General features: G+C 57.9%; 41 protein-coding genes. 34 read left to right on the top strand and 7 right to left on the bottom strand.

Going from position 1 to position 41,483, the window contains the following annotated elements; all coding sequences use genetic code 11:
• The coding region (locus tag ACO4XG_RS08535; RefSeq protein ID WP_485129679.1) for an A/G-specific adenine glycosylase at positions 1–1,179 on the bottom strand (1,179 nt) is incomplete at its 3' end.
• 209 nt (positions 1,180–1,388) lie between these two features.
• Between ACO4XG_RS08535 and fba the strand changes: the two genes are divergently transcribed.
• From fba to cbiB, 4 genes are all read left to right on the top strand, one after another.
• Positions 1,389–2,327: a class II fructose-1,6-bisphosphate aldolase gene (gene fba, locus ACO4XG_RS08530; protein ID WP_009532831.1), complete on the top strand. Its 939-nt coding sequence runs from the start codon at positions 1,389–1,391 to the stop codon at positions 2,325–2,327.
• A gap of 14 nt (positions 2,328–2,341) precedes the next feature.
• The gene (locus tag ACO4XG_RS08525) at positions 2,342–3,394 is read left to right on the top strand and encodes a branched-chain amino acid aminotransferase (RefSeq protein WP_308509579.1); all 1,053 of its coding nucleotides are present in this window, start codon (positions 2,342–2,344) and stop codon (positions 3,392–3,394) included.
• Positions 3,395–3,479: 85 nt separating this feature from the next.
• Entirely contained in the window at positions 3,480–3,971 is a 492-nt protein-coding gene (locus tag ACO4XG_RS08520) for a DNA-deoxyinosine glycosylase (protein ID WP_308509543.1), read from the top strand.
• The gene (cbiB, locus tag ACO4XG_RS08515) at positions 3,972–5,018 is read left to right on the top strand and encodes an adenosylcobinamide-phosphate synthase CbiB (protein ID WP_308509544.1); all 1,047 of its coding nucleotides are present in this window, start codon (positions 3,972–3,974) and stop codon (positions 5,016–5,018) included.
• Here cbiB and ACO4XG_RS08510 read toward each other — a convergent pair.
• Positions 5,010–5,780, bottom strand: coding sequence for an NYN domain-containing protein (locus tag ACO4XG_RS08510; RefSeq protein ID WP_308509545.1), 771 nt, complete (start codon positions 5,778–5,780; stop codon positions 5,010–5,012). The two genes, cbiB and ACO4XG_RS08510, sit on opposite strands and share 9 nt — an antisense overlap.
• 216 nt (positions 5,781–5,996) lie before the next feature.
• On the opposite strand from ACO4XG_RS08510, the gene ACO4XG_RS08505 reads away from it, so the two are divergent.
• The 15 genes from ACO4XG_RS08505 to ACO4XG_RS08435 all read left to right on the top strand — a co-directional run bounded on the left by ACO4XG_RS08505 (position 5,997) and on the right by ACO4XG_RS08435 (position 24,298).
• Positions 5,997–6,824, top strand: coding sequence for a transglutaminase-like domain-containing protein (locus ACO4XG_RS08505; protein WP_308509546.1), 828 nt, complete (start codon positions 5,997–5,999; stop codon positions 6,822–6,824).
• On the top strand, positions 6,824–8,170 hold the full coding sequence (locus tag ACO4XG_RS08500; RefSeq protein WP_308509547.1) for a replication-associated recombination protein A: 1,347 nt from the start codon (positions 6,824–6,826) through the stop codon (positions 8,168–8,170). Before ACO4XG_RS08505 ends, ACO4XG_RS08500 begins: the two co-directional genes overlap by 1 nt.
• Positions 8,151–9,458, top strand: coding sequence for a transcription termination factor Rho (gene rho / locus ACO4XG_RS08495; protein ID WP_308509548.1), 1,308 nt, complete (start codon positions 8,151–8,153; stop codon positions 9,456–9,458). The genes ACO4XG_RS08500 and rho overlap by 20 nt, the downstream gene beginning before the upstream one ends.
• Before the next feature lie 128 nt (positions 9,459–9,586).
• On the top strand, positions 9,587–9,793 hold the full coding sequence (gene rpmE, locus ACO4XG_RS08490; protein WP_009532823.1) for a 50S ribosomal protein L31: 207 nt from the start codon (positions 9,587–9,589) through the stop codon (positions 9,791–9,793).
• 72 nt (positions 9,794–9,865) lie between these two features.
• Positions 9,866–10,846, top strand: a complete 981-nt coding sequence (locus ACO4XG_RS08485; protein ID WP_308509549.1) for a DUF1385 domain-containing protein — start codon at positions 9,866–9,868, stop codon at positions 10,844–10,846.
• The gene (gene prmC, locus ACO4XG_RS08480) at positions 10,843–11,715 is read left to right on the top strand and encodes a peptide chain release factor N(5)-glutamine methyltransferase (RefSeq protein WP_308509550.1); all 873 of its coding nucleotides are present in this window, start codon (positions 10,843–10,845) and stop codon (positions 11,713–11,715) included. The genes ACO4XG_RS08485 and prmC overlap by 4 nt, the downstream gene beginning before the upstream one ends.
• Positions 11,675–12,784, top strand: a complete 1,110-nt coding sequence (gene prfA, locus ACO4XG_RS08475; protein WP_308509551.1) for a peptide chain release factor 1 — start codon at positions 11,675–11,677, stop codon at positions 12,782–12,784. Before prmC ends, prfA begins: the two co-directional genes overlap by 41 nt.
• Positions 12,785–12,825: 41 nt before the next feature.
• Positions 12,826–14,067 carry a galactokinase gene (locus ACO4XG_RS08470; RefSeq protein WP_308509552.1) on the top strand — a complete coding sequence of 414 codons (1,242 nt, stop codon included), beginning with the start codon at positions 12,826–12,828 and terminating at the stop codon, positions 14,065–14,067.
• 220 nt (positions 14,068–14,287) lie between these two features.
• On the top strand, positions 14,288–15,595 hold the full coding sequence (locus ACO4XG_RS08465; protein ID WP_308509553.1) for a substrate-binding domain-containing protein: 1,308 nt from the start codon (positions 14,288–14,290) through the stop codon (positions 15,593–15,595).
• 71 nt (positions 15,596–15,666) lie between these two features.
• Positions 15,667–17,175 (top strand): sugar ABC transporter ATP-binding protein, encoded by a 1,509-nt coding sequence (locus ACO4XG_RS08460; RefSeq protein ID WP_308509554.1) that lies wholly within the window; start codon positions 15,667–15,669, stop codon positions 17,173–17,175.
• 15 nt (positions 17,176–17,190) lie between these two features.
• Positions 17,191–18,873 (top strand): ABC transporter permease subunit, encoded by a 1,683-nt coding sequence (locus tag ACO4XG_RS08455; protein ID WP_308509555.1) that lies wholly within the window; start codon positions 17,191–17,193, stop codon positions 18,871–18,873.
• Positions 18,874–18,963: 90 nt separating this feature from the next.
• Entirely contained in the window at positions 18,964–20,568 is a 1,605-nt protein-coding gene (locus ACO4XG_RS08450) for a response regulator (RefSeq protein WP_308509556.1), read from the top strand.
• On the top strand, positions 20,565–22,355 hold the full coding sequence (locus tag ACO4XG_RS08445; protein ID WP_308509557.1) for a cache domain-containing sensor histidine kinase: 1,791 nt from the start codon (positions 20,565–20,567) through the stop codon (positions 22,353–22,355). Before ACO4XG_RS08450 ends, ACO4XG_RS08445 begins: the two co-directional genes overlap by 4 nt.
• Positions 22,352–23,260, top strand: a complete 909-nt coding sequence (locus ACO4XG_RS08440; RefSeq protein WP_308509558.1) for a substrate-binding domain-containing protein — start codon at positions 22,352–22,354, stop codon at positions 23,258–23,260. The genes ACO4XG_RS08445 and ACO4XG_RS08440 overlap by 4 nt, the downstream gene beginning before the upstream one ends.
• A 12-nt stretch (positions 23,261–23,272) precedes the next feature.
• Positions 23,273–24,298: a galactose ABC transporter substrate-binding protein gene (locus ACO4XG_RS08435; protein WP_308509559.1), complete on the top strand. Its 1,026-nt coding sequence runs from the start codon at positions 23,273–23,275 to the stop codon at positions 24,296–24,298.
• Here the strand turns inward: ACO4XG_RS08435 and ACO4XG_RS08430 are convergent.
• The 3 genes from ACO4XG_RS08430 to ACO4XG_RS08420 all read right to left on the bottom strand — a co-directional run bounded on the left by ACO4XG_RS08430 (position 24,232) and on the right by ACO4XG_RS08420 (position 26,013).
• On the bottom strand, positions 24,232–24,816 hold the full coding sequence (locus tag ACO4XG_RS08430; protein WP_308509560.1) for a DUF6553 family protein: 585 nt from the start codon (positions 24,814–24,816) through the stop codon (positions 24,232–24,234). The genes ACO4XG_RS08435 and ACO4XG_RS08430 overlap by 67 nt on opposite strands.
• 119 nt (positions 24,817–24,935) lie before the next feature.
• On the bottom strand, positions 24,936–25,493 hold the full coding sequence (locus ACO4XG_RS08425; RefSeq protein WP_308509561.1) for an NADH peroxidase: 558 nt from the start codon (positions 25,491–25,493) through the stop codon (positions 24,936–24,938).
• A 91-nt stretch (positions 25,494–25,584) separates the two neighbouring features.
• Positions 25,585–26,013: a Fur family transcriptional regulator gene (locus tag ACO4XG_RS08420; protein WP_308509562.1), complete on the bottom strand. Its 429-nt coding sequence runs from the start codon at positions 26,011–26,013 to the stop codon at positions 25,585–25,587.
• Positions 26,014–26,178: 165 nt separating this feature from the next.
• Between ACO4XG_RS08420 and ACO4XG_RS08415 the strand changes: the two genes are divergently transcribed.
• From ACO4XG_RS08415 to ACO4XG_RS08370, 10 genes are all read left to right on the top strand, one after another.
• Complete coding sequence (locus tag ACO4XG_RS08415; protein WP_009532808.1) at positions 26,179–26,892, top strand: S1 RNA-binding domain-containing protein; 714 nt, start codon at positions 26,179–26,181, stop codon at positions 26,890–26,892.
• Positions 26,893–26,980: 88 nt separating this feature from the next.
• Positions 26,981–28,387 carry an aminopeptidase gene (locus tag ACO4XG_RS08410; protein ID WP_308509563.1) on the top strand — a complete coding sequence of 469 codons (1,407 nt, stop codon included), beginning with the start codon at positions 26,981–26,983 and terminating at the stop codon, positions 28,385–28,387.
• A gap of 42 nt (positions 28,388–28,429) precedes the next feature.
• Positions 28,430–29,671, top strand: coding sequence for a trigger factor (gene tig, locus ACO4XG_RS08405; RefSeq protein WP_308509564.1), 1,242 nt, complete (start codon positions 28,430–28,432; stop codon positions 29,669–29,671).
• Positions 29,672–29,678: 7 nt separating this feature from the next.
• Positions 29,679–30,491 (top strand): HAD-IIB family hydrolase, encoded by an 813-nt coding sequence (locus ACO4XG_RS08400; protein ID WP_308509565.1) that lies wholly within the window; start codon positions 29,679–29,681, stop codon positions 30,489–30,491.
• A gap of 7 nt (positions 30,492–30,498) precedes the next feature.
• Positions 30,499–31,161, top strand: a complete 663-nt coding sequence (gene cysE / locus ACO4XG_RS08395) for a serine O-acetyltransferase (RefSeq protein ID WP_308509566.1) — start codon at positions 30,499–30,501, stop codon at positions 31,159–31,161.
• On the top strand, positions 31,151–31,465 hold the full coding sequence (locus ACO4XG_RS08390; protein WP_308509567.1) for a GIY-YIG nuclease family protein: 315 nt from the start codon (positions 31,151–31,153) through the stop codon (positions 31,463–31,465). The genes cysE and ACO4XG_RS08390 overlap by 11 nt, the downstream gene beginning before the upstream one ends.
• Entirely contained in the window at positions 31,449–32,123 is a 675-nt protein-coding gene (locus tag ACO4XG_RS08385; protein ID WP_308509568.1) for an RluA family pseudouridine synthase, read from the top strand. The genes ACO4XG_RS08390 and ACO4XG_RS08385 overlap by 17 nt, the downstream gene beginning before the upstream one ends.
• Positions 32,124–32,247: 124 nt before the next feature.
• Entirely contained in the window at positions 32,248–32,610 is a 363-nt protein-coding gene (locus ACO4XG_RS08380) for a hypothetical protein (RefSeq protein WP_308509569.1), read from the top strand.
• Between the two features lie 229 nt (positions 32,611–32,839).
• Positions 32,840–33,988 carry a sodium ion-translocating decarboxylase subunit beta gene (locus tag ACO4XG_RS08375; protein WP_308509570.1) on the top strand — a complete coding sequence of 383 codons (1,149 nt, stop codon included), beginning with the start codon at positions 32,840–32,842 and terminating at the stop codon, positions 33,986–33,988.
• A 341-nt stretch (positions 33,989–34,329) separates the two neighbouring features.
• Positions 34,330–35,622, top strand: coding sequence for an O-acetylhomoserine aminocarboxypropyltransferase/cysteine synthase family protein (locus ACO4XG_RS08370; protein WP_308509571.1), 1,293 nt, complete (start codon positions 34,330–34,332; stop codon positions 35,620–35,622).
• Positions 35,623–35,764: 142 nt separating this feature from the next.
• Here the strand turns inward: ACO4XG_RS08370 and ACO4XG_RS08365 are convergent, their stop codons facing one another.
• Positions 35,765–36,007, bottom strand: coding sequence for a hypothetical protein (locus tag ACO4XG_RS08365; protein ID WP_308509572.1), 243 nt, complete (start codon positions 36,005–36,007; stop codon positions 35,765–35,767).
• A 180-nt stretch (positions 36,008–36,187) separates the two neighbouring features.
• Here ACO4XG_RS08365 and ACO4XG_RS08360 point away from each other — a divergent pair, with 180 nt between their 5' ends.
• Positions 36,188–37,033 (top strand): 4Fe-4S binding protein, encoded by an 846-nt coding sequence (locus tag ACO4XG_RS08360; protein ID WP_308509573.1) that lies wholly within the window; start codon positions 36,188–36,190, stop codon positions 37,031–37,033.
• A gap of 189 nt (positions 37,034–37,222) precedes the next feature.
• On the opposite strand, the gene ACO4XG_RS08355 is transcribed toward ACO4XG_RS08360, so the two are convergent.
• Positions 37,223–37,846: an NUDIX hydrolase gene (locus ACO4XG_RS08355; RefSeq protein ID WP_308509574.1), complete on the bottom strand. Its 624-nt coding sequence runs from the start codon at positions 37,844–37,846 to the stop codon at positions 37,223–37,225.
• Positions 37,847–38,019: 173 nt separating this feature from the next.
• On the opposite strand from ACO4XG_RS08355, the gene ACO4XG_RS08350 reads away from it, so the two are divergent.
• From ACO4XG_RS08350 to ACO4XG_RS08335, 4 genes are read left to right on the top strand one after another with little or no spacing between them, the layout of a single operon-like run.
• Positions 38,020–39,123 carry a metal ABC transporter substrate-binding protein gene (locus tag ACO4XG_RS08350; RefSeq protein ID WP_308509575.1) on the top strand — a complete coding sequence of 368 codons (1,104 nt, stop codon included), beginning with the start codon at positions 38,020–38,022 and terminating at the stop codon, positions 39,121–39,123.
• Positions 39,124–39,170: 47 nt separating this feature from the next.
• Positions 39,171–39,878: a metal ABC transporter ATP-binding protein gene (locus ACO4XG_RS08345; RefSeq protein WP_308509576.1), complete on the top strand. Its 708-nt coding sequence runs from the start codon at positions 39,171–39,173 to the stop codon at positions 39,876–39,878.
• Positions 39,875–40,729 (top strand): metal ABC transporter permease, encoded by an 855-nt coding sequence (locus ACO4XG_RS08340; RefSeq protein ID WP_308509577.1) that lies wholly within the window; start codon positions 39,875–39,877, stop codon positions 40,727–40,729. Before ACO4XG_RS08345 ends, ACO4XG_RS08340 begins: the two co-directional genes overlap by 4 nt.
• Positions 40,726–41,364 (top strand): hypothetical protein, encoded by a 639-nt coding sequence (locus ACO4XG_RS08335; RefSeq protein WP_308509578.1) that lies wholly within the window; start codon positions 40,726–40,728, stop codon positions 41,362–41,364. The genes ACO4XG_RS08340 and ACO4XG_RS08335 overlap by 4 nt, the downstream gene beginning before the upstream one ends.
• The last annotated feature ends 119 nt before the right edge of the window (positions 41,365–41,483 follow it).

Raw genomic sequence — 41,483 nt, 5'->3', positions numbered from 1 at the left:
ACAGTTCGCCGGAGGAATTATTTCAGACTGTCCTACTTGATCTTGCAATCTAGCATTTTTTTTCTTGCGGGGCGGACGCAGCGCGTAGCGGGCCAGAAGAGGCCGGAAGGCAGAGGGGAGTGCCAGCTTTTCGAGCTCGGTGCGCGTCACGAAAATGCCCGCGCGTGCGTTCTCCTTGCGGTTCCGGTGTGCGGACACAGCCGAGAGCGGCTCCGCAATCTGTACCTCAAAGGCGCTCATGTGCCACTCGATATGTGTGAAGACGTGCTGAAAGGCAGGGAGTGAACGAATGCGGAGCGGCGTGAAGCCGCGCGCCTTGACCGCCTGTAGGACTTCCTCTTCGGAGAGCGCGCCGGGAAGCCCCGGAAATTCGTACATCCCCGCGAGCAGACCCTTCGAAGGCCGCTGCTGTACATAGAAACGCTCTCCGTCCCGGAGCACGAGGAGGGTGCGCACTTCGACGCGGCGGGGTTTTTTCGGCGCACGGTGCGGAAGTTCGGTCTCGATGCCGAGGCGGTGGGCGTCGCACTGCGCCGCAATCGGACAGCGCTCGCAGAGCGGCGCGCCGTTCGGAATGCAGATCAGTGCGCCGAGTTCCATGAGCGCCTGGTTAAAGTTCGCGACCGGAAAGGTCTTACGGTCGGTGTAGACCAGCTGCCAGAGCAGATCCTGCAGGCGCTCGGTAAAGGCCTGTTTGACCGCCGGCTCCATGATATCGTCCGCGCAGGCCGTGAGACGCGAAAAAACGCGGAGCACATTGCCGTCGACCGCGGGGACGGGGACATTGTAGGCAATCGAGGCGATGGCGCCTGCCGTATAGGGGCCTATGCCGGGGAGCTTTTTCAGTTCCAGCGGATCCACCGGGAGTTCGCCGCCGTAGTCGCGGAGCAGAACCTGTGCGCATTTTTTGATGTTGCGCGCGCGGGTGTAGTAGCCGAGCCCCTCCCAGAGGCGAAGCAGCTGTTCATCGGGACAGGCGGCAATTGCGGCGACGGTGGGCAGAGCGGTCCGGAAGCGGACAAAGTAGTCTTTGACCGCCTCCACCCGTGTCTGTTGTAGCATAATCTCGGAAATCCAGACATCTTCCGGATTTCCGGTGTCCCGCCAGGGGAGAGAGCGCTTGTTTTCCTGATACCAGTGCAGAAGCAGTTCCGCCTCCGCGCCGCTTTGTAATGCCATGGTGAGAGCCTTTCCGGTTTCGACTGAGAAGTTACGGTATCTATTGTAGCACGCCGCTTCCCCTGCGGAGTAGAATTCCGAAATTCGGAAGAGAGTGGTTTGAGCGCCCGCAAAAGTCCGTCGCGTCCCTTGAATTCGTCCACGACTTTGTTTAGAATAATGACAGAAACTTTTAAACGTCGTCTTCTTTAGAAAGGGAGGTAGCGGTTATGGCATTGGTCACTTCGACTGAGATGTTCCGGAAAGCTTATGAGGGCGGTTACGCCATCGGTGCATTCAATGTCAATAATATGGAAATTGTTCAGGGTATCACGGAGGCTGCGGCAGAGCTCAAGTCCCCGGTGATTCTGCAGGCTTCGGCGGGTGCGAGAAAGTACGCGAACTCGATTTACCTCGTGAAGCTCGTTGAGGCAGCGGTGGAGCTCCATCCGGAGATTCCGATTGTACTGCACCTGGATCACGGCGCAGACTTTGCGACCTGCAAGGACTGCATTGACGGCGGCTTTACTTCGGTCATGATTGACTATTCGGGCCACAGCTTCGAGGAGAACATCGCCGAGACCAAGAAGGTCGTTGAGTACGCACACGCACACGGCGTTGTGGTCGAGGCTGAGCTCGGCACGCTGGCGGGCGTGGAGGATGATGTCCGCGTCGAAGAGGGAATGTCCTCCTACACGAGACCGGAAGAGGTTGAGGAATTCGTGAGCCGCACGGGCTGCGACTCCCTCGCAATCGCAATCGGCACGAGCCACGGCGCTTACAAGTTCAAGCCGGGCACCAAGCCGCAGCTGCGCCTCGACATCCTCGAGGAAGTGAAGAAGAGACTGCCGGGCTTCCCGATTGTGCTGCACGGCGCATCTTCCGTCCCGCAGGAGTATGTGAAGATTATCAACGCAAACGGCGGTCAGCTGAAGGATGCCATCGGTGTGCCGGAGGATCAGCTTCGCGAGGCAGCGAGAAGCGCAGTCTGCAAGATTAACATCGACTCCGATCTGCGTCTCGGCATGACGGCGGGCATTCGTCAGCACTTCAACGAGCACCCGGATCACTTTGACCCGAGACAGTATCTCGGTGACGGCAGAGCCAATGTCAAGGCGATTGTCGCACACAAGATCACGGAAGTTCTGGGATCGAACAACAGAATCTAAGCAGTCGGAAGCAAATCAGAGACAGAAGAGAGGCGTTTTACATGGCAGAAAAGAATCTTGACTGGGGAAACATTGGCTTCGCCTATCGCGTGACGGATCAGCGCTACGTTTCCAACTATAAGAACGGCGCGTGGGATGAGGGCGGTCTCACGGCAGATGCGACCGTGTGCATTTCGGAGTGCGCGGGCATCCTGCAGTACTGCCAGGAGGTCTTTGAGGGTCTCAAGGCATACCGCACCGAAGACGGCAGCATTGTGACCTTCCGCCCGGATATGAATGCGAAGCGCATGGCGGATTCGGCGCGCTATCTGGAGATGCCGGCGTTCCCGGAGGAGAGATTCCTCGAGGCGGTGGATATGGTTGTCAAGGCGAATGCGGACTGGGTTCCGCCCTATGGCAGCGGCGCTTCTCTGTATCTGCGCCCCTATATGTTCGCGAGCGGTCCGGTGATCGGCGTGAAGCCGTCGGATGAATATCAGTTCCGGCTGTTTGCGACGCCGGTGGGCCCGTACTTCAAGGGCGGCGCAAAGCCGACCACGCTCTGCGTGAGCAAGTACGACCGCGCGGCACCGCACGGCACGGGTCACATCAAGGCCGGACTCAACTATGCGATGAGTCTGCATGCCTATGTGGACGCACATGCGCACGGCTTTGACGAGAACATGTACTTAGACGCTGCGACCAGAACTTATATCGAGGAGACGGGCGGCGCAAACTTCCTCTTTGTGACGAAGGACGGCGTACTCGTGAGCCCGAAGTCGGATTCGATTCTGCCCTCGATCACACGGCGCTCCCTCCTTTACATCGCGGAGCACATGCTCGGCATGAAGACGGAGCACAGACCGGTGAAGTTTTCCGAGCTGAAGGACTTTGCGGAGGCGGGTCTCTGCGGCACGGCGGCGGTCATCAGTCCGGTGGGACGCGTGATCAACGGCGATGAAGTCATTGACTTGCCGTCCGGACGAGAGAAGATGGGGCCGGTGTTGCAGAAGCTCTACGATACGATCACAGGCATTCAGGCGGGTCATATCGAAGGCCCGGAGGGCTGGATTCGCAAGATTTGCTGAATCGGCTGACAACAGAACAGGAAATGACAGAAGTCCCCGCGCGAACTTGTTTCGGCGGGGATTTTTTATTCGGAGAGGAGTGTCTGTGCAGGAGAGTTTTTCGTTTGGGCCGGTGTTTGACCGGAACAGCAAAATTTTGATTCTCGGGAGTTTTCCCTCGGTGCAGTCCCGCGCGGCGGGGTTCTACTATGCAAATCCGCAGAACCGATTCTGGCGTGTGCTCGCGGCGGTCTATCAGGAGGCTGTGCCGGAGACGGTGGAGGAGAAGCGCGCGCTGTTGCTCTCGCACGGGCTTGCGCTCTGGGATGTCCTGGAGCGCTGCGAAATTCAGGGCTCGAGCGATGCGAGCATACGCGCGGCCGTGCCGGCCCGGATCGAGACCGTCACGGATTGCGCCGACATCCGCCGCGTCCTCGTAAACGGCGGCACGGCGGCAAAGTACTACGCGCGCTATCTGGAGGCAAAGACGGGCATTCCGGCCGTGTGTCTGCCCTCGACGAGTCCGGCGAACGCGAGTTACCGCTTAGAGCGTCTCACGGAACTCTGGGGGAAAGCGCTTCGCGCGGAGGAGGCTTAAATGCAGCAGATTTATGTTTTTTTACAGCGCTGGCATTTGGAGGTCGCGGCTGTGCTCGGGTTTCTGCTCGACCGGCTGCTCGGCGACCCGGAGAGTTGGTACCATCCGGTGCGCGCAATCGGCAGTCTGGTGCGGGAACTCGAGCGGCGGCTCTATCCGAAGGCGGGGCCGCCGGTCGCCGCGTTCTGGAACGGCCTTTTTCTCTGGCTCTGCTGTGTCGGGGCGGTCGGCACTGTCGTTTTTTTCCTCACGGCGGGACTTCGCAGGACATTCTTTCCGCTCGGCTTTTTGTTTGAGATCCTTTTGTCCTACCAGCTTCTTGCGGCGCGCTGCCTCCGGGACAGCGCCGCAAGGGTCGCGCAAGCTCTTCGGGAGGACGGCCTCGCCGCGGGGCGAAGGGCCGTGTCTTATATTGTCGGCCGGGACACGGAAGCGCTCGATGAGGCGGGCGTCATCCGCGCGACGGTCGAGACGGTCGCGGAAAATTTGTCCGACGGCGAGGTGGCGCCGCTTTTTTATCTGTTGTTATTCGGCGTGACGGGCGGCTGGGTCTATAAGGCCGTGAATACGATGGACTCGATGCTCGGTTACAAAAATGCGCGCTACGAGCTCTTCGGCAGAGTCGCGGCGCGCATGGATGATGTGTTCAACTGGATTCCGGCCAGAATTGCGGCGCTTCTTCTGATTGCCGCGGCGGCAATCACGGGGCAGGACGCGAGAGCGGCCGCCCGCATTTTTCGGCGAGATCGCTACCGGCACGCGAGCCCGAATTCCGCGCAGACCGAGAGCGTGATGGCGGGGGCGCTCCGTGTGCGGCTCGCGGGGCCTGCCTCTTACTTCGGCGAGCGCAAAGAAAAGCCCTACATCGGCGATGCAGGGCGTGAAATCGAGACAGAGGACATTGCGCGGGCAAACCGTATGCTCACCGTAGCGTCCCGGCTCGCGCTGCTTTTCTTTTTGGCGCTCCGGTTTGTTTGCCGTGCGATAGCGGCAAAGCTTGTCATCAGCCTGCAGAGCGCTGCGGTGTTGCTGCCCCTGTTATTTTAAGCGGAAGCTCACATGCAGCCCCTCGGTGCGTTTCTCGAAGAGATTCGTGGAGTCGATGAAGGGGACAAATTTCTTGAACTGGAAGTTCCGGACGTCAAAGTCGGGGAAGCGCTTATTCAAGAAATTGCCGAGCTGGCTCGAGGCAATCCAGCCGTCGTCGTCGGAATTTTCCTCCCAGATCTGAATGAGAGCCTTCCGAACCGCCTTGAGGCGCATACCCATACCGGAGGAGTCGGCGGAAGCGGCGGCTTTGTCACTGTGATCGCTCTCGACGGTCTTCTCCGCGGCCGCGGGCAACGCAGAATTCGGCTGGTTTGCGCGATACAGAAGATCGATATAGGAGAACTTACTGCAGGCGGAGATGAAGCTCTTCGGGGTTTTCTGTTCGCCCATGCCGAGCACATAGATTTCAGACTCGCGGAGACGGGCGGCGAGGCGGGTAAAGTCGGAATCCGAGGAGACGATGCAGAAGCAGTCAAAGCGGTTCTGGTACAGAAGATCCATCGCGTCAATGATGAGCGCCGAGTCCGAAGAGTTTTTGCCGGAGACATTGGAATACTGCTGGATGGGCTGAATCGAGTTGTCGAGAATCACCGTGCGCCAGCTGGTCATCTGCGGCATGGTCCAGTCACCGTAAATGCGTTTGATGTTCACGCTCCCGAGATTATTGGCCTCCGAGAGGACAATCGGCAGGTATTTCGGGGCGATGTTCTCGGCATCAATCAGCACGGCGACACGGCGCTCGTGATCGTCATTGTTCATGGAAAAGTCCTTTCTGTTTTGACATAGTTGCCAAAGCTGCGATATAATAATATCCCCTATTACCATAGGGAAAAGTATTTAATGATACGGTTATTATAAGAAAGAGGGATGAAATTGTCCATAAAAAAGTGGAAAGGAGCGCTTTTTGCGCTGGGGATGGGAATTGGACTTGCTGCAAGCTTGCCGGGCAGTGCACACGCAGCGGAGACGAAACTGATGCAGACCGTGGAAACGACACTGCAGCCGGACAGCGTGGCGCTTCCCCGCCGGGCAGATTACGGCTATACCGAGGAAGATGTCGACAAGGCGGTGGACCGTCTGCTCTCCTATGAGACGGACCCGATTCGTCGGGATATCCGGCGGCAGCTGTACCGAAACAGCGTCTGGTACAGCCCGGAGAATCAGTATGTCGACAACAACGGGAAGCCCTACCTCCAGATCTATGAGGGCGCGGCCACAAACCGGAAGCAGCTGAGCTATGAACTCCTGTCCGGGCTCGCGTTCTTCCCGAACGCCCGGGTCATACTGAATACCCGGGACAGGCGCATTCTTGCCGGTGTTGAGCTAAACCGCCCGTTTACCGAGGGAGAGGCATATCGGAATTATCAGAGCCTGGTTCGTCTCCTCGGCGTGGTCGACGAGGTCAAGGCAGAGACCGCCGGAAAGAGCGCGCGCGACAAGGCACAGTGGATTTGTGATTATGTGGCCGGTCGCCTGAATTACGATTTCACGGTACAGCAGAACAGCTTGCAGGATGCTGTCGGCTCCCGGAAAACCGCCTGCGTCGGCTATAACGGCCTTACGGAACTCCTGTTCCGCAGCGTGGGCCTCTCCTATGTCAGCATGGTTGCGACCAGCAGGGAGAACGGCATCATGCATATTTTCGGCACATCCAAGATAGCTGACAGATGGCTGATTTTTGACACCACGAACTATGACAGCGAGAACGGCGTCTATGATAAGAGCTACATTTTCTCGGAACTCGAGCATGAGGAGCTGAATTACCGGGATTTTAATCTCCTGCAGAGCGAGCGGCTGAACTGATGGACCTCTTTGACTACATGCGGGAGAATGCGCTTCGGCAGGAAGCGCCGCTGGCCGTCAGAATGCGGCCGCAGAGCCTCGAAGAAATTGCGGGGCAGGCGCACATTCTCGGCAGCGATAAGCTTCTCTATCGGGCGGTCAAGGCGGATGCCGTCGGCTCGATCATACTCTACGGCCCGCCCGGCTGCGGGAAGACCACGATTGCGGAGGTCATCTCCCGCGAGACACAATCGGATTTTTGCCGTCTGAATGCGACGACGGCCGGCAAAAAAGAGATGGAAGAAGTGGTTCAGCGCGCCAGGGAGAATTTCGGGCGCGGCAGGCGCACCACGCTCTTTGTCGACGAGATTCACCGCTTTCACAAGGGACAGCAGGACTTTCTGCTCCCCTATGTCGAGGACGGCACGATTGCGCTGATCGGTGCGACGACCGAGAATCCCTTTTTTGAGGTCAATGCGGCACTGCTCTCGCGCTCCCGCATCTTTGAATTAAAGTCGCTTGCGGCGGCGGATATCGCAGCACTGCTTCGCCGTGCCATGGCGGACAAGGAGCGCGGTTACGGCAACTGGAGCGCCGAACTCACGGAGGAGGCCTGCGCCTTTCTTGCGGAAGCCGCCGCGGGCGATGCGAGAACCGCCCTGAATGCGCTCGAGCTCGGGATGAAGACCACGGCGCCGGAGAGCGACGGCTGCATTCGCATCACGCTTTCCGTCGCGGAGGACTGCATTCAGAAGCGCGTCATCCGCTACGACAAGGACGGCGATAACCATTACGACACGGTCTCTGCCTTCATCAAGAGTATGCGGGGCTCCGATCCGGACGCGGCAGTCTATTACCTCGCGCGTATGCTCTACGCGGGGGAAGACCCGCGCTTCCTCGCGCGGCGCATTGTGATTTGTGCGGCGGAAGATGTGGGAAATGCCGACCCGATGGCGCTGGTCGTCGCGGAGAGCATGGCCGCGGCGCTGGATCGCATCGGTATGCCGGAGGGAAAGCTCTTGCTCAGTCAGGCCTGCCTCTATGTCGCGAGCGCGCCGAAATCCAATGCGGCGACGACGGCGATTTTTTCGGCGATCGAGCTTGCGGAGCGCACGGCTACGGCGCCGATTCCGCCCTATCTGCAGGATGCGCATTACCGCGGGCATGAGCAGCTCGGCCGGGGCGTGGGCTACCGGTATCCGCACGACTACCCGGGCAACTATGTGACACAGGACTATTTGCCGGAGACACTCCGCGGGACGGTTCTTTACGCGCCGAGTGATAACGGAAAGGAAGCCGAAATCAAAGCGCGTCTCGCAGCCCTGAAAGCGGCGGGAGAGGAGAAGCATGGCGGAAGAAAGACTTGAGCATCTGAGCCTTACGGAACTCCGGGAACTCGCAAAAGAGCGCGGGTTGCACGGCGTTACGGGACTCCGGAAGCAGGAACTCGCGGAGAAGCTGGCGGCTTTGTCGCGCACGCGGGTGCAGCAGGCGGTCGCGGAACTGCCGGACAGCCTGCGCGACGCGGCGGACGGCGGGACCCTCGCGTCCGGTTTACTGGAAATTGTGAGCGAGGGCGGCTTCGGGTTCCTGCGCTCGGCAAATTATCTGCCGGGCGAGGAGGATGTCTATGTGTCGCCCTCGCAGATACGGCGCTTTCGCCTGAGAACCGGAGATCTCGTGACCGGTGTGAAGCGCCTTCGCGGCGAAAAAGAGCGCTACAGCGCCCTACTCTATGTGAACACGGTAAACGGCGTCCGCGCGGCAGAGCTTAGGCGTGCGAATTTCGAAGATATGACACCGGTCTTTCCGGACAGGCGCATTCCGCTCGCGACCGGCGATAAGAGCCCGCTCGCGCTCCGGGTCGTCGATCTGATTGCGCCGATCGGCAAGGGACAGAGAGGCCTCATTGTCGCGCCGCCGAAGGCCGGCAAGACGACTTTGCTCAAGGAAATCGCCAAGGCAGTCCGGAAAAACGCGCCGGAAATCCATCTGATTGTGCTCCTGATTGATGAGAGACCGGAGGAGGTCACGGACATCAAGGAGTACATTGCGGACCCGGAAGTCGAGGTCATCTACTCGACCTTTGACCGGGAGCCGGAGCAGCACCGAAGAGTCTCCGAAATGGCGATTGAGCGGGCGCGCCGCATCACCGAACAGCACGGCGATGTCATGATACTGCTCGACTCGATTACACGCCTTGCGCGCGCCTATAACCTTACGGTCACGCCCTCGGGGCGCACGCTCTCGGGCGGTCTGGATCCGGCCTCGCTCTATATGCCGAAGCGCTTTTTCGGCGCGGCGCGAAACATGCGGGAGGGCGGCAGCCTCACCATTCTGGCGACGGCGCTCATCGAGACCGGCAGTCGCATGGACGATGTGATCTATGAGGAGTTTAAGGGCACCGGCAATATGGAACTCATACTGGATCGCCGACTCGCGGAGCGGCGCATTTTTCCGGCGATCGATGTGGCGCGGAGCGGAACCAGACGGGAGGAACTCCTGCTTCGTGCGGCGGAGAGAGAGGGGGTCGCAAGACTCCGGAATCTCCGGGGCGGCGGGACAAACGAGGCACAGACCGAGGCGATTCTCAGACTGTTTCGGGAGAGCACGGACAACAAAGCGCTGCTCGGTAGGCTCGCGGACTCCAAATAAAAGCTGTTTCCGGGCTTGCAGCGGCAGAGAAAGCATGCTATACTGTGAAAGCTGTTTTTCAATGGGAATGGGAACGGAAAAGCGGTTCGCCGCTTTCATCAATATCAAGTTAAAGCGAGGTGAAACAAATGAAAGAGGGAATCCATCCGAATTACTACCAGGCTACGGTGACCTGCAACTGCGGCAACACCTTTGTGACCGGTTCGACGAAGCCGGAGATTCACGTTGAGGTGTGCTCCAAGTGCCACAGCTTCTACACCGGTCAGCAGAAGACCGCCGGCGCGCGCGGACGCATTGAGAAGTTCAACAAGAAGTACGGCGTGAAGGGCGAGTAAAAAATAAACAGGGGACAGGGGCTGAGGGTATCACTCAGCCCCTGTTTTACGTTTGAGAGAGGAGGCGACAAAATGGCAAGACAAAAATATTCCGGCATCGGCGGACAGGCGATTCTGGAAGGCATCATGATGAAAAACGGAGAGTACTATGCCTGCGCGGTGCGGCGGGAAGACGGCAGCATTGCGGTGGACAAACAGCGCTATGTGAGTCTCACGGACCGGTATCCGCTGCTTCGCCTGCCGTTTGTGCGGGGCATCTTCAGCTTTGCGGACTCGATGATACTCGGCATGCGGGCGCTGAACTGGTCGGCCGAGATCTATGCGGGCGGCGGCGAGGGCGCGGCGGAGGAAGAGCCCTCGAAATTTGAGGCTTTTCTCGAAAAGACCTTCGGCGAAAAGGCGATGAAGGTGATGATGGGCGTGATCATGGCCTTTTCCTTTCTTGTTGCGATCGGTATTTTCATGCTGCTGCCCATGTTTCTCGCGCGGCTGTTAAAGAGAGTCATCGCGAGCGAGACGCTGATTGCGGTGCTGGAGGGCGTGTTCCGCATTCTGATTTTCATTCTCTACATCAAGGCGATTTCGCGGATGGAGGACATACACCGCACCTTCATGTACCACGGCGCCGAGCATAAGTGCATCAACTGCGTGGAGCACGGACTTCCGCTCACGGTCGAAAACGTGATGAAGAGCTCCAGAGAGCACAAGCGCTGCGGGACCAGTTTCATCCTGATTGTGATGATGATTTCGATTCTCTTCTTTATTGTGATACGGCCGGAGACCCTCTTGCTCCGCGCGGTCTCGCGCATCCTCTTAATGCCGGTCATTGCGGGTGTCTCCTATGAGTTTCTCCGCTTTACGGGCACGCATGATTCGGCGTTCGTGAACGCGCTGAGCCGTCCCGGCATGTGGATGCAGGGCCTTACGACGCGGGAACCCACGCCCGATATGGCGGAAGTCGCGATGCAGGCCGTCGAAGCGGTTTTTGACTGGAAGGACTATCTCCGGAAGAACTTCGGCACGGTGTTTCCGGAAGACGAGGCGAGCGCATGAGTGCCGAGAGCCTTCGGGAGGCAGAGCGCCGCGGGGCAGCGTACCTCGCGGCGGCGGGCAGAGAAGAAGCCGCGCAGACTGCGCGGCTTCTTCTCTGCCATATTCTGGGACTGGATTTCACGGGCTATATTCTTGCGCGCGAGCGGGAACTCCCGGCGGAAGCGGCGCGGCGCTATGAGCAACTGTTGACGCGGCGGGCACAGGGCGTGCCGTTACAGTATCTGACAAGGGCGCAGAATTTTTGCGGGCTTGAACTCTATGTGGACGAGCGCGTGCTGATTCCGCGCTACGACACGGAGTGCTTGGTCGAAGTAGTGCTGCGGGACCGGAGAGAGGGAAGCTTACTCGATCTCTGCACCGGGAGCGGCTGCATTCCGCTGGCGCTCTTAAAACGCGGCGGGTTCCGCGCGGCGCTCGGCGCGGACATCTCGGCAGAGGCGCTCGCAGTCGCGGAAATAAACCGTGCGCGGACGGGGCTGCCGCTTTCGCTCCGGCGCTCGGATCTCTTTTCGGAGATTCCGGAGCGCTTTGACGTCATCACGGCGAATCCGCCCTACATCGAGAGCGCGGAAATCGAGACACTGAGCGTTGAGGTGCGCGAGCATGAACCGCGGCTTGCGCTCGACGGCGCGGCGGACGGGCTCGCCTTTTACCGGCGGCTTGCGGCGGAGAGCGGCGCGCACCTCACGGACGGCGGCAGCCTGTATCTTGAGATCGGCGCGTCGCAGGGCGCAGCGGTGGCGGCGCTCCTCGAAGCGGCCGCGTTTTCGGACATACAAATCATTCAGGATCTCGCCGGACGGGATCGCGTTGTGAAAGGGACTTTTCATGGTAGAGGGACATCTCAGGGAAACGCTGCGCCGCTATGAGGAAGTGATGGTCGAACTCGCCGCGCCGGAGACACATGAGGACAGTGTGCGCTTGCAGCGCCTTTTGAAGGAACAGGCGGAACTGTCGCCTCTGGTCGCCTGTATCGAGGCGCTGCAGCGCGCGGAAGGACAGGAGGCAGAGGCACTCTCGTTGCTCGAGACCGAGCGGGACGAGGAGCTTCGCCAGCTCGCCAAAGAAGAATTGCAGGAAGCGCGGCAAGAGAAAGCGCGGCACGCGGCAGAGCTGAAGGAACTGCTTTTGCCGAAGGACCCGAACGATGAGAAAAATGTGGTGCTCGAGATTCGCGCGGGCGCGGGCGGCGACGAGGCCGCACTCTTTGCGGCAGAGCTCTTCCGCATGTATCGGCAGTATGCGGAAAAGCGCGGCTGGAAGGTAGAAATTGATGACATTCACGAGAGCGGGCTCGGCGGCATCAAGGAGGTCATCGCGACCGTGCGCGGACAGGGGGCGTTCTCTCGGCTCAAGTTTGAGTCGGGTGTGCACCGCGTGCAGCGCGTGCCGGCGACCGAGGCAGGCGGCCGCATCCACACGAGCACGGCGAGCGTGGCCGTGATGCCGGAGGCGGAGGAGGTTGATGTGCAGCTCGACATGAAGGATGTGCGGATTGACGTGATGCGCGCGTCCGGAAACGGCGGGCAGTGTGTCAATACGACGGACTCGGCAGTGCGTCTCACACATTACCCGACCGGCATTGTGATCTACTCGCAGACCGAGAAATCGCAGTTGCAGAACAAAGAAAAGGCGTTCCGCCTGCTCCGCAGTAAGCTTTACGCACTCGAACTCGAGCGGCGGCAGGCCGAGACCGCCGAGGCACGGCGCGCGCAGATCGGGACGGGAGACCGCTCGGAAAAAATCAGAACCTATAATTTCCCGCAGGGGCGTGTGACCGACCACAGAATAAAGCTCACGCTTTACAGCATTGACCGCGTGATGGACGGCGATCTCGACGAAATTCTGGATGCGCTGCTTCACGCTTCGCGTGCGGCGGAGCTCGCGGGCAGAGCCGACTTGGAAAGCGCTGGAAAAGAAAACGGGAATTCGTTATGATGAGAACAGTATCGCGAGATTAACCTAAGGGGGAGAGGACTATGAACGGGACAAAACCGGATTTGGAAGCGCTCTACGGCGAGGAGAGCGCGCGGGCAAGAAAACGCTATGAGCATCTGCGGGAAAAGTACACGGAGGAATTCGGCGCGGCGGATCTTCGCTACTTTTCTTCTCCCGGCAGAACAGAGATTATCGGCAATCACACGGATCACAACGGCGGCAAAATTCTGGCGGGCAGCATTACGCTCGACACCGTCTGTGCGGCTGCGCCGACCGACGACGGCGTCATCACGATTGTGAGCGAAGGCTACCGCCCGGTCTCGGTCGACACCAAGGTACTTTCGGCTACCGCAAAGGAGGACGGCTCGAAGTCTCTGGTCGCGGGAATCGCAGAGGCGGCGGAGAACTTCGGCTACAAAGTCGGCGGTTTCCGCGCCTATGTGACGAGCGAAGTCATTGCGGCGGCCGGTGTCTCGAGCTCGGCTTCGTTTGAGATGCTGGTCTGCACCATCCTGAATGCCTTCTACAATGACGGTAAGATGAGTATCGCGGACTATACGCGCATGGGGCAGTATGCCGAAAACCACTGGTGGAACAAGGCGTCAGGCCTCATGGACCAGATGGCCTGTGCAGCGGGCGGCGTGATTTTCCTCGATTTCTCGGAGGGCGTCCGCTATGAAACCATTGATTTTTCCTTTGAGAAGTACGGCCTGGATCTCTTCATTGTGAACACAGGCAAGGGACATGCGGATCTGACCGAAGAGTACTCCGCAATTCCGCGGGAGATGTATGCGGTCGCGGAGAAGCTCGGCGAGAGCCGCCTTGCCGATGTGCGGGAGCTGACCTTGCTCACGACACTTCCCGGTGTCCGTGAAAAGCTGGGTAACGACAGAGCGCTGCTCCGCGCCCTGCACTTCTTTGAGGAGGAAAAGCGCGTCGATGAGGCGCGGGAGGCGGTTATGAACGGTGACAGCGACAAACTCCTGCGGCTCATGGGAGAGAGCGGCAAGTCCTCCTACGAGTGGTTGCAAAACGCCTACTGCACGGAGAACCCGAAGGAGCAGCCGATTCCGCTGGCGCTCTGCCTGACCGAGCTCTTCTTAAAGCGCTGCGCGCGCGGCACCTGCCGCATCCACGGCGGCGGCTTTGCGGGTGTGATTATGGCGATTTTGCCGCGCGAAGAGCGGGAAGATTACACGGCCTTTCTCTCGCAGTACTTCGGCAGGGAGAACATCTACCGCATGGGTCTCAGACGCTTCGGTGCGGTTGAGGTCGACTTCTAAGCGCAGTGCACAAAAACGAATTAGAATAATTGTGCAATATATATAAAAACCTTGCGGCATTGCGGAGAATCGTACGGACGCTTGCAAGATTTTTGCGGGATAGAATAGGATTTTCTAGAGATAGTATAGAAAATCCTATTTTTTTTTGTGCCGATACTTGGTATTCTTTACTCATCAACGGGAGTGCGGAGAACGCATCCGAAATGAGGAGGAGTCAGATATGAAGAAGGCAATTAGCATCATTGCAGCTGTGGCGATGGCTACCACAATGCTGGCAGCTTGCGGCGGCGGCAAGAGCGAGAGCAGCAGCGCAGCGAGCACGGCAGCGGCAGGCAGCGAGAGCGCTGCAAGCGGCAATATGACCGCAGTCGCAAACAAGGATAAGCCCCTGGTCTGGTACAACCGCCAGCCCTCGAACAGCTCCACCGGCGAACTGGACAAGGATGCGCTGCACTACAACGACAAGACCTACTATGTCGGCTTCGACGCAAATCAGGGCGCTGAGCTGCAGGGTCAGATGATTGTCGACTACATCAAGAAGCATGCGGCCGAGATCGACAAGAACGGCGACGGAACAATCGGCTATGTGCTCGCGATTGGGGACATCGGCCACAACGACTCGATTGCCCGCACGAGAGGTGTCAGAAAGGCACTCGGCACGGCAGTTGAGAAGGACGGCGCAATTGATTCCACGCCAGCAGGCACGAACGTCGACGGCACCGCTACGGTGGTCAAGGACGGCGAGCTCGAAGTCGACGGCAAGACCTACAAGGTCAGAGAGCTGGCTTCGCAGGAGATGAAGAACGCGGCGGGCGCAACCTGGGACGCTGCAACGGCAGGCAACGGCATCAGCACCTGGGCTTCCTCCTTCGGCGATCAGATTGACATTGTCGCTTCGAACAACGACGGCATGGGTATGTCGATGTTCAACGCTTGGTCCAAGGAGAACAAGGTTCCGACCTTCGGTTACGACGCGAACTCCGACGCAGTCGCTGCGATTCCGGAGGGCTACGGCGGCACGATCAGCCAGCACGCGGACGTGCAGGCTTACCTGACCCTGAGAGTGCTGAGAAACCTGCTCGACGGCGTGGATGTCGACACGGGTATCGGCACCGCGGATGAGGCTGGCAACGTTCTCACCGCAGCAGACTACAAGTATGTGCCGGAAGACAGATCCTACTACGCTCTGAACCTTGCAGTGACCGCAGACAACTATAAGGACTTCACGGATGCAACCAAGGTTTATGCACCGGTCGCAAACAAGCTCGACGCTTCGAAGCATGCATCGAAGAAGGTGTGGCTCAACACCTACAACGCGGCAGATAACTTCCTTGGCTCTACCTACAAGCCCCTGCTGAAGAACTATGCAGAGCTGCTGAACCTGAATGTTGACTATGTGGACGGCGACGGACAGACTGAGTCCAACATCACGAACCGCCTCGGCAACCCGAGCCAGTATGATGCATTCGCAATCAACATGGTGAAGACGGACAATGCAGCTTCCTACACCGCAATTCTGAACCAGTAAACGAAGCTTGTGTTTTGGGGGTATCGGGGGGCAAACCTGATACCCCTGTTCTATTTCTTGGGAGAAGAACCATGTCAGATCAGAAAGAAGATATCATTTTATCCATACGCGGTATGTCAAAGTCCTTCGGCAGAAACCGCGTGCTGGATCACATCGACCTCGATTTGAGGCGGGGCTCCGTCATGGGTCTCATGGGGGAGAACGGTGCCGGAAAGTCCACGATGATGAAGTGCCTCTTCGGAACCTATCAGAAGGACGAGGGCGAGATTATTCTCGACGGCCATGAGGTCTCGTTCTCCGGACCGAAGGATGCGCTGGAGAACGGAATTGCCATGGTTCATCAGGAGCTGAATCAGTGTCTGGAGCGCTCGGTCGTGGATAACCTGTTCCTCGGGCGCTATCCGGTGAACGGCGCGGGCATCGTCGACGAGGCACGTATGAAGAAAGAGGCTGCAGAGCTCTTCCGCAGTCTCGGCATGACCGTGAACCTGACGCAGCCGATGCGGAACATGTCTGTCTCACAGCGGCAGATGTGCGAGATCGCGAAGGCAATTTCCTATCACTCGAAGATTATCGTGCTGGATGAGCCAACCTCCTCGCTCACCGAGCCCGAGGTCAGAAAACTGTTCACGATGATGCGGAAGCTCCGGGATCAGGGCATCTCCCTCATCTACATCTCTCACAAGATGGATGAGATTTTTGAGATCTGCGATCAGGTCTCGGTGCTCCGGGACGGCAAGCTGGTCATGACGAAGGACACTTCGGAGACGAACCTCGATGAGCTGATTGCGGCGATGGTCGGTCGCTCGCTCGAGAACCGCTTCCCGCCGGTCGACAACACACCGGGCAATGATATTCTCTCGATTCAGCATCTCTCGACCAAGTTTGAGCCGCACATCCAGGACGTGACATTCAATGTGCGCGAGGGTGAGATTTTCGGTCTCTACGGCCTGGTCGGCGCAGGCAGAACAGAGCTCCTCGAGACCATCTTCGGCATTCGCACCCGCGCGGCGGGGCGCGTCTACTATGACGGCGAGCTCATGAACTTCAATTCGGCGAAAGAGGCCATGGAGCACGGCTTCGCGTTAATTACCGAGGAGAGAAAGGCAAACGGTCTCTTCCTCAAGGGAAATTTGACCTTTAACACGACCATTGCAAATCTGAAGCACTATAAGAACGGACCGGCACTCTCGGATCAGAAGATGGTGAAGGCGACTTCCAAGCAGCTCGCGACCATGCGCACGAAGTGCATGGGGCCTGAGGATCTGATTTCGAGCCTCTCGGGCGGCAACCAGCAGAAGGTTATCTTCGGCAAGTGGCTCGAGCGAGAGCCGAACGTCTTCATGATGGACGAGCCGACCCGCGGTATCGATGTCGGCGCAAAATATGAGATCTATGAGCTCATCATCCGCATGGCAAAAGAGGGCAAGACCATCATCGTGGTCTCCTCTGAGATGCCGGAGATTCTGGGAATCACGAACCGCATCGGCGTGATGTCGAACGGCTACCTGTCCGGCATTGTCGAGACCAAGGAGACCAATCAGGAAGAGTTGTTGCGTCTCAGCGCAAAGTACCTGTAAAGTGAGGGGAGAGTTATGAGTCAGTTAGGAACAGAGAAGAGCGCTCTGCAGCACGCAGAGGAGGAGGCAAAACTCCTCGCGCCGATTCGCGCCCACATTGGAGAGATTCAGGTGAAGATCGATGTGCTCCGAAAGGACGGCAGCGATCAGGTACAGAAGCTGAAGAACCGCATTCAGCTCTTAAAAGAAGATAAGCACATCAAGAAAGAGAAGAGGGATGCGCTGATTGCCGAAAGTAATGCGGCTCTCTCGGCGGCGCAGGCTGTAGAGAGCAAGAACCAGGCCGAAGTCGCCGGGCTTGTCGCCGAGGCGGAGAGCTACTTAAAGGAGCACTACGAGAAGGATTACTTCGGCCCGGTCAGCGAGAACTGCAAGAAAGACCGCGAGAGCGCAAAACAGCGCTACGAGGCGCGGGTCGCGGAGCTCGGCAAGGAGCACGAGCAGGAAGTGCAGCGCCTCCGGAAGGAGAACGCGCCGGATCTGCAGCAGGAGCTGAAGGACGAGAACTATGTCTACAAGAACAAGCTCTTTGACGCGAAGGTGACCTACGAGCAGGAGCTCCAGACCATCAAGGACAGACGCCATGAGGCATTCGCCGAGCAGTATCACATGATCGACCTGCTCCGCATGTCCCGCTTCACGTTTGCACAGGAGCAGGCACAGCGCATCGAGAACTACAAGTACACCTTTAATCAGCGGCAGTTCCTCTTAAAGAACGGTCTCTACATTGTCATCGTGATGATTTTCATCGCGCTCAGCATTGTGACACCGATTGTGAAGAACACGCAGCTCTTTACCTACAACAATATTCTGAACATTCTGCAGCAGGCGTCTCCGCGTATGTTCCTCGCGCTCGGCGTCGCGGGTCTGATTCTCCTGACCGGTACCGACCTCTCGATCGGAAGAATGACAGGTATGGGCATGGTCGCAGCGACTATCATCATGCATAAGGGCATCAACACCGGTGCGGTCTTCGGTAAGATTTTTGACTTTACCGGCTTGCCGTATGCGGGAAGAGCCATTTTCGCGTTGCTGGTCTGCATTGTTCTGACCACCTTCTTCACCTCGATTGCCGGCTTCTTTACGGCGCGCTTCAAGATGCACCCGTTCATTTCGACGATGTCGAACATGCTGATCATCTTCGGTCTCGTGACCTATGCGACGAAGGGCGTGTCCTTCGGTGCGATTGAGCCGGGCATCGCTTCGATGATTGTCCCGAAGGTCAACGGCTTCCCGCTCATCATTCTCTGGGCGGTCGCGGCCATCGTGATTGTCTGGTTCATCTGGAACAAGACTCGCTTCGGCAAAAACCTCTACGCAGTCGGCGGCAACCCGGAGGCGGCTTCGGTCTCCGGTATCTCGGTCTTCGCCGTGACGATGGGCGCCTTCATGATGGCGGGTGTGCTCTACGGCTTCGGCGCATGGCTTGAGTGCGCGCGCATGGTGGGTTCCGGTTCGGCGGCTTACGGCCAGGGCTGGGACATGGACGCAATCGCAGCCTGCGTGGTCGGCGGTGTCTCCTTCACCGGCGGTATCGGTAAGATTTCCGGCGTTGTGGTCGGTGTGCTGATCTTCACGGCACTCACCTATTCGCTGACCATTCTCGGTATCGACACGAACCTCCAGTTCGTCTTCGAGGGCATCATCATCCTGACGGCTGTCACCCTGGACTGCTTAAAGTATGTCCAGAAGAAGTAAGAGACTTCCCGTCGGACGGAAAGAGCCCGCATATGCTATACTGAAACCGCAGCTTACGCTGCGGTTTTTTTGAATTCGGGAGGAAAGACTATGCCCTATTCTTGTATGCTGGTGGATGATGAGGAAGATGTGATCAATGCAATACGGCGCACCATAGACTGGGAGAGCCTCGGTTTCTCCGTGCCGACAGAGGCACATAACGGGCTCGAGGCACTCGAGTTCGCGGAGGAGAGCACGCCGGATGTCGTGCTGACCGACATCAAGATGCCGTATATGGACGGTCTGGAGCTCGCGCACCGCTTAAAGGAGCTTTATCCGAACATCCGCATTGTCGTCTTTTCCGGCTTCGATGAATTTGAATACGCACGCGAGGCGCTGCGCCTCGAGGCGGAAGAATATATTTTGAAACCCATTCACGCGGCGGAGCTGTCAAAACTCTTTCTCCGAATCCGGGAGCGGCTCGACGCCGAGCGGGCGGAGCGGCAAAATGTGGAGCAGCTCCGCGCCTACTATGAAAAGAGCCTGCCTCGCCTGCAGGAGAGTTTTTTTGTGTCTCTCCTGGACGGAAAAATTCCGGAGGAGGAGCTCATGCGCCAGGCAGAGGACTACCAGCTGAGCTTTGAGCGCTCGCCCTATGTGGCAGCGGTGATTCACACGGGGAGCGCGGGACTGCCGGTCGGTGTCAGCGCGGTGCTCCTCGCGGCTTCTGTCCGAAAGCTCGCGGAGGAGAAGCTCGGCGAGAAATTTTTGGCGCGTTTTTTCGGCTATCTCGGCAACACGGTCATGCTGGTCTCGCTCGGTGCGTCAGGGCAGCTCCGCTTCCTGACCGACGCCTGTGACAAGTTCTGCCGTCTGGCGGCCGCCAAGCTCGGCGCGACGGTCACGATCGGCATCGGAAAGGCCTGCGGAGAGCTGTCGAAACTCAGAGATTCCTACACAGGCGCGAGAAATGCGCTCTCGTACCGCATGATTTACGGGACGGGGAAGGCCATCAGCATTTCGGAGATTGCGCCGCAGGAGAAAAGCGGAACCGAGCTCTCGGAGCAGGCATCCATGCAGGACATTTTCCGGAAGATGCGCATGGAGCAAGAGGAGGAATTAAGTGCTGCGATTGCGCGCTACATGGCGGACAACGCAGCCGCGCAGGGCTCGGTGCAGGAGTACCGTTTTTTTGTGATGGGGACAGCCGGGGAGCTGTACCGCTTTGCGAAGGACAATGAGCTGAGCACCGAGGAGATATTCGGCGACAACGACGCGATGTACCGGATATTACAGCAGTTAGAACCCGGGGAACTCACGAGCTGGATGGACGGGGTCTGTCGGAAAATGCGAGAGATGATACAGCATAAGCGCGCGGACAGCGCGCGCTCTTTTGCGGCCCGCGCGATTGACCATGTGAATGAGCACTATGCCGACGGCGATCTCACGGTCGATGCGATGTGCTCCTACCTGAATGTGAGCGCCGCCTACTTTTCGACCGTCTTTAAGCGGGAGACCGGCAAGACCTTTGTGCAGTATCTGACCGACCTCCGCATGGAAAAGGCGGTGAGACTTCTGCTCTCGACCAATGAGAAGACCTATATGATTGCGCGGAAGGTCGGCTATGCCGATCCGAACTATTTCAGCTATGTCTTCAAAAAACAGTTCGGCATGTCGCCGAGCAAATATAAGGACAGCCGCGAGGCGGCGCAATGAGACTGCCGGAATTTTTCACGCTGCCGCGGTCCATTCGTTTCATCATCGTCGTTGCCTTTACGGCGGTCTCTGTCAGCATCACAGGACTGCTCGGCGTGGGGCTGTATCGTATTTTTGCGCGCCACACCGAACGACTCCTCACCGAGAGCAGCGCGCAGCTCTTGCACCGCGTTTCGGAAAATCTGGGCGACTATCTAAAGAATATGCGCGCGCTCTCGGATGCGATTTACTATGCCTCGATTAAGAGCAAGGACTTTGCCGTGGACAATACGAACCGCGAGATGGAGCTGCTCTACGAGGCAAACCGTGACGATCTGATTAGCCTTGCACTCTACCGGCGGGACGGGACGCTCCTCGGCGCAGCCCCGGTCGCGGTTCAGAAACAGGATGTCGATGTGCGGCGGCAGGCCTGGTTTCAGAGCGCGGCGGAGAAGGTCGAAAATCTGCACTTTTCGACGCCGCATGTGCAGGATCTCTTTGACGATCCGAGCTACCGCTATCACTGGGTCATCTCGCTGAGCCGCGCGGTCGAGTTAAACAAGGGCGGCCAGAGCAGCGAGGGCATATTGCTGGTCGACATGAACTATAAGAGTGTAGCGGACATGCTGGACGATGTGAACCAGGACAGCGCGGGACGATATGTCTACCTCTGTGACAGCCGCGGAGATATCATTTACCATCCGCGCCGCATGCAGATTGACGCGGGTCTCGTGGCGGAGAACAATCTCACGGAGGCCGGATACGCGGACGGCGCCCACCGGGAGTATTTTCAGGGAGAGCGGCGGGAGGTCGTCGTCGAGACGGTGAGCTACACCGGATGGAAGCTGATCAGTGTGATACCGGGCACTTATTTTGCGCTGGGCCTCTTAAATGCGAGACAACTGGCGCTCGCTTTTGTGCTGCTCACAGCGGCGGCACTCGCGCTCGTGAACCGCCTCATGGCGGCTCAGGTTTCAAAGCCGCTGATCCGGCTGAACGAGTCCATCCGGAAACTGGAGCTCGGGCAGGACAGCAAAATCTATGTCGGCGGCAGCGCGGAAGTGCGGCATCTCGGGCGTACGCTACAGTCCTATGTGCGGGAGATTCAGCTCCTTATGCGGGATATTGTGCGCGAGCAGGAGGAGAAGCGAAAGAGTGAGCTCGACGCACTCCAGTCGCAGATTAACCCGCACTTTCTCTATAACACGCTGGACTCAATCGTCTGGATGATTGAGGGACAGCGCTACGACGACGCGGTTGTCATGATTACCGAGCTCGCGAGCCTGTTCCGCATCAGTTTGAGCGGCGGCAAGACCATCATTTCGATGGAGGCGGAGCTTCGACACGCGGAAAATTATATGAATATCCAGAAAGTCCGCTTTAAGAACAGCTTTCGCGTGCGCTATGAGATTGATCCGGAAGTGCGGAATTACTGCACAGTCAAACTGATACTCCAGCCGATTCTGGAGAACGCGATTTACTACGGCGTGAAGGGCATGGAGGACGAGGGCGAAATCCTGCTCCGCGCGGAACTGCGGGACGGCGAACTTCTGCTCACAGTGCGTGACAACGGTTTCGGCATTCCGGAAGAGGAAGTTCCGCTTCTTTTGCGGGAAGGTGAGCGGCGACCGAGCCGCGGCTCCGGCGTGGGACTTTTGAATGTGCAGCGCCGGATTCAGCTTCGCTTCGGGGAGCACTACGGTCTTCATATCGAGAGCGAGCCGGATGAGGGGACCGAAGTGCGCATATGCTTACCGGCCGTTCCCTACAATGAAGAGAACAGACAGCGTCTGGAGGAGGGAAGATGAGGCGGCATATCGTGCTCGGGGCAGTGACCATCGCAGCGACGGCGCTCGCACTGCTGCTCATTCTGCAGACGACCAGGCAGACAGAGCCGCAGCGCGCTCGAATCGCCGTTCTCACGCGTCGTGATGTGGATGTCAGCGATGCGGCGCTCTTTGCGGGCATGGAGAAAGCCGCGGAGGACAGCAAAGTGATTCTGAACTATGTCGTTGTGCCGCCGACAGCGACGCTCGCAGAAGAGCAGGTGCTCGCCGGGCAGGAAATTGCGGACGGCGCGAGAGCGGTGCTTCTCGAGCCGGTTGCGACGGCGGGGAGCGGCAAAATGGCGGAGGAATTGTCCCAGCGCGCCGCTGTGGTGTTGCTCGGCGAACGCGCCGACACGGAGGCCGCCGGGCACTTCGGCAGTGTGAGTGCCGACAATTATGCAATCGGCGTGGCGCTCGGCAAGGAGATAGCCGCGCTCCTGCCGGACGGCGGCCGGATTGCGCTGTTGCCGGAGAGCGACGCGCGAGGCTCGATTGCGGCGCGGAGACAGGGCATTCGGGAGGCGCTCCGCGGGAGTGCCGTTCAGGTGCAGGAGGAGACGCAGGGCGTAGCGCTTCTTGTGGGCCTCGAGGACAGTGCGCTGACTGCGGCGGCGGAGAGCGCGGCGGCGGAAGAAAAACGGCCGCTGGTGGTCGGTGTCGGGAATTCAAACCGGAATATCTACGCGCTGGACCGGGGCGACATCGCCGATATGATAGTGATCAACGAATTCAACATGGGCTATCTCGCGGTCGCCGAGGCAAAGAAAAAACTCTCGAGCGGGCTCCGGGAAATGGAACAGCTGAGAGTCGGCGACACGCTGGTCGCAAGGGATACCATGTTCAGCGCAGAAAATCAGAAATTACTCTTTCCGCTGGTGCGGTGAAAGCGAGGCGAGATGCAAAAGCGAATTCTGTGTGTGCTGTCACTGCTGCTCACGCTCGTGCTGCTCACGGGCTGTACAGCGCAGCGCGCGCACAGCAAAAAGAAAGTGCGAATCGGCGTGAGTGTCTATGACAGCTACGATACCTTTATCGCAGAGCTGACCGGGGCCTTCCGGGAGAACGCCGCGCTGCAACAGGGGAGTGTGCAGATTGAGATGAGCGATGCCGCGCGGAGTCAGGAATTGCAGGACAAGGCCGTGCGGCAGATGCTCGACAACGGCTGCGACATCATCTGTGTGAACCTGGTCGACCGGACGGCGCCCGGAAAAATCATCGATATGGCAAAGAAGAAGGGCGTCCCTATCATCTTCTTTAACCGGGAGCTGGTTGAAGAGGATCTGGAGCGCTGGAATAAGCTCTACTATGTCGGCGCCGATGCGAAGGAGTCCGGCGTCATTCAGGGGAGGCTTGCGGCCGCCTATTTAAAGGCGCACCCCGAGGAAGACCGAAACCAAGACGGTGTGATTCAATATGTGGTGCTCGAGGGAGAGGCGGGTCATCAGGACGCGATTCTCCGGACCGAGTATGCGACCTCGACCCTCCGGGATGAGGGCGTCGCACTCGAAAAACTCGGCTATGCGCTCGCAAACTGGAACCGCCTGCAGGCGCAGACGCAGGTGCGGCAGCTGCTCACAAGCTACGGCAGCCGGATTGAGCTGATACTCGCGAACAACGACGACATGGCGCTCGGCGCGCTGGATGCCTATCGCGAGAGCGCTGTCACGCCCCCGCCCGTCTTCGGCATCGACGGCACGAATCCGGGGATCACGGCGGTGCGGGAGGGGAGCCTGACCGGCACCGTCAGAAACGACAGCGAGGGACAGGCAAAGGCAATGCTCTCCCTCGCGCTCTCGCTCTCAACCGGCGGGAAGTGCGAGTATCCGCTCACAGAGGGGCGGTATATCCGTCTGCCCTATGAGCCGATTACGGCGGCAAGTCTCTCTTCCATGACAGAGAGAAGCGGCGCGGTTTCCCGCTGAAGCGAAAAGCGCGCTGGCAGCTCACGGAAGAGCTGCCGCACTTCGCTACGGATGCGGGCTGCGGTCATCTCGTCGCTCATCGGGAGCAGACCGAAGACGCGCGTGCGGTAGGCAGGATCGCGGAGACAGGTGCGAAACAGCGTATCGGCAAAATCGGCCCATTCGGCCTGTAAGAGCGCCGGATAGGCGGGGTTGTCCGAGAGCGGTTCTATGAGAAAGTCAGGGAGCAGAAGTGCTGCGAAGGCGCGCAGCACTTCTGCTTTTTGCTTGCCGCGCGACAAAAAGCCGCTGTCCCGCTGAAAGGTGACGCGGAGAGACAGAAAGGCGGCGAGAAAGGCATCGGTCGCGTGCGGGCGCGCGGGGTAGGGGCCGAAACGCGCGTACAGAAGTTTTTTGAGCAGCGCACAGAGAACTTTTTCATTCTCCGAGCGAGTGAGCTCCTGTTTCGCGTGCTCCAAAAACCGCAGCCGCTCAACAGCGCTTGGCAGCGCATAATAGTCTTTTACAAAATCATCCATACCAAACCTCCTGTTGCAGTTTCTACCGGAAGCGTAACAAAAAACAGGAAAATCCGCAAAGAAAAAAGGCTGTGAGAACCCATGGAGGAAGGTTCTCACAGCCTTTCGGAAGAGAAGAATTACTTCTCCTCGCCGAAATATCTCTTCAGCAAGCCCTGGAAAGCTCTGCCGTGTCTCGCCTCGTCGCGTGCCATCTCGTGGACGCTGTCGTGAATCGCGTCGAGGTTCTGCTTCTTTGCCAGCGTAGCAAGGTCAACCTTACCCTGGGTTGCGCCGAACTCGGCAGCGACTCTCATCTCAAGGTTCTTCTTCGTGGAGGAGGTGACAACCTCACCGAGCATCTCTGCGAAGCGGGAAGCGTGATCCGCCTCTTCAAGAGCCGCTCTTCTCCAGTACTCACCGATCTCCGGATAGCCCTCGCGGAAAGCCACGCGGCTCATTGCGAGATACATGCCGACCTCGGTGCACTCGCCCTCGAAGTTTGCGCGAAGGCCTGCCTTGATCTCCTCATCGACATCCTTGGCGATGCCGACCTGGTGCTCTGCAGCCCAGACCATGTTGCCGTCTTCCTTGACTTCCTCGAACTTGCTCGCGGGAGCCTTGCACTGCGGACAGGCCTCCGGCGGATTCTGTCCCTCAAAAATGTAACCGCAAACTGTACATCTCCACTGCTTCATAATCGTATTCTCCTTTTCTATGTGTTGTATTGCATTGCCTGACATTTTCAAAAACAATCTCTTCCGGCAAACCGGAAGAGACCGCGCGGACTCAGAGAGGAGCCGCGACTTGTTCCCGGGAGACCGTCGCCTTTGCCGCCTCTTCACAGCTGCGGCAAACACCGTAAAATACGAGGGCATGGCACTCAACCGTTCCGATGCCTGTCTGTTCCGCGAGCGCGTTCAGGGTGTGATCGGTCTCCAGCGGGAGATCGACGACACTGCCGCAGTGCTTGCAGACGAAGTGACAGTGATCGGAGGTATCAAAGTCATAATGCTCTGTGCCGCCTTCGCAGTGAATCTTTCGAATCTGCCCAAGTTCCGCGAGCAGGTTCAGATTGCGGTAGACGGTGCCGAGGCTGATGCGGGGATATTCCTCCCGGAGATCCCGATAAATCATGTCCGCCGTCGGATGATCCATACGGGCGGAAAGATTGCAGAGGATGGCGTCCCGCTGTCGACTGTGCTTTCGTACTTTCATAGCGCCTCCATCAGTAATAGGAACTGTTATTAGTATAGCAACAAATTCGCATCTGTCAAGCATAAGGCGGGCACAAATTGAACTATTGCTTTCAGACCGGCGGGAAATGTGATATACTTATCAGCAAATAACGGCCTTTTGGCTGGATTCGGGGGAGGTACCACAGTGGCAGAAGAGAGCATGAAGGATTTCGAGCAGGAAATTAACGAATCGTTCAAGACCGCAAAGAAAGTTGAAAATGAGGACGGCGGCAAGTGGGAGCATCTGCAGAGCCTTGTCGAGAGCAAGGAGCAGTTCGATGTCAAGATCATCGAGGCTGTGAAGGGAGGCTGCATCGCATATCTCGAGGATACGCGCGCATTCATTCCGGCAAGCCAGCTCTCCTCGAGCTATGTTGAGAAGCTCGAGGACTACGCAAACAAGCACATCACGGTTGTCGTGATTACGGCAGACCCGGAGAAGAAGCGCCTTGTCCTTTCTCACCGCGCGATTGAGCAGGAGGAGAAGGAAAAGGAGAAGGCGGCGCGCCTCGCCGAGCTCAAGGTCGGCGATGTGCTGGACGGCAAGGTCGAGTCTCTGAAGGACTACGGCGCATTCATCGATCTCGGCGGTGCGACGGGTCTCCTGCACGTCTCGCAGATTTCGAGAAAGAGAGTCAAGACACCGGCAGATGTCCTCAAGGAAGGCCAGGAAGTCAAGGTCAAGATCATCAAGATCGGCGACGGCAAGATTTCCCTTTCCATGCGGGCACTCGAGGAGCCGGACGATCATTTCAGCGGCAGAAACAACACGCTCGAGGAGACCGGCGGCTTTAAGTACGAGGAGAAGACCCGCGCGACGACCAACCTCGGCGATCTGCTGAAGAACATCAAGCTTTGAGTTATACCCGATTCTGGGAATGAGAAACCGTCAGCTTAGGCTGCCGGTTTTTCATATCATAAAGCAAAGTAGCGGAAAGGAGCACGAAATGGCGGAGAAGGAACTGAGCAAGGGCAAGCAGCTGGAGAAGGAGCTCTGCTGGGAGTATCCGAACATCGCAAAGAAGGCGCCTGAGCAGCGGGAAAAGGCGCACGAATTTGCAAAGGGCTATATGGAGTTTCTCGGTGCCTGCAAGACGGAGCGCGAGTGCGTGAACTACGCGGAGAAGCTTCTGCTGGAGGCCGGCTACGAGCGTTTCGATTCCAAGAAGAAGTACAAGGCAGGCGACAAGGTCTTCTCGACCAATCGCGGCAAGGCAATGGCAATCACCGTCTTCGGCAAGAAGTCGCTTGCGGAGGGCGTCCGGATCAACGGCGCGCACATTGATTCCCCGCGTATCGATCTGAGACCAAACCCGCTCTATGAGTCGAATGACATTGCGCTGTTTAAGACCCATTACTACGGCGGCATCAAGAAGTATCAGTGGGGCACCATTCCGCTCGCGATGCACGGCGTTGTCGTGAAGAAGGACGGCACGACGGTCGAGATTACGATCGGTGAGGATCCGAACGATCCGGTTCTTTACATCACCGATCTCCTGATTCACCTCGCGAAGCAGCAGATGCAGAGAACGCTCTCCGAGGGACTGCGCGCAGAGGAACTGAACATTGTGCTCGGCACGACGCCCTATCCGGACGACAGTGTGAAGGAGCCGTTCCGCCTCGAAGTGCTTCGCTATCTGAATGAGAAGTACGGCATTACCGAGCGCGATTTCGCACGGGCGGAGATTGAATTTGTACCGGCGGACAAGCCGCGCGACATCGGCTTTGACCGCTCGCTGATCGGCGGCTACGGTCAGGACGACAGAGTCTGCGCATATGCGGCGCTGCGGGCACAGCTCGACACCGTAAATCCAGAGTACACGACCGTCACGATTCTCACCGACAAAGAGGAAATCGGTTCCTGCGGCACCACCGGTTCCAAGTCGAATTTCCTCTATGATTACATCTGCTATCTCGCGCAGATGGAGGGGGTCGACGCGAAAGATGTTTTTGCCAAGTCCGCTTGCCTCTCGGCTGATGTGAACGGCGCGTATGACCCGACCTTTGCCGATGCGTTTGAGGCAAAGAACTCGAGCTACTTGAATCGCGGCGTGGTGCTCACGAAGTACACGGGTTCCGGTGGCAAGTTCGGCGCGAGCGATGCGAGCGCGGAGTTCATGGCAAAAGTGATTGATATCATGGACAAGAACGGCGTATACTGGCAGATTGGTGAGCTCGGCAAGCTGGATCTCGGCGGCGGCGGCACGATTGCCGGTGACGTGGCGCGCCTCAATGTCGATGTCGTGGATCTCGGCGTTGCGGTGCTCTCGATGCACTCGCCGTTTGAAGTGACGAGCAAGCTGGATAATTACAATATGTACCTCGCATTCAAGGCGTTCTACCCGGAGGCGTAAACGCCTCTGCGAGGAAAGAATCAAAAAAAAGGAGTTATAAGAATGAGATTTTCACCGAAAAAGTTGCTGCTGATGACCGGCCTTACGGCGATGGCAATTTCGTTTGCGGCCTGCGGCAAGAAGGCCGCGGCTAAGAGCTCGGACGGCAGCGCAGCTGCGGAGAGCACAACCGCAGCCGACGCAAACCTCCCGAAGGAGCCGAAGAACTTCGGCAAGGTTACGCTCGGCAAGTACGAGGGCATTGAGATCAAGACCCACGATGTCAGCGTATCCGATGAGGAAGTCGAGAGCTACATTCAGAATGTGCTTGAGAACAGCCAGAACCTGACCGAGGTGGATCGCCCGGCGGCTTCCGGCGATACCGTCAACATTGACTACGAGGGCAAGAAGGACGGCGTTGCGTTTGACGGCGGCACGGCGAAGGGACAAAACCTGGAACTCGGCAGCCACAGCTTTATTGACGGCTTCGAGGACGGCCTGATCGGCGCGGCGAAGGGCGAGAAGAGAACCTTAAACCTCACCTTCCCGGCGGACTACGGCAACAAGGATCTCGCGGGCCAGGCGGTTACCTTTGATGTCACGGTGAATTCGGTGCAGGAGAAGTCGAAGCCCGAGCTGAACGACGAGTGGGTCGCGAAGACCACGAACAATGCACAGACCACGGTGGAGCAGTACCGCGAGGAAGTGAAGAAGCAGCTGCTTGCGCAGAAGGAAAAGAACGAGAAGAACCAGGAGCTCACGTCGGCGCTGGACGCTGTCATGGCTTCCTCCACGTTTGAGGTCAGCGACGAGGCGAAGAAGTACGAGACCGAGCTGCAGAAGGATCGCATGAACAAGCAGCTCCAGCAGTATGGCCTCACGCTCGAGAGCTACCTGCAGATGACTTCGATGACGCAGGAGAACTACGACCAGCAGATGCAGGCGGCGGGCGAGAATGTCGCGAAGGTCAAGCTGATGGTCGATGCAATCGCGAAGAAAGAGAAGCTGAAGCTGAACGACGAGGCGTATAAGGCGCTCGAGGACAGCTACGGTTACTCGAAGGATATGCTGGTCTCGATTCTCGGTAAGGAGCAGGTGGATCTGCAGGCGAGAGAGCTGCAGGTCGCGAACTTCATCCTCGACAAGGCGACCAAGGTCCCGGCAGGCGCGGATGACACGCAGGCGGCATCCGCCGGGGAATCCGCAGGTGAGACAGCAGCGGGCGAGACGCAGGCAAGCGAGGCAACGACGGAAACCCAGGCGAGCGAGGGCAGCGCGGCTGCAGAGAGCACAACCCAGCCGTAAGCGTTTCATGAATCAAAAATTATTTTTCTTCGATGTCGACGGAACTCTGGTCGACGACAAGAGCAAGGAGATCCCGCAGAGCGCAGTGACAGCTATCCGGTCACTGCGTGAGGCGGGACATCTTGTTTATTTGAATTCCGGTCGCACGCGCTGCCTTCTGACACAGGAGATGGAACAATTCGGCATCTCCTGCGCGGTTTGCGGCTGCGGGACAGAGATCATTGCGGACGGAGCGGTGCTCCTCGAGCGGCGCATTTCCCACGCGCGAGGGACGGAACTCCGGGAGCTTCTGCTGAACTTGCGGCTCGATGCCATACTGGAAGCGCAGGAGGCTGTCTACTTTTCAAACCGCCCGTTTGAAAATGAGGTGCTCATGGAGAAGCAGCTCGCGTTTGTCAGCAGCCGGGTGAAGACCAAGGTAAATGCGCTGACGGACAACACCTTTTTATTCGACAAGTTTTGCGTGCAGACCGTGCCCGGCGGGGAGAAAGATCCCCGCATCGAGACACTGCTGCGAGCTACGCCGGACTTTGCGGGAATTGCGCGCGGCAGAGGGTTTTACGAGTTTGTGCCGAAGGGATTTACCAAGGGCAAAGCGGTCAATTTTCTGATGGAGCGCTTTTCGATTGCGGCAGACGATTGCTATGTCTTCGGCGACAGCGTGAACGATCTCACGATGTTTCAGAGTAACGCCGCCAATCGCATTGCGATGGGCGAGCACGACAGAGAATTGGAAGCGTATGCGAGCTATATTGCGGATACCGTCAGGGCGGACGGCATCGCAAAGGCGCTCCGCGCGCTCCATGTATTGGAGAGGTAAGGGAGTTATGCTGCTTCGCGATATCATTGCGGATGTCCGCGCAGCGCAGGACAGAGATCCGGCGGCGCGCAGTTTTCTTGAGGTGCTGCTTCTGTATCAGGGTGTGCATGCGCTGATTGCCTACCGCATTGCGCACTGGTTCTGGAAACACAAGCACTATTTCATTGCGCGCTTCATTTCCCAGTTTTCGCGCTTCATGACACTGATTGAGATTCATCCGGGGGCAAGGCTCGGCAAGGGCATTTTGATTGATCACGGAACCGGTGTCGTAATCGGCGAGACGGCGGAGGTCGGTGATAACTGCACGATTTACCAGGGCGTGACGCTCGGCGGCGTCGGCACGAAAAAGGGCAAGCGCCACCCGACCATCGGCAATAATGTGACCATCGGTGCGGGCGCAAAAATTCTGGGTTCCTTTGAAGTCGGCGACAACTGCAAGATTGCGGCAAATGCCGTGCTCTTAAAGCCGCTGCAGGCGGATTCGACGGCGGTCGGCATTCCGGCGCGCCCGGTGCGAATCGGCGGCAAGACGGTCGAGAAGAAGGCGCATGCCTACAGCGCAGACCTCGGTGAATTGCAGGAGAGGATCGAGAGCATGCAGCAGCAGATTGACATGCTGGAGCAGGAACTCGCGGAGAGCAAAGAGGAGAGCCGCAAGCGTGGCGCCTGAAAAGAACACCGCAGAGGAGGAGGAGACAGCGTATGTCTACCTCCTCCTCTGCGGTGACGGGACTTACTACTGCGGCTATACGGTGGATATGGAGCGACGGCTGTCGGCACACCGCGCCGGAAAGGGCGCGAAGTATACGCGCGGCCGCGGGCCGCTGACCCTTGTCTATCTGGAGCGCCTGCCAAACAAGCGGGCGGCGCTCTGCCGGGAGGCGGCGCTGAAACGCTTGCCGCGGAGCAGGAAGGAAGCCTTGCTGCGAAGTCCCGGGAATCTGGCGGGAGGAGAGAATGGAAATCATCTATGAGGATGCCGAAGTGCTGGTCGCGGTGAAACCGGCCGGCGTGGAGAGCGAGGAAGCGCGCGGTCTTGCGCCCGATATGGTGAATCTGGTGCGAAAGCATCTCGCTGTCGGCGGCAAGGGCAGGCCTTATGTGGGGCTCATACGCCGCCTCGATAAGCCTGTCACGGGGCTCATGCTCTTTGGCAAGACACCGGCCGCGGCGGCCGCGCTCTCGAAGGAACTTCAGGCGCAGAAGACGGAAAAGCGCTACCGCGCGCTGATACTCGGAAAGCCGGCGGAAAAGAGCGGAAGCTTTACGGACTGGATTTTGCAGGATAAGAAGGAAAATATAAGTCGCGTTGTACCGAAGGGAACGCCGGGCGCCAAAGAGGCGCGCCTCAACTACCGCGTGCTCCGCAGCAAGTTCATTGCGGGGAAGCAGTTCACCGAGGTGGAGATAGAACTGTTGACCGGCAGACGGCATCAAGTTCGCCTGCAGTTTGCGGCGCGAGAGCTTCCCATACTCGGTGACCTAAAGTACGGCGTGTCGCTTCCGGAGCAGGAGAGTCTCTTTTCCTACGGCGGTCTCTGCCTTGCGGCGACCGGACTTGGCTTTACACACCCTAAGACCCGGAAGAGACTTAGCTTTCACTGGGAGCCTGCGTTCAAAATAGCCCCTTGAAAAAGCCACCTTCTTTGAGTATTATGATGATATAAAGTTAAATAAGAAAAACATAAGTGTCGCACGCGCAGTGAACCCCTCCCGCAGTGCGGGATTGACGATAGAGTCTGGCAGGAGGAAGCATATGCACAGAAGAGAAAAAGACGGTTTACGGAGATTCCTTCTGGAGTTAAAGGAAGAGCGGCTTGCGGTCGCAGAAGCGGCACACAGCGGGGCATCCTGTGACATCGGTCACATCAAAGAACTGCGCGAGGTCTTAAAGCAGATTAAGGATGTCGGCGAGCACAAGTTTGAAGAGTGCCCGGAGTCGGAGCGCTACCTCAATGCGGCGGATCACACCGAAGAGGAACTCGCGGTCATGGAGGACTCGGTGGACCTGCTCGACGAGGCGAGTCATCTCGCAGCGGCGGGACAGGGGAACGAAAACCTCTTTGAGATTAACGAGTTGCTTATGGAGGTCACGGAGAACCTCTGGGCGCTGCTCTAAACTTTGTTTTTTCTTGACAATTAAAAGCGCCGCGCGTATGATATTCGCGTAAGAGGGAGTAGCTGGCAGTGCAGAGCACAGCAACCGGAGGCGACATACCCGATGCGCGAGCGTCCGAATCCGGTTAAGGAAAAACCGATGGCAAGACTCTTACCACAGATAAAGCTGTGGTAAGAGTCTTTTTTTGTTGGCTCTGTGGCACAGCGGGAACAGAAAAGGAGAAGAAAGTATGGATTTTTTACTCGAAGGCATCCGGGCTGTCACCTGGCAGCAGCTTGTCATGTATGTGGTCGGCATCGTCCTCATCTGGCTCGCAATCAACAAGGAGTATGAGCCGTCGCTCTTACTGCCCATGGGGTTCGGCGCCATTATGGTAAACCTGCCGATGAGCGGCGTTCTGGATCAGCTCGTCCAGGGCAAGGTTCCGGCGGCCGGTATCATTCAGTGGCTCTACAAAGTCGGCATTGAGTCCTCGGAGATGATGCCGCTCTTACTCTTCATCGGCATCGGCGCGATGATTGACTTCGGGCCGCTTCTAAGCCAGCCGTTCTATTTTCTCTTCGGTGCGGCGGCGCAGTTCGGCATCTTTGCGGTCATCTTCGTGGCAGCGCTCCTCGGCTTTGACTTAAAGGATGCTGCTTCGATCGGCATCATCGGCGCGGCGGACGGTCCCACTTCGATTCTGGTCTCGCAGGTTCTGAATTCGTCCTATATCGGCCCGATTGCGGTCGCGGCCTATTCTTATATGGCGCTCGTGCCGATTATCCAGCCCTTTGCAATCAAGCTGGTCACGACGAAGAAGGAGCGTCAGATCCGCATGAGCTATAACGCGAAGGCAATTCCGAAGTTCACCCGGATTGCGTTCCCGATTGCGGTCACCATGATTGTCGGCTTCATCTCCCCGCAGTCGGTCGCACTGGTCGGCTTCCTGATGTTCGGTAACCTCCTCCGCGAGTGCGGCGTTCTGAACACGCTGAGTCAGACCGCGCAGGATCAGCTGGTCAATCTGATTACGCTGCTCCTCGGCATCACGATTTCGTTCAGCATGCGGGCGGAGCAGTTCGTGAATTTGCAGACGCTCATGATACTGGCACTCGGCCTTGTCGCCTTTGTCTTTGATACGATGGCGGGTGTGCTCTTTGCGAAGCTTGTCAATGTGGTGCTCGCAATTCTTCACAAGCCCCTCATCAATCCGATGATCGGCGGCTGCGGCATCTCGGCGTTCCCGATGTCGTCCCGCGTCGTGCAGAAGCTCGCGAACGAGGAACAGAAGGGCAATATTATTCTGATGCAGGCGGCGGGCACCAATGTCGCGGGTCAGGTCGCATCCGTCATTGCGGGTGGTCTCGTCATCAGCATTGTGTCCCAGTACCTCTAAAGAAAAGAGGAGGAGAAGAAAATGAATACAGCGGAAATCGCACTGGAAATTATGGGCAAGGGCATGGGCGGTCTCTTTGTCGCAGCGACTGTGATGATGCTCGCAGTTGCCCTTCTGCAGCGCCTCACAAAGCGCTGAAACGAAGAGCAGCAGGCAGCCCGGATATCAAAAAAAGTAATGGCTGCGTATAAGAAAGCTATGGCGCCGGAATCATTGACAGTCAAGATGGAATCCCCTATAATCCGAACATACCTAGTGAGTTTGAGGGAAGAAACAGAGAGAACAAACCCTCAGTTTGAAGAGAGAAAACCCGAGCGGTTCGGGTTCATGGAGGAATAGAAATGAGCGAGCAGAGAAAGTACAAGTTTGAGACCCTTCAGTTGCATGTCGGCCAGGAGAATCCGGATCCGGCGACCGATTCGAGAGCGGTTCCGATTTACCAGACCACTTCTTATGTGTTCCGCAACTCGCAGCATGCGGCAGACCGCTTCGGTCTGAGAGACGCCGGCAACATCTACGGCAGACTCACGAACTCCACCCAGGATGTTTTTGAGAAGAGAATCGCAGCGCTCGAGGGCGGTTCCGCGGCACTCGCGGTTGCATCCGGCGCGGCGGCAATCACCTACACCTTCCAGGCGCTCGCACAGGCGGGCGACCACATTGTCGCACAGAAGACCATCTACGGCGGCACCTACAACCTGCTCGCACATACGCTGAAGCAGTTCGGCGTCGAGACCACCTTTGTCGATGCGCACAAACTCGATGAAGTCGAGAATGCAATCCGCCCGAACACCAAAGCAGTCTACCTTGAGACCCTCGGCAACCCGAACTCCGATATCCCGGACATCGATGCGATTGCGGCGATTGCGCATAAGCACGGCCTGCCGCTCGTGGTCGATAACACCTTCGGCACGCCCTACCTGATTCGCCCGTTTGAGCACGGCGCTGACATTGTGGTTCATTCCGCGACGAAGTTCATCGGCGGCCACGGAACCACGCTCGGCGGCATCATTGTGGACGGCGGCAGCTATGACTGGAAGAAGAGCGGCAAGTTCCCGAACATTGCGGATCCGAACCCGAGCTACCACGGCGCATCCTTCGCGGATGTCGCAGGCCCGGCGGCGTTTGTGACCTATATCCGCGCTATCCTGCTCCGCGATGAGGGCGGTGCCATCTCGCCGTTCAACGCATTCCTGCTCCTGCAGGGCACCGAGACCCTGTCGCTCCGCGTGGAGCGCCATGTCGAGAACGCGCTGAAGGTTGTCGAGTTCCTGAAGAAGCACCCGCAGGTTGAGAAGGTGAACCACCCGTCCCTCGCAGATCACCCGGATCACGCGCTCTATCAGAAGTACTTCCCGAACGGCGGCGCTTCGATCTTCACCTTCAACATCAAAGGCGGACAGAAGGAGGCATTTGCCTTCATCGACAACCTGAAGATTTTCTCTCTGCTCGCAAATGTCGCGGATGCAAAGAGCCTGGTCATTCACCCGGCGACCACGACCCACTCGCAGCTCAGCGATGCAGAGCTTGTCGAGCAGGGCATTCAGCAGAACACGATTCGCCTCTCGATCGGAACCGAGAATATCGACGATATCATCGCAGACCTCGAGGGAGGCTTTGCGGCAGCGAAGTAAAACAAGCGCTTCGATTAATCCTCCTACCCCCTCAAAAGGGCGCCGGTAAAGCCGGCGCCCTTTTTTTGAACCTGAATGAGACAATTACAAAGTGGTAGGAGAAAAGAGTCGGTAGCCCTTGCCATGCCTGCGCCCAAGCTTCTTAGTTGTGTTCGGAGACGTGAACCTTTGCCCACTCTCCGGTGGACGGATTCATGTATTCGTGGTCTCCGATTTCAATCCAACCCTCGGGAAGTGTTCCTTCTTCTTCCGCCTCGCCTTCCGCATAGTCGTCCGTATCGAGGACTTCGTTGCCGGAGCCGAGCACCTGCGTGTGAAAAACTGTGCCTGCGAGCAAGAGAACAAAAGCAAGGGCCGCGATAACAAAGTGTCTGCGCAGTTTCATAAGGAGCCTCCTTTCTTTGATAAAAAACGGTTTCAAGAACAATATAACATAGTCAGAAAAAAACAAATTAGTTATATATAATCAGATAATAAGCGACGGAAAAAGCGGAATCTGCGGAGAAGCACATGGTATAATGGTCTCAGAAAAAGTCGTTTTGACGATGAAAGCGAGGAAATAGGCATGCAGATTCGTGAGATTCACAGTTTATCTTTCAGTCCGACGGGCGGGACGGCAAAGTACGCGAAGGCCATGGCGGAGGGAGCGGCGGAGGCGCTGGCCTGTCCCGCGGAAATATGCTCCTTTACCCTGCCGCGGGAGCGGGAGGAGGTGCGTCGTTTTTCGAGCGATGAACTTTTGATCATCGGCTCTCCGACCTATGCGGGCAAGCTACCGAATAAGATACTGCCGGAATTTCAGGAGAAGCTTCGCGGCGAAAATACGCCTGTTCTTCTGTTTGTGAGCTACGGTAACCGAAATTTTGACAACAGCCTTGCGGAGCTTTTATCCGTGCTCCGGGCAAACGGTTTTCTGCCGCTTGCGGCAGCTGCCTTTGCCTGCCGCCACGCCTTCTCGGACCGCATCTGTCCCGAGAGACCGCGGGTGGAAGAACTTGCCGCGGCTCGAAGCTTTGCGGCGCGTGCGGCGGAAGCGCTGAAGACGACGGAGTTCGCCGCTTTGGAAGCGGCTTCCCTTGCGTTTACGGTGCCGGGAGAAGCCGGGGCGCCCTACTATGTGCCGAAGGGAGAGGACGGCGCACCCGCCAAATTCCTAAAGGCAAAACCGCTCACGGATCTTGAAAAGTGCCTGCACTGCGGCGCCTGTGCGGCGCACTGTCCCATGGGCTCGATTGACGCGGCGGACACCTCAAAGGTCCCGGGCATCTGCATCAAGTGTCAAGCCTGCGTGCGGGGCTGCAAGCAGGGCGCCAAGTACTTTGAGGATGCGGCCTTCCTATCCCATGTTCGCATGCTCGAAGAGAACTTTGCGTTGCCGGAGAAGGAGAATCTCTATCTGTCCGCGTTCTGAGAGAAGAGAAAGCCCCCTCGGTTTTCCGAGGGGGCTTTACGCGGCGTGTCGGGTTACGAAGCGGTAGAATACAGAAAGGGAAAGAAGCACAGCATGACAGCTGCTTTAAGTGGTGTGTCATGTGCACGGCGGGAAAAGACAGCGATAGGAGTCCGCTGTCTTCGCGGGAAGCCGCTGAAATGTTTTCCTTTACACCGGCGCGCTTCCGCCGAGGAGGCGCTTTACAAAGCGCTCCAGCACCCGGGCGGTCATGCCCCAGATTAAGGGCGCGGTGTCCGGATAGACGGGTATGGTGTAGTCGCGGACGGCGAAGGGATAGTTACGACCGCCCTCAATTCTGTCATAGGGAAAGTTCTCAATCGGGCGGGCGACAAAGCTCCCCCGATAGTGCTCGGCGCGGTGGGTCAGAAAAAAGGAGAGGGGCAGGGTAAAGACCCGGTCTACCTCGGCGGGTGAAAATGTGCCGCGGTAGTTCGTAAGCTCCGCCGCAAAGGCATAGACCTTCTGTCCGGCGGGACCGCTCTCTGTGCCGATTTCCCCGAGCACGGTGAGCTGGCGGTCTTCGACCAAGAGTTCCTCTCGCGCTTCGCGGAGGGCGGCTTCGAGCGGCGTCTCGCCTTCTTCGATGCCGCCGCCCGGGAGCGCAATGTCGCCGGGCTGGTGGCGGAGGGAGAGCGCGCGGCGCTCAAAGAGGATGAAGAGCTCCCCGTTTTTCTCAATCAGGGGGAGGAGGACAGCGGCCTCTCGCTCTTTTTTTTGCGGTGCGGGTGCGCTTTGCAGTGCGCGGCGGATATCATTCGGACGGAAATGCATGGCAATCCTTTCGGGGTGCTTGACAAAGTAGGAACAGCGACATAAAATAAAACCAGCTTTCAAATTCGAAGTGCACAGTCGGCGGCAGTGGCCCTTTCGGGTCACATGCCGCCGTTCCTGCTACTGCAGCTGTGGCTTGAGTTTGTCGGCATTATAACACAAGGAGGAGAGACATGAAATTCAAACGTTGGATGGCAATGGCAACAGCGGCAGTGCTCGCATTCGGCACACTTGCGGGGTGCGGACAGAGCGGAAAGAAGACGGAGAGCACAGCGGCGAGTGCGGAGAGCACAACAGAGGCGAGCGGCAAGAAGTTAAAGATTGTCGCGACCATCTTCCCGGAGTACGATTGGGTGCGTCAGATTCTCGGCGACGAGGCAAAGAATGCGGATATCACGCTCCTTCTTGACAAGGGCGTCGATTTGCACAGCTACCAGCCGAACGCCGAGGATATCGCAAAGATTTCCGAGTGCGACCTCTTCCTCTATGTCGGCGGTGAATCGGACGGCTGGGTCAAGGATGCACTGAAGGAAGGAAAGAATCCGGACCGTAAGGTCATCAACCTCCTCGAGGCGCTCGGCAACAACACGAAGGAAGAGGAAGTGGTCGAGGGCATGCAGGCCGAGGAAGAAGAGGGCAGCAAGGACAGCGAGACTGAGGCAGCGAGCCAGGCAGCGGAGAGTCAGGCTGCGGGTGAGAGCACGGCGGCGAGCGCAGAGAGCGAAGAAGAGGAAGGCCCGGAATACGACGAGCATGTGTGGCTTTCGCTTCGGAATGCCGAGAGCATCTGTGAAGTCATCACGGAAGATCTGAAGAGCCTCGACAGCGCACATGCGACAGTCTATGAGGCGAACTTAAAGAAGTACACGGAGCAGCTCGATTCGCTGGATCAGCAGTACGCAGATGCGGTCAAGGCAGCGGCCAACAAGACCCTGCTCTTCGGTGACCGTTTCCCGTTCCGCTATCTCGTGGATGACTACGGCATCAAGTACTATGCGGCCTTTGTGGGTTGCTCGGCAGAGACCGAGGCGAGCTTTGAGACGGTCTCCTTCCTCGCAAAGAAGATGGATGAGTTCGGCCTGAAGCACGTCATGACGATTGAGGGGCCGAACAAGAAGATTGCGGAGACCATCATCCAGAATACGAAGGACAAGAATCAGGATATTCTGACTCTGAATTCGATGCAGTCCACGACGGAACAGGACATCGAGAGCGGCGAGACCTATCTCGGCATCATGCAACAGAATCTGGAAGTTCTGAAGAAAGCATTGCAGTAAGGAAACGGAATGAAGGCGCGAAAGCGCCTGTAACGGAAAGGCAAAGCATGGCACAGCTTCTCTGCCGGGATCTGACACTCGGCTATGACCAGAAAAGCATCTTGGAACACTTGAATTTTGAAGTCAACGCGGGAGATTATCTCTGCATCGTCGGAGAGAACGGCTCCGGCAAGAGCACGCTGATGAAAACCATATTGGGACTGCAGCCGCCGCTCGCCGGCACGGTGGAGCGCGGCGACGGTCTTCGCGCCAATGAAATCGGGTATCTGCCGCAGCAGACCCTGGTGCAGCGCGATTTCCCGGCTTCGGTCGAGGAAATTGTGCTCTCGGGGCGGCAGGGCAGAACCGGTTTCTGGCCGTTTTACAGAAAGGCAGACCGGGAGAGCGCGGAAAAGAACATGGAGCGCATGGGCATTACCGAATTCCGGAAGCGTTGCTACCGGGAACTCTCGGGCGGACAGCAGCAGCGCGTGCTGCTCGCGCGGGCGCTCTGCGCGACCGAGAAGATGTTGCTTCTTGATGAGCCGGTCTCGGGTCTCGACCCGAAAGTTACGGCAGACATGTACCAGCTGATTCAGGGGCTGAATGAAGAGGGTATCACGATTATCATGATTTCGCACGACATTGCGGCAGCTGTGCAGTATGCGCAACATATTCTGCACATCGGCAAGAAGGTGTTCTTCGGCACCAGAGAGGAATATCAGCACTCTCGGCTCGGCGAGTGGTTTTTACAGGAAGAGAGTGTGAACGCATGATGGCTATGGTACAAAAAATCCTCTTTTATCTGCAGTATCCGTTTGTGCGCTACGCCCTCATCGTCGGCGTGCTGATTGCGCTGAGCTCCTCGCTCCTCGGGGTGACCCTGGTCCTGAAGCGCTACTCCTACATCGGCGACGGTCTCTCGCATGTCGCCTTCGGCGCCATGTCCGTTGCGACGGTCCTGAAGCTCTCGAACCAGATGGTTCTCATTCTGCCGGTCACGATAGTCTGCGCGGTGCTCCTGCTTCGCACGGGCCAGAACAGTAAGATTAAGGGCGATGCGGCCATCGCCATGCTTTCGGTCGGTGCCCTGGCCTTCGGCTATCTGGTCATGAATGTGTTCTCAACTTCGGCCAATCTCTCGGGCGATGTCTGCTCGACGCTGTTCGGTTCGACCTCGATTTTGACGCTGACCAGCCGGGAGGTGCAGCTCTGCGCCGCACTCTCGTTCCTGGTGGTCTGCCTCTTCATTGTCTATTACCAGAAGATTTTTGCGGTGACCTTTGACGAGAATTTTGCGCGCGCCTCGGGGACCGACGCCGGGCGGTATAACCTCCTGATTGCGATCACGGTCGCGGTCATCATCGTGCTCGCAATGAATCTGGTGGGGTCGCTGCTCATCTCGGCGCTGGTCATTTTCCCGGCGCTCTCGGCAATGCGCCTGTTTCACAACTTTAAGAGTGTTACCGTTTGTTCCGCACTGCTCTCGGTGACCTGCGCGCTGCTCGGTATTCTCGCGTCTATCCTCGCGGGAACACCGGTCGGCTCGACCATCGTCGCGGCGGATGCAATCGCATTCGGGCTTTGTTGCCTGATTGCGGCGGTACAGCGGAGGAAGACAGCATGAAAAATAAGAACTATGTATGGCCGACGGCACTGGCGCTTGTGCTTCTGCTCAGTGCCTGCGGCGGCGCGGACGGGGCAAAGAGCCGTGCCGGCGGAAGCCAGACCAAGAGTGTCAATGAGGTGCTCGCGTCGGGGCAACAGGCGGCGGAGAGTCAGAAGGCAGCGAGCGCAGCGTCGGAGACCGTCGATGTCACCGCGGCGAGCCGCGTGGTCGAAGAGAGCAGTGAAGCACCGGTCGACTTAAAGGGCGCGGATGGCACGGACATCGACCTCACGAAGTTAAGCGCTACCATGGTTTTCTCGGAGGTCTATAACATCATGGTGAATCCTGACAGCTGCATGGGCAAGACCATACGGATGAAGGGACTCGTCGCAATCTACCACGACGAGACGAAGGACACGGACTACTACTCCTGCATCGTGCAGGATGCGACCGCCTGCTGTGCGCAGGGCATCGAGTTCAAGCTTGCGGACAACTACCGTTTTCCCGACGACTATCCGCCGGAGGGCTCGGAAATCACCGTGCGCGGGCGCTTTGATGTCTACAAGGAGGGCGAGTACAAGTACGCTGTCTTAAAGGATGCGGTGCTCGAGAAGGTCAACACCGAGAACGAGGGCGAGACAACGGCGCCGTAAAGTGCAGGCCGACAGACAAAGCAAAAGAGCTGCGGGACGAAATTTTCGTCCCGCAGCTCTTTTTGGAGTTATAGGACAAAAAGAGTTGGTAGAAAACCCCGCAACGCTAGTAGAATCAA

This window comes from Stomatobaculum sp. (genome assembly GCF_057248925.1).
The sequence above is the reverse complement of the archived record's forward strand: the minus strand, read 5'-3'. Positions and strand labels throughout refer to the sequence as shown.

What these genes read in the sequence shown, in the direction of transcription:
- ACO4XG_RS08385 (WP_308509568.1), top strand. Translation starts at nt 31,449, where the DNA reads ATGGAAATCATCTATGAGGATGCCGAAGTGCTGGTCGCGGTGAAACCG.
- ACO4XG_RS08470 (WP_308509552.1), top strand. Translation starts at nt 12,826, where the DNA reads ATGAACGGGACAAAACCGGATTTGGAAGCGCTCTACGGCGAGGAGAGC.
- ACO4XG_RS08370 (WP_308509571.1), top strand. Translation starts at nt 34,330, where the DNA reads ATGAGCGAGCAGAGAAAGTACAAGTTTGAGACCCTTCAGTTGCATGTC.
- ACO4XG_RS08355 (WP_308509574.1), bottom strand. Translation starts at nt 37,846, where the DNA reads ATGCATTTCCGTCCGAATGATATCCGCCGCGCACTGCAAAGCGCACCC.
- ACO4XG_RS08425 (WP_308509561.1), bottom strand. Translation starts at nt 25,493, where the DNA reads ATGAAGCAGTGGAGATGTACAGTTTGCGGTTACATTTTTGAGGGACAG.
- ACO4XG_RS08375 (WP_308509570.1), top strand. Translation starts at nt 32,840, where the DNA reads ATGGATTTTTTACTCGAAGGCATCCGGGCTGTCACCTGGCAGCAGCTT.
- ACO4XG_RS08485 (WP_308509549.1), top strand. Translation starts at nt 9,866, where the DNA reads ATGGCAAGACAAAAATATTCCGGCATCGGCGGACAGGCGATTCTGGAA.
- tig (WP_308509564.1), top strand. Translation starts at nt 28,430, where the DNA reads ATGAGATTTTCACCGAAAAAGTTGCTGCTGATGACCGGCCTTACGGCG.
- ACO4XG_RS08335 (WP_308509578.1), top strand. Translation starts at nt 40,726, where the DNA reads ATGAAAAATAAGAACTATGTATGGCCGACGGCACTGGCGCTTGTGCTT.
- prfA (WP_308509551.1), top strand. Translation starts at nt 11,675, where the DNA reads ATGGTAGAGGGACATCTCAGGGAAACGCTGCGCCGCTATGAGGAAGTG.
- ACO4XG_RS08450 (WP_308509556.1), top strand. Translation starts at nt 18,964, where the DNA reads ATGCCCTATTCTTGTATGCTGGTGGATGATGAGGAAGATGTGATCAAT.
- ACO4XG_RS08365 (WP_308509572.1), bottom strand. Translation starts at nt 36,007, where the DNA reads ATGAAACTGCGCAGACACTTTGTTATCGCGGCCCTTGCTTTTGTTCTC.
- rho (WP_308509548.1), top strand. Translation starts at nt 8,151, where the DNA reads ATGGCGGAAGAAAGACTTGAGCATCTGAGCCTTACGGAACTCCGGGAA.
- ACO4XG_RS08505 (WP_308509546.1), top strand. Translation starts at nt 5,997, where the DNA reads ATGCAGACCGTGGAAACGACACTGCAGCCGGACAGCGTGGCGCTTCCC.
- ACO4XG_RS08435 (WP_308509559.1), top strand. Translation starts at nt 23,273, where the DNA reads ATGCAAAAGCGAATTCTGTGTGTGCTGTCACTGCTGCTCACGCTCGTG.
- ACO4XG_RS08460 (WP_308509554.1), top strand. Translation starts at nt 15,667, where the DNA reads ATGTCAGATCAGAAAGAAGATATCATTTTATCCATACGCGGTATGTCA.
- ACO4XG_RS08400 (WP_308509565.1), top strand. Translation starts at nt 29,679, where the DNA reads ATGAATCAAAAATTATTTTTCTTCGATGTCGACGGAACTCTGGTCGAC.
- ACO4XG_RS08340 (WP_308509577.1), top strand. Translation starts at nt 39,875, where the DNA reads ATGATGGCTATGGTACAAAAAATCCTCTTTTATCTGCAGTATCCGTTT.
- rpmE (WP_009532823.1), top strand. Translation starts at nt 9,587, where the DNA reads ATGAAAGAGGGAATCCATCCGAATTACTACCAGGCTACGGTGACCTGC.
- ACO4XG_RS08420 (WP_308509562.1), bottom strand. Translation starts at nt 26,013, where the DNA reads ATGAAAGTACGAAAGCACAGTCGACAGCGGGACGCCATCCTCTGCAAT.
- ACO4XG_RS08455 (WP_308509555.1), top strand. Translation starts at nt 17,191, where the DNA reads ATGAGTCAGTTAGGAACAGAGAAGAGCGCTCTGCAGCACGCAGAGGAG.
- ACO4XG_RS08510 (WP_308509545.1), bottom strand. Translation starts at nt 5,780, where the DNA reads ATGAACAATGACGATCACGAGCGCCGTGTCGCCGTGCTGATTGATGCC.
- cbiB (WP_308509544.1), top strand. Translation starts at nt 3,972, where the DNA reads ATGCAGCAGATTTATGTTTTTTTACAGCGCTGGCATTTGGAGGTCGCG.
- ACO4XG_RS08440 (WP_308509558.1), top strand. Translation starts at nt 22,352, where the DNA reads ATGAGGCGGCATATCGTGCTCGGGGCAGTGACCATCGCAGCGACGGCG.
- cysE (WP_308509566.1), top strand. Translation starts at nt 30,499, where the DNA reads ATGCTGCTTCGCGATATCATTGCGGATGTCCGCGCAGCGCAGGACAGA.
- ACO4XG_RS08360 (WP_308509573.1), top strand. Translation starts at nt 36,188, where the DNA reads ATGCAGATTCGTGAGATTCACAGTTTATCTTTCAGTCCGACGGGCGGG.
- ACO4XG_RS08500 (WP_308509547.1), top strand. Translation starts at nt 6,824, where the DNA reads ATGGACCTCTTTGACTACATGCGGGAGAATGCGCTTCGGCAGGAAGCG.
- ACO4XG_RS08430 (WP_308509560.1), bottom strand. Translation starts at nt 24,816, where the DNA reads ATGGATGATTTTGTAAAAGACTATTATGCGCTGCCAAGCGCTGTTGAG.
- prmC (WP_308509550.1), top strand. Translation starts at nt 10,843, where the DNA reads ATGAGTGCCGAGAGCCTTCGGGAGGCAGAGCGCCGCGGGGCAGCGTAC.
- ACO4XG_RS08410 (WP_308509563.1), top strand. Translation starts at nt 26,981, where the DNA reads ATGGCGGAGAAGGAACTGAGCAAGGGCAAGCAGCTGGAGAAGGAGCTC.
- ACO4XG_RS08380 (WP_308509569.1), top strand. Translation starts at nt 32,248, where the DNA reads ATGCACAGAAGAGAAAAAGACGGTTTACGGAGATTCCTTCTGGAGTTA.
- ACO4XG_RS08345 (WP_308509576.1), top strand. Translation starts at nt 39,171, where the DNA reads ATGGCACAGCTTCTCTGCCGGGATCTGACACTCGGCTATGACCAGAAA.
- fba (WP_009532831.1), top strand. Translation starts at nt 1,389, where the DNA reads ATGGCATTGGTCACTTCGACTGAGATGTTCCGGAAAGCTTATGAGGGC.
- ACO4XG_RS08465 (WP_308509553.1), top strand. Translation starts at nt 14,288, where the DNA reads ATGAAGAAGGCAATTAGCATCATTGCAGCTGTGGCGATGGCTACCACA.
- ACO4XG_RS08445 (WP_308509557.1), top strand. Translation starts at nt 20,565, where the DNA reads ATGAGACTGCCGGAATTTTTCACGCTGCCGCGGTCCATTCGTTTCATC.
- ACO4XG_RS08350 (WP_308509575.1), top strand. Translation starts at nt 38,020, where the DNA reads ATGAAATTCAAACGTTGGATGGCAATGGCAACAGCGGCAGTGCTCGCA.